Genomic DNA, 54,377 nt, shown 5'->3' on the forward strand with positions numbered 1-54,377 from the left:
CGGCGCGCCAGACAAGGCTCGCCGGGGTGAAGGGGGCCATCGTGGCGAGGGCGCGCATCGTGGCGAAGGCGATGGTGCCGGCGCCAAGAAGAATTTCCGTCGTCGTCGTGGTGGCGGCGGTGGCGCCGTCGGCACGCACAAGGGCGCGGTCCAGCGCACCGGCGCACCGCGCGGCTAATGGCTAAGGCGTTCCGGGCGCCCCCATGGGGCGTCCGGGACCAACCGGTCTGGCGCGCTCCATTTTTGCGCGCGCGCCATATTTTCATTGTCGCATCGTGTGGGGCGCAAGAGCGGTTCCCCCTTTCGCGCGTGATGCTCTGATGCCGCGGCGTGACCATCTTTGTCAGTGGTCATTCAGGAAAATGCCGTTAGGCTCACCTGCCTATGCGTTTGACCTCTCGCCGTTCGGCCGCTTCGCTCACCATTCTTGCCCTGCTTCTGTCGGGCTCTCCCCTGCCGCTGGCGGCTAGGACCGATCCTTCGGTTGCCGGGGCAAAGGCTGCGCCAGGCGGCAGCCAGGCGGATATCCGCCCCTGGCTCTACGAAAATAGTGACGTGCCGATCGACACGGCGTGGCGGTTTGGCACGCTGTCCAACGGGCTGCGCTATGCCATCCGCCGCAACGGCGTGCCGCCGGGGCAGGTGTCGATCCGCCTGCGCATCGACGCCGGATCGCTGATGGAGCGTCCCGATGAACAGGGCTATGCCCATTTCATGGAACATCTGTCGATGCGCGGGTCGCGCCATGTGCCCGATGGCGAGTCGAAGCGCATCTGGCAGCGGCTGGGCGTGACCTTCGGCAGCGACAGCAATGCCGCAACCACGCCGACCGGCACTACCTATGCGCTCGACCTGCCCCAGGCCAATCAGGCGAGCCTTGGCGAAAGCCTGAAAATCCTGGCCGGCATGATGACCGATCCCAATATTGTCGACAGCGCGGTCGATGCCGAGCGGGCGGTGGTGTTGGCCGAACGGCGCGAGAGCGACGGGCCGCAGATGCGCATTTCCGACGCCAGTCGCCAGCATTTCTTTGCCGGCCAGGCCTTGGCTGACCATGCGCCGATCGGCACGGTCGCAACGCTCAACGCGGTGACCGCGGCCAAGGCCGAAGCCTTCCACCAGCGCTGGTATCGCCCGGAAAACACGGTGATCGCGATTGCCGGCGATATCGACCCGGCGCTGGCCGAACAGTTGCTCAAGGATAATTTTGCCAGCTGGCAGGATAGCGGCAAGGGCGCCGAGCAGCCCGATTTCGGCGAGCCGGACCCCAAGGCGCCGGCCACCCGCGTCGTGGTGGAGCCGGGCTCGCCGACGGGCCTCACCATGGCCTGGCTGCGTCCGTGGAAGCCGCATGCCGACACGATCGTCTATAATCAGGACAAGCTGACCGACATGCTGGCGCTGCAGATCGTCAGCCGACGGCTGGAGCAGGCGGCACGGGCCGGGGGCAGCTTCCTGGCGGCGGGTGTCGACCAGCAGGATATCAGCCGGTCGGCCGACGGCACCTTCATCACCATCACGCCCACCGGCGAGAATTGGGAGAAGGCGCTGGCCGATGTGCGCGCGATCATCGAGGATGCGAAGGCCGCGCCGCCGACCCAGCAGGAAATCGACCGCGAATATGCGCAGCTCGACACGGCGCTGGCGATCCAGGTCGAAAATGCCGACACGGAGGCCGGGGCGAAGCAGGCGAGCGATCTGGTGAGCGCGGTGGACATTCGCGAAACCACGGTCAGCCCGCAGGCCGCGCTCGACATCTTCCGCTCCGGCAAGCCGGCGATGACGCCGCAGAAGATACTGGATTGCACCCGCCGCCTCTTTTCCGCCGGGGTGTTCCGGGCGATGCTGATCACCGGCAAGGTCGAGGCGGGGCAGGACCAGAAGCTGGCCGCTGCGCTCGCCGCGCCGGTCAAGGCGGCGACCAATGCCCGCCTGGCCGACAAGGCGGTGACGATGGACGACCTGCCCAAATTCGGTGCGCCCGCGACCGTCGTGTCGCGCACGCCGGTCGGGTTGCAGGGGATGGAGAGCATCACCTTCTCCAACGGCGTCAAGCTGACGCTGTTCGCCAATGATGCGGAGACCGAGAAGGTGCGGATCAACGTCCGCTTCGGTCATGGGCAGCAGGCCTTTTCACCCACCAAGCCGGTGGCAAGCTGGGCTGGCGATTATGCGCTGGTGGCGAGCGGCATCGGCAAGCTGGGCCAGCGGGAACTGGATGACCTGACCAATGGTCGGCGCATGGGCATGCAGTTTTCGACCGATGATGATGCGTTCGAATTGCAGGCGGTGACGCGCCCGGCCGATTACAAGGACCAGTTGCGCCTGTTCGCCGCCAAACTGTATCAGCCCGGCTGGGATCCGGCACCGATCGCGCGGGTGAAGACCGGCGCCTCGGTCGCTTATGACGCGATGTCGCGCGCGCCCGATGGCGTGCTGGGGCGCGACCTCAACTGGCTGCTGCATGACAAGGATGTGCGGTTCCGCACCCCGTCCAAGGCGGAAATCAACGCGCTGACGCCCGAAAGCTTCCGCCAGACCTGGGAGCCGATCCTGGCTTCGGGACCGATCGAGATCCAGATTTTCGGTCAGGTGAAGGCCGAAGAAGCGATCCAGGCCGTGGCGGCGACCTTTGGCGCGATGCCGGCCCGCCCGGACGTGCCGGTGCCGGCCGCGAACAAGGTGCAGCGTTTCCCCGCCCATGTCGAACAGCCGGTCATCCTGCGCCATGATGGCGACAAGGAACAGGCGGCCGCCGTCATGGCCTGGCCGACGTCGGGCGGCTTTGCGCTGACCAAGGAGGCGCGCCAGCTCGAAATCCTGACCCAGATTTTCAATGACCGGCTGTTCGACAAGCTGCGCTCGACCGAGGGCGCTGCCTATTCGCCCAGCGTGCAGAATAGCTGGCCCTTCTCCTATGACAGTGGCGGCTATATCTTGGTGACCAGCCAGGTGCGGCCTGACCGGGTCAATTATTTCTACAGCGTCGTGAAGGAAACGGCGGCCGATCTGGCGAAGACGCCGATCAGCGCCGACGAACTGCAACGGGCGGTGGCGCCGATGCGGCAGTTGCTGATGCGCGCCAGCACCGGCAATGCCTTCTGGATGGGGCAGATGGAGGGATCGACCCATGATCCCCGCTATGTGCAGGCGATGCAGACCATGAGCCAGGATCTGCTCAACGTCACGCCGGCCGACATCCAGGCGCTGGCCACCAAATATCTGGTGCCGGGCAAGAGCTGGTCGGCAGTGGTGCTGCCACAGGGCGTCGCCGCCAAATAGGCGGTAGGATCAGGCGGAGGCTGCTTGCGCGTCCTCCGCCTGCAGCAATTGCTCGTAGAGCCGCGCATATTCCAGATGCATGTTGCGGAGCGCCGGTGTGGCCGATCGCGCCGCCAACTGGCGATTGCGGTCGCGTCGCTGCTCGAAATAGGCGCGGCCGAAATTCGCTTCCAGATCCATGAAATACCTCCCTCGATTGATCCTCCAATGGCCGGGGCGCCAACAGGTTGCGGGCAGGGCAGGGGCTTGCGGTGGACGGGGGTGAAACAGGGGCGGGCGGCGCGATGCCGCCATCCATCTTTGCCCTTGATGCCGGCTGGCCTTGGTCGCTAGGTCAGGGGCTTGGGGCAATGATGATCCGGCCATGCACGGCCCGGACATCGATCGCCCAGGGGGATTTACATCGCATGTTGAAGACTGTCCGGGCATCGGCCATGGCCGCCACCATCCTGTTGTCGCTGGCTGCCGCGCCGGCGCTTGCCGAGCAGGTGGTCGTCACCGCGGACCATATGGTCGATGTGCTGGCCGGCAAGACGGTTGATCATCCGGCTATCTTCATCACCGATGGTCGTATCACCGGCATTGCCGACGCGCGCACCGTGCGCTGGGGCAGTGACGTCCGCCATATCGACCTGTCGGGCAAGACCATCCTGCCGGGCCTGATCGACATGCACGTCCATTTGACCAGCCTCGCGGAAGTGGGCGGCTATCAGGGGCTGCGCTACACCGACAGTTTCTGGACGGCGGTGGGCGTCAAGAATGCGCGCATCACGCTGAAGGCGGGCTTTACCACGGTGCGCAATGTCGGGTCGGCCGATTTCGCCGATGTGGGCCTCAAGCAGGCGATCGAGGAAGGGCAGATTGTCGGGCCGCGGATCATCCCGGCCGGCTATGCGATTGGCGCAACTGGCGGCCATTGCGATGGCGGCGGCCTGCCGCCATCGATGGATCGCAAGGAGCCTTCGGTGGTCGACAGCCCGCAGGAAGGCCGCGCCAAGGTGCGCTGGCTGCACAAATATGGCGCGCGCGTCATCAAGATTTGCGCGACCGGCGGCGTCTTCTCGCTGGGCGATGCGGTTGGCGCGCAGCAACTGAGCTTTGACGAGATGAAGGCGATCGCCGACGAGGCGCATATGCTGGGCCTCAAGGTCGCGGCGCACGCCCATGGCAATGACGGTATCCGCACCGCGATCGAGGCGGGGATCGACACGATCGAACATTGCAGCCTGGCCGATGACGAGACGATCAAGCTGGCGGCCAGCAAGAAGACCTGGTTCGACATGGATATCTATAATGACGATTATATCCTGGCGACGGGCACGGCCAATGGCACCGAACAGGAAAGCCTGGACAAGGAGAAACTGATCGGGCGTCTCCAACGCGAAACCTTCCGCAAGGCGGTGAAGGCGGGCGTGCCGATGCTGTTCGGCACCGATGCCGGCGTCTATCCCCATGGCGACAATGGCAAGCAGTTCGCCAAGATGGTCGAATGGGGCATGACGCCGATGCAGGCGATCCAGGCGGCGACCGTCAGCGGCGCCAAGGCGCTGGGCTGGGAAGCCGATGTCGGCGCGATCGCCGTCGGCCGCTATGGCGACATCGTCGCGGTGCAGGGTGATCCGCTCAAGGACGTCACCTTGCTGCAGCATGTCAGCGACGTGGTGAAGGGCGGCGAACTGGTGGAGTGATCCGCCGCTGCCGGTTCACGATCGGCGTGAACCGGCTTTCGCTGCGATCAGCGCACGGCCTTCAGGCCTGCCACGATCATCTGGGCGGCGCGCCGGGCTGACGCCTCCGGGCTGAGATTGGGGCGCGACAGGCTGCGATGGCCCAGGCCGAACATGCAGGCCAGGATCATCTCCTCCGCGCCGTCCAGCGCCTCGCCCGAAAGCTCCGGGTTGGCGGCGCAGGCAAAGTCGCGAATATCGTCGCGGAAACGGCCGCACATGGTGCCGATCATCTCGCCGACCGTCGGATTGCGGAAGCTTTCGGCCAGGATGTCGAAGGACAGCGCCTCATCCTTTTCGTCAATGACGTGCAGCATCAGTTGCTCGAACGTATCGTCGATGCTCAACTCGCCACTGTCGAGTCGTTTGCGCAGGATATCAACGTCCTCCGCCCACTGATCGGCGTCTGCATGGACGATAGCCTCGATGATATCTTCCTTTCCTTTGAAAAGCCGATATATTTGCCCCACTGATACCTGTGCGGCGGAAGCGAGTTCGGCCATGGACGTCTGGTGGAAACCATGGCTGTTGAACAGGTCTCGCGCCGCTGCAAGTACACGGTCGCGACTGCTTTTTTCATGCTGCGCTGCAACCATTTTACCCTCGGAAAATTGTTTTTCTCTTGAATTCCCTCTGACAGCTTCTTAGGTGCGCGGCAAGCGGAATGAACGTTCATTCCGGTCCTGCGATATTTATCGGATTGGGAAAATTGATGCAAAAGGGGAACTTCTTCGGATTGCTGGCCTGTGTTTCGGCCCTTGCGCTGAGCGCTTGCGGTCAGGAAGCGCCGCCCGCACCGCCGCCGCCGAGCGTGGGCGTGGTGACGCTCAAGACCGAGTCGGCACCGTTGCTGAACGAACTGCCGGGCCGCATTTCGGCCTTTGAAACGGCCGAAGTCCGGCCGCAGATCAGCGGCGTGATCCGCCGCCGCCTGTTTACCGAAGGCGGCAATGTCCAGGCCGGGCAACTGCTCTACGAGATTGAGGACGCGCCCTATCGCGCGGCGCTCGCCCAGGCTCAGGGCTCGCTGGCCAATGCTCAGGCGGCGATCCGCTCGACCGGGCTGCAGGCCCAGCGCTACAAGGATCTGGTCGGCATCAATGCGGTGTCGAAGCAGGAATATGATGACGCGGCGGCCGCGGCCCAGCAGGCCCGCGCCAATGTTGCGGCGCAGCAGGGCGCGGTGCAGGCAGCGCAGGTGAACCAGAATTTCACCCGCATCCGCGCGCCGATTTCGGGCCGCATCGGCCGTTCGCTGCTGACGCCGGGCGCACTGGTCCAGACCGGCCAGGCCGATCCGCTGACCACCATCCAGCGCACCGACCGCGTTTATGTCGACGTGACCCAGTCGGCGGCGCAGATCATCGACCTCAAGCAGGCGATGAAGGCCGGTGGCATCAGCGAGGCGCAGGGCGCCCGCATCCAGTTGGTTCTGCCCAATGGCAGCGTCTATCCGGTCGAAGGCCGCTTGCAGTTTGCCGATGTGACGGTGGATTCGAACTCGGGCGCGGTCACGCTGCGCGCTATCTTCCCCAACGCCGACGGCCTGTTGTTGCCGGGCATGTATGTCCGCGCCAAACTGATCGAGGGTGAGCGCACCCAGACGATCCTGGCGCCGCAGCAGGGCATTTCGCGCGACGCGCGCGGCCGGGCGACGGCGATGGTCGTGGGCAAGGACAACAAGGTCGAAATGCGCCAGGTCACCGTCGATCGCGCGATCGGCGACAAGTGGATCGTCACCAGCGGCCTGAAGCCGGGCGACCAGCTGATCGTCGAGGGGCTAGTCAATCTGCGCCCCGGTACGGTGGTGAAGCCCGGCGCGCCGCAGCAGGTGACGGCGCCTGAAGGTGGCGCTGCCGCCCAGGGCGGCGCGAAGCCGGCCGCTGCACAAGGCGCGTCGAACGCGGGCGAGGCGCACTAAGCCATGGCCCGCTATTTTATCGACAGGCCCATCTTCGCATGGGTCATCGCCATCGTCATCATGCTGGCGGGCCTGCTCGCGATCCGGTCGCTGCCGGTCGCGCAGTTCCCGGAAATCGCCCCGCCGGCGGTGACGATCCAGACCACCTATCCCGGCGCCAACGCCCAGACGCTGGAAAGCACGACGACGCAGATCATCGAGCAACAGCTCAAGGGCATCGACAATCTGCGCTATTTCTCGTCCACCAGCGACGGTTCGGGCAATCTCAACATCACCCTGACCTTCGAGCAGGGCACCGATCCTGACATTGCGCAGGTGCAGGTGCAGAACAAGCTGTCGCAGGCGACCCCCCTGTTGCCGCAGGAAGTGCAGCAGCAGGGCCTGCGCGTGGGCAAGTCCACGTCCAGCTTCCTGCTCATCATGGCGGCCTATTCGGACGATGGCATCCATGACCAGGAAGACGCGGCGGACTTCATCGCGTCCAGCCTCCAGGATCCGCTGAGCCGCGTCACCGGCGTCGGCGATACCCAGCTGTTCGGTTCGCAATATGCGATGCGCATCTGGCTCGACCCCTACAAGATGGCCAATCTGGGCGTGACCACCGGCGACGTGAAGTCGGCGATCACCGCGCAGAATGCCCAGGTGTCGGCCGGCCAGATCGGTGGTTCGCCTTCGCCCAAGGGCCAGGCGCTCAACGCCACCGTTACCGCCCAGTCGCGCCTGCGCACGCCGGAGGAATTCCAGAATATCCGCCTGCGCAGCAACAGCGACGGTTCGGTCGTGCTGATGAAGGATGTCGCCAAGGTCGAGCTGGGCGCGGAAACCTATGGTTTCGGCGTGAAGTTCAACGGCCATCCGGCATCGGGCTTCGGCATCAAGCTGGCACCTGGCGCCAACGCGCTCGACACGGTGGAAGCGGTCAAGGCGCGCGTCGACCAGTTGTCGAAGAATTTCCCCAGCTGGGTCAAATATGACTTCCCGGTCGACAACTCGACCTTCGTCAAGCTGTCGGTGGAGCAGGTGGTCCATACCCTGTTCGAAGCCGTGCTGCTGGTGTTCGTCGTCATGTTCCTGTTCCTGCAGAACTGGCGTGCGACGCTGATCCCGACGATTGCGGTGCCGGTGGTGCTGCTGGGCGCGCTGGCGATCCTCAGCGCAGCCGGCTTCACCATCAACACCCTGACCCTGTTCGGCATGGTGCTGGCGATCGGCCTGCTGGTCGACGACGCGATCGTCGTCGTCGAGAATGTCGAACGTCTGATCCAGGATGAAGGGCTGAGCCCCAAGGAAGCGGCCAAGAAGTCGATGGACGAGATCAGCGGCGCGCTGATCGGCATCGGCCTGGTGCTGTCAGCGGTGTTCCTGCCCATGGCCTTCTTCGGCGGCTCGACCGGCGTCATCTTCCGCCAGTTCTCGATCACCATCGTGTCGTCGATGATCCTGTCGGTGCTGGTCGCGTTGATCCTGACCCCGGCGCTCTGCGCCACCATCCTCAAGCCTGCCTCGCACGGGCATAGCTGGAACGGGCCGATCGGTTCGATCCTCGGCCGCTTCTTTGACTGGTTCAACCGCACCTTCGACAAGGGCGTGGTGCGCTATGGCAAGGGCGTCGAGAAGGTCGAGCGCAGCTGGGTCCGGACCATGCTGGTCTATGGCCTGGTGGTGGTCGGCATGGCCTTCATCTTCCTGCGCCTGCCCAGCGGCTTCCTGCCGGACGAGGACCAGGGCATCATCATCAACCAGGTGTCGCTGCCCGCGGGCACGACGCTGGAAGAGACCGAGCGTGCGCTGGCACGGATGCGCGATCATTATCTGGTCGACGAGAAGAAGAATGTCTCGGCCGTGTTCACGGTCGCCGGCTTCGGCTTTGTGGGCCAGGGCCAGAATGTCGGCATCGTCTTTGCCCGCATGAAGGACTGGCATGAACGGTCGGGTGCGGACAATCGCGTGCCCGCGATCGCCCTGCGCGCCAATATGGCGTTCCAGAAGATCTCGTCGGGCATGGCCTTCGCCTTCGTGCCGCCGGCCGTGCAGGAACTGGGCAATGCGTCCGGTTTCGACTTCCAGCTGCTCGATCAGGCCAATCTTGGTCATGAGAAGCTGCTGGAAGCCCGCAACCAGTTGCTGGGCATGGCGATGGGCGACAAGCGCCTGGCGCAGGTCCGTCCCAATGGTCTGGAAGATACGCCGCAGCTGAAGCTGAATGTCGATCAGGCCGCAGCCGGTGCGCTCGGCATCGCCCAGTCGGACGTCAATGACACGATCAGCACCAATCTGGGCGGATCCTATGTCAACGACTTCATCGACCGCGACCGCGTGAAGCGCGTCTATGTCCAGGCCGATGCACCGTTCCGCACCTCGGCCGACGCGATCAATGCCTATCATGTGCGTGGCAGCACGGGCGTGATGGCGCCGCTCTCCGCCTTCTCCACCACGGAATGGGTCCAGGGCCCGGCCCGTCTGGAGCGCTATAATGGCGTGCCGTCGATGAACATCCAGGGCGCTCCGGCACCCGGCGTGTCGAGCGGCACCGCGATGCAGGCGATGGAAGAGTTCGCGGCCAAGCTGCCGGCCGGTATCGGCTATGCCTGGAACGGCATTTCCTATGAGGAACAGACCTCCGGTGGACAGGCGCCCTATGTCTATGCGCTCTCGATGCTGATCGTTTTCCTCTGCCTGGCTGCGCTCTATGAAAGCTGGTCGGTGCCGATCGCGGTGATGCTGGTCGTGCCGCTGGGCGTGCTCGGCGCGGTGATTGCGGCGACGCTGGCGGGCCTCAACAACGACATCTATCTGCAGGTGGGTCTGATCACGACCATCGGCGTGTCGGCGAAGAACGCGATCCTGATCGTGGAATTTGCCGAAGAGAAGATGCGCGAAGGGCTGCCGCCCGCCAAGGCGGCGCTGGAAGCGGGCAAGCTGCGTCTGCGGCCGATCCTGATGACCAGTTTCGCCTTCATCTTCGGCGTGCTGCCGCTGGCCGTGTCCAAGGGCGCGGGTGCGGGTGGCCAGAACGCCATCGGCTGGGCCGTGGTCGGCGGCATGCTGTCCGCCACCGTCCTCGCCATCTTCTTCGTGCCGGTCTTCTTCACCGTGGTGAAGCGGTTGTTCCGCGAACATCATGAAGGGGAAGAACAGCGTAACGCCGACGGCGAAACGCCGAACGCACCGCAGGAGGCATAAGAATGTTGCGTAATATCAAAGCAATGTCGGTCGCCTCTCTGGCGCTGACGCTGGCCGCCTGTGACATGGCGCCCAAATATGCCCGCCCCGAACTGCCGGTGCCGCAGGCCAGCCCCCAGGGGCCGGCCTATGCGGCCACGGCGGACGGCGGCGCGGCGATCGTGCCGGCCGATACCGCCTGGCGCGATTTCTTCACCGACCCGCGTCTGGTGCGGGTGATCGAGACGAGCCTCGCCAACAATCGCGACCTGCGCATTGCGGTCGCCAATGTCGAACAGGCACGGGCGCAATATAAGGTGCAGCGGGCCGATCTGCTGCCGACCGTCGGGGCCACCGGCACCGCGACCTATTCGGAACAGCCGCTGGTCCAGTTCGGCCAGAGCCAGCGCCTCAACACCGACGTCTATCAGGCGCAGGTTGGCATCTCGTCCTGGGAAATCGACCTATTCGGTCGGGTGCGCAACCTGACCAAGGCGGCGCAGGAGCAATATTTCGCCTCGGTCGAAAACCGCAATGCGGCCCAGACCGCACTGGTGGCGGAAGTAGCGACGGCCTGGGTGAACATGGCCGCCGATCAGGAATTGCTGTCGATCGCGCGGACGCTGGCGACCGCGTTCAAGGAGACGCTGGACCTCAACAAGGCCCGCTTCGACAAGGGCATCGCGTCCGAACTGGAAGTGCGCGAGGCACAGACCAGCTATGACCAGGCGCGGGCCGCCATCGCCAGCGCCACCACGCTGGTCGCGCAGGACCAGAATGCACTGAACCTGCTGGCGGGCACGACGCTCGGCAGCGAGGATCTGCCCTCGGCCCTGCCGGAAGGCCATGTCACGCTCGACAATCTGCCGGCGGAACTGCCCTCGACCCTGCTACTGCGCCGGCCCGACATCGCGTCGGCCGAGCATCAGTTGATCGCGGCCAACGCCAATATCGGTGCGGCGCGGGCGGCCTTCTTCCCGCAGCTGCCGCTGACGGCGGCGCTGGGCACGGTCAGCCTTGGCCTGTCCGGCCTGTTCAAGTCGGGCAGCGATACCTGGTCGGTGGCGCCCAGTGCGACCCTGCCGATCTTCGACTTCGGCCGGAACAAGGGCAATCTGCGTTACGCCAGGGCGACCTATGACGCGATGCTCGCCACTTATGAAAAGAGCGTGCAGACCGGCTTCCGCGAAGTCGCCGATGCGCTCGCCCGGCGTGGCACGATGACCGATCAGGTCGAGGCGCAGACCTCGCAGCGCGATGCTGCGCGCAAGGCCTATGACCTGACGCAGGCCCGCTTCCGTGCGGGTGTCGACGGCTTCCTGCCGACCCTGGTGTCGCAGCGGACCCTGTCGAGCGCGGAACAGAGCCTGGTATCGACCCGGCTGGCACGGCTCACCAACATGATCGAGCTGTATCGTGCCATGGGCGGTGGCCTGAAATGATGCGGCCTGCCGCTTGCGGACTTTGACCGCAAGCGGCAGGAAGCGGGGGCGGGGATCATCGCCTATCTCCAGCGATGACGCATGGAGGATGACGATGACCCTGGCCTGTATGACGATGCCCTCGCCGGTCGGCGACCTGACCCTGGTCGCGAGTGACGAAGGACTGATGGCGGTCCTGTGGCCCGACGATGATCTCGCCCGCGTCCGCCTGGGCGCCCGGTCCGAAGCAACCGACCATCCGGTCCTGCGCGACGCGGCTTCCCAGCTATCGGAATATTTCGCCGGCCAGCGGCGGCATTTCTCCATCCCGCTGCATTTTCAGGGCACGGATTTCCAGCACCAGGTCTGGGCTGCGCTGCTCGACATACCTTTCGGCGAGACGCGCAGCTATGCCGACATCGCCCGAGCCATCGGCCGTCCGACCGCGACCCGTGCCGTCGGCGCCGCCAATGGCCGCAACCCGATCTCGATCATCGCGCCCTGTCACCGGGTGGTCGGCAGCAACGGCGCGCTCACCGGTTTTGCCGGCGGGGTGGAAACCAAGAAATATCTGCTCGACCTGGAAGGGGCATCCGCAATGACCGGCGGGCTGCAGGCGATACTGCTGTGATTGGCCGTCTTTCATGGTCATAAAGCCCGCGGAGGGGCCGTGCGGTGTGGCCCTATTTCGTCATGCTGAAACTGGCCTTCATGAACAGGCCGAAAGTCACTTCATCTTCGCGCGAGGCGTAGCCGATCCTGAAACCGGGCAGGATCTGCGCGTCTCCCTTGGGAATGAGATAGACGGGCAGTTCCACGCCATAATCGTCGCTTAGGGCGTCATAGGTGAACTTCGGCGAGAAGGCGAGGCTAGCGTCCAGAACATCCTTTCCGATCGCCTGCCGATACTCGAAGGACAGGTTGACGGCGTCCTGACGATCGGGTGCCTGTGGTGCCGCCTTAAAGCAATCCTTGTCAGGGTCAGTCACCAATGGCTTGCAAAGTATCTTTTCATCTGCCGCTTGATAGCTGGACTGATAGTCGATGGCGAAGCTTAGCATGCTTTTCTGCTCACCGGGATAGAAGGCGATGAAGCCGCCGATAGCCAGCTGTGGTTTCCAGCTGGAATATTTCGTCAATGTCGTCGGGTCACGATAATGGAACTGGTTGGTGCCGATCCTCGCTTCGCCACCAAATTGCCAGAATTGATTTTTGAGGCCTGACGGATCGTCCCGTGTGGTCGCGTTGTAGCGCGACAGGCTGAAGGTTAGTGCCGGCCTGTCCGAAAGCCGGTCGAGTAATTGCGGATCGACCAGATTATCTTCGCCACCCAGTGGAACGGATAGCGACAGCCCGTAGCTGGTTTGCCGAAGTTGCTGCTCATGCCATCGACGCCTGCAGCGACTATCTCTGGCGATAGCTTCCCATTGAAGCTGAGCGACGCCTTGGGCTCGCCGCCATTAATTTCTATCTCCCCGCCAAGGCCGCTGAGGAGGGAATCACTTCTTCCGCTTGGCGCTGAAGTTCGTTTTTCTTGCAGATCATCAGTCTGGTTGACGGCCGTTGATACGGCGGGAGGTATATTTAGCTGAGCGAAAGCCAATGCGGGAAAGCCGGTCACGGCCGTTCCTATCAGGAACTTCCAGCCCCCTTTCATACGGAGAACTCCGCTATGACATGGTCGCCGCTTGAGGTTGAGGGAACCTTGAGGACCAATGGCCAGTCTGTGTCGGGTGACAATAGCTCGGCATTATCAATGCTCACCTTCACTGTTGCGCCACTGCCATTGGCATGTACGACCAGGCGATGCTCGCCCGGCGTCAGTGAAAGTAGTATTTCGAAATCGCGGTTGAATTTCGTGACCGGCCGGTGATCGACGAAGATCGCCCATGTCATGGTGGCTGCGTCCGGGCGGACCCGTAACAAATGTGCCATTCCAACCTCCAAAACCGTCAATGTTTCGGAGGGAGAGCCTATCGTGCGCCGTGATAATCACCATTTCAACTGGGTCGGAAATGGATCAATCAGCGCAAGCCGACCGTCAAACTGTGCCGCTTTGCAGCATAATGTCGATAAATGGTGCACCCAAGTGGATTCGAACCACTGGCCTTTGCCTTCGGAGGGCAACGCTCTATCCAGCTGAGCTATGGGTGCATGACGCTGGTCAGAAGGGGCGCTTAGCAAAGGGCTTCGAACCGCGCCAGCCACAAAATCACCTGTTCCCGAAACTTATTTCGGGGCCTTCACCATTGGCTGGAATTTGCCCAAGCCACAGCTGGCACCCGGTTGCAGGCCGGGGCCGGCGTTAAACAGCACGGTGATGATGTCGACCGAACAGAGCTGCGAGATGCTGGTGCGATAGGAAAAGCGTCGCTCGAAGCCCAGGCTGGGGCAGCTGTTGGGGAGGGTGTTGCGGTAGATTTTCTTGCCGCTCACCTCGAAATCGATGGTGCGATCGTCGCGGACGCTGCTCGATCGGATCTGGCTTATCGAGATGCAATCGACCGGATTCCCGCTGGGCACATAGGGATCCGGTTTGTCCTTGGTCTTGGCCAAAGCAGGTGTCAGGCCACAGGCCAGCAGCAGGCCGGCGGTGAGAATGGGGCGGATGGACATTGTCTCTCTCCTTCGTGCTGACAAGACGATTCGCGGAGCTGATTTCCGTACCGATCCTAGCACCGCCGTCGGGCGCGATCAGGCGGCTTTTGCGACGCTGCCGGGTTCCGGTGTCTTCGGCTTGAAGCGGCACAGGTCCGACACGATGCAGCGCCAGCATTCGGGCTTGCGCGCCTTGCAGACATAGCGGCCATGCAGGATCAGCCAGTGATGCGCGTCGCGGCGGAAGGGCTGGGGCACGCGCTTTTCCAGCTTGTCCTCGACCGCCAGCACCGTCTTGCCCGGCGCTAGGCCGGTGCGATTGCCGACGCGGAAGATATGGGTATCGACCGCGAAGGTTTCCTGCCCGAAGGCGGTGTTGAGCACGACATTGGCGGTCTTGCGGCCGACGCCGGGCAGGGTGGTCAGCGCGTCGCGATCCTGCGGCACCTCACCGCCGAAATCGCGTACCAATATCTCGGACAGGGCGATGACATTCTTCGCCTTGGTGTTGAACAGGCCGATCGTCTTGATGTGCTGCTTCAGCGCATCCTCGCCCAGATCGACCATTTGCTGCGGCGTTTCGACCTCGCGGAACAGGGCGCGGGTCGCCTTGTTGACGCCGACATCGGTGGCCTGTGCCGACAGGGTGACCGCGACCAGCAATTGGTAGGCATTGCCATATTCCAGCTCCGTCACAGGGGCGGGATTGGCCTCTGCCAGGCGGCTGAAAAAGTCGAAGATCTGGCCCTTGTTCATGGCATCAGAGCCCCAATACGCCCTTCATGTCATAGCGGCCGACCGGCTGGCCGGCGAGCCAGCTTGCGCCCTTGATCGCGCCGCGCGCGAAGATGCTGCGGTTTTCGGCGCGATGGCCAAGTTCGATCCGCTCGCCCTCGGTCGCCAGGATGACCTGATGGTCGCCCGCGACCGATCCGCCGCGCAGCGCGGCAAAGCCGATCGCGCCCTTCGCCCGCGCGCCGGTGATGCCATCGCGGCCGCGCTCGCTATGGTCGGCCAGCGCGATGCCGCGCCCCTTCGCCGCCGCTTCGCCCAGCAGCAGCGCAGTGCCCGACGGCGCGTCCACCTTGTGGCGGTGATGCATTTCGACGATCTCGATGTCCCAATCGTCGCCCAGGCTGGCGGCGGCCTTTTCCACCAGCGCGGCGAGCAGGTTGACGCCCAGCGACGTATTGCCGGTTTGCAGCACCGGGATGCGCGTGGCCGCCTGGTCGATCAGCGCATGATGCTCGCCCTCCAGCCCCGTCGTGCCGATCAGCACCGGCTTGTTCGCGGCGATGCAGGCGTCGAGATTGGCGGAAAGCGCGGCTGGCACGGAAAAGTCGATCAGCACATCGGCCGCCTGTGCCAATGCCATCGGATCATTGGTGATCGCGACGCCGGGGGCCAATTCGCCGCTGCCGTCGCGATCGGTGCCGCCCGCCACGGTCAGTCCCGCCTCCGCCGCGGCCTGCGCGATGGCGCGGCCCATGCGCCCGGCGGCGCCGAAAATCCCGATGCTGGTCATGCCCTGATCCGTTCCTTGGCTATAAGTCAGCGCGCGATGCCAGAGCGGCGCGGCTTTGTCATCCGGCACCATGAATTTCTTGGGAAAGGTGACCGACCATGGCTAAGAGATGGCCATGCTCGATCTTCCCCGACTCTCCCTTCCGACCCTGCCGATCGACGGCAGCGCCGATCGCTTTCCCGTCCGTCGCATCTTCTGCGTCGGGCAGAATTATGCCGAACATGCGCGCGAAATGGGCGGCGATCCCGATCGCGCGCCGCCCTTCTTCTTCACCAAGCCGGCCGATGCCGTGGTCGAGAATGGCGCATCGCTGCCTTTCCCCACGCGCACGCAGGATCTGCATCATGAGGTCGAACTAGTGGTCGCGCTGGGCGCCGGCGGCACGGATGTCGCGGTCGAGGATGCGCCGGGGCTGATCTATGGCTGGGCGGTCGGCATCGACCTCACCCGCCGCGACATGCAGGCGGTCGCCAAGAAGGCGGGGCGTCCCTGGGACATGGCCAAGGGCTTTGATCGCTCCGCGCCGATCGGCCCGATCCATCCCGGCACGCCGCCGGCCAGCGGCGCCATCGCGCTCAGCATCGATGGCGACCCGCGCCAGGCGGGCGACCTGGCCGACATGATCTGGTCGGTGCCCGAAATCATCGCCAATCTCTCCACCTATGTGGAACTGGCGCCCGGCGACCTGATCTTCACCGGCACGCCCGCCGGCGTCGGCCCGATCGCGCCCGGCCAGGCAGTGCAGGCGACCATCGCCGGCCTGCCGCCGCTCGACATCGCCTTTCAGAACTGACCATCAGAACAAGGATAAACAGGATGGATATCGACATTCCCCATGACCTCGGCCGGGACGAAGCGAAGCGCCGGGTGGAGCAGGGCCTGCCCAAGCTGGAACAGCATATCCCCGGCGGCGGCACCATGACCGCAACCTGGCCGTCCGACTATGCGCTGGACATGGAAATCTCTGCCATGGCCCAGACCATCCCGGTCAAGCTGCTGATCGAGGAGGACAAGGTGCGTGGCACCGTGTCGATCCCGATGTTCCTCAAGATGATGTCCGGCCCGATCTCCGACTTCATCAAGACCAGCGCCCAGAAGATGCTGACCAAGGCTTAAGACAATGGCGCGGCCCTTGCGGCGAGGTTGAGCGGCCGTCCCGAACAGGAAAAGAGGTAAGGATGGATCGCACAGGCCGGGATGTAGCCCTTCCGATGGAAATGCAGGGGCTCTGGATCGATGCGGACGATCCGACGGTCGAACTGTCGGTAGACGGTGGTGAGGTCGCCTGCTTCGGCCGCATCGTGTCCTATGACTATAAGCTTGTCGCCACGGATGACGATGTGGTGACGGTCAGCCTGAAGGTCGATGATGAGGAGCGTGAGGATGATTTTCAGCGCGCCAATGTCACCGAACTGGTGATCACTCCAGAAGGCGAGATGCACGCCTATAATGTCCGGTTTGCCAGCCAGTTCATCCGGCGCAACAAATGAAGGGGGCGAACGTCGCATGACCGGCATCGACAACATCGTCATCCTTACCGGCGCGGGTATTTCGGCCGAGAGCGGGCTTGCGACCTTTCGCGGGCCGGATGGCTTGTGGGAGGGGCATCGGGTGGAGGATGTCTGCACGCCCGAGGCGCTGGCGCGCAATCCGGCGCTGGTGCATCGCTTCTATGACGAGCGACGGGCGAAGCTGGCGGAGGTGGCGCCCAATCCGGCGCATGAGGCATTGGCCGCGCTCGACCGCGCCTGGCCGGGCGATCTGCTGATCGTCACCCAGAATGTCGATGACCTGCATGAGCGGGCAGGGGCGACCCGGCTGCTCCACATGCATGGGGAATTGAAGTCTGCCCTCTGTGCCGCCTGCGGCAAGGCGGTGGCCTGGGCCGATCCGCTGCCGCCCGGCAGCGCCTGCGCCGGTTGCGGCGCGCCCAGCCTGCGGCCCGACATCGTCTTCTTCGGCGAAATGCCCTATGATATGGAGCGGATCGAGGAAGCGCTGGCACAGGCCGACCTGTTCGTGTCGATCGGCACGTCGGGCGCGGTCTATCCGGCCGCTGGCTTCGTTCAGATGGCGCGTCATTATGGTGCCCGCACGCTGGAGCTCAATCTCGATCCGTCGGCGGGAAACAGCTATTTCGAGGAAAGCCGGCTTGGCCGGGCAAGCAAACTCGTGCCCGAACTGGTAAGCGACCTGCTCGGCTGACCGGCCTTATTCGCTGGGGGCTGCCATGATGTCGGCGCCATCGGGTTCATCGCGATAAAGCAGCATGACCGATCCATCCTCGCCATTCACCGCGCGGATCGGCAGGCTCAGTTGCAGCGCGGAGAGGAATTCCTTGCTGTCGCTGACGCGGAAGCGACCGCCGACCCGCAGCGAGGAGACACGGGCGTCACCGATCAGGATCGGCGCGCGGCGATAGCGGTTGAACTCGCTGGCCGCCTGCTCGATCGTTTCCCCGTCCAACTCGACCATCTGGTCACGCCAGGCCGTGCGCTGGTCGATCAGCTTGGGGCTGAGATGGGTGAGATCGATGCTGCGCGACTGGATCACGGCGCCGCTGCCGGCGCTGACCTTTTCCAGCCCGCTATTGCCCGAATGGACCGTCACCGTGCCCTGCGTGACCGTCAGCTCCACCACCGACGGGCGCATGCGGACGTTGAAAGCGGTGCCGACGGCGCGGATCTGGGCGGATCGTACCTCCACGTCGAACGGGCGGCCCTTGTCATGGGCCACGTCGAAGGAGGCTTCGCCCTTCAGTACGCGCACCTTGCGGCCGATGTCGGTGAAGCGGACTTCCGCCTCGCTATTGCTGTTGAGGTGCAGGATGGAGCCGTCGGCCAGTGCGACGTCGCGGATCTGGCCCACCGCCGTCTCATAGCGGTCGACGCCGCTGAAGGTGCGGATGGTGACGATCGCGGCGACGATGAAGAAGGCGATGGCGATGCCGGCGGCGATCATGATGTTGCGCGACAGGCGGCGCTGCTGTTCCTCGCTGACGATCGCTTCGAGCGGGGGCAGATTGACTTCGGCGGCGGCGCTCTTCAGCCGCTCGGCCGCGTCCCAGGCGGCTTCGGCGCGGGCAAAGGCCACGCCATGGCGCGGATCGGCCTCGATCCACGCACATATCTCGTCTTCGTCCTGGGGGGTAGGGTCGCTGTTAAGCCTGGCCAGCAGGCGCGCGGCTTCCAACGCGATCGCGTCCCTGTCCCCGCTGTTTGAACCTGGTCCCGACGCCTGCACGTTCGAAATCCGTTTCCTCACGTTCTGCCCAGGCCCGCATAACTATGCCGATCGCTTTGGCCAGATGTTTTTCAACAGTAGAAACGGACAGAGACATTTCCTCCGCTATTTCCAGCATCGATTTTTCGTGAATACGGCGAAGAATGAAGACGCGGCGGCACTGGGTGGGCAGCGAATCGACAATCGCCTCGACCTGGCGGAGCGCCTCGCGGGCGTGAAGCTGTGCCTCGATGGTGTTTTCGCCGCCCAGCAATTCCAGATCGGCGATCGTCTCGAAGCTCACCACCTTGTTGCGGCGGGCGGTGTCGATGACGAGGTTGCGGGCGATGGTGAAGAGATAGGCGCGCCCGGTGGTGACATTTTCCCAGTTCTCCGTGGCATAGGCACGGGCAAGAACTTCGGCGACCATATCCTCCAGCTCGTGGGTGGAGGGCAAAATGCGACGCAGGCGGCCCCTCAGGGCAGCTTCCTGCGGCAAAATCACGGTCTTGAACCACTCTAGCTTGGCGCGAACCCTATGCACGTCGACCCCCTTTTATGTCAGCGCGCCTCTCCTGAATTTCTTTTTGTTGTCACATTTCAATCATGGATTCCGGGGGGTGTCCAGCACGTGATTACGCATATTCCGTAATCCACCATAAAAAGTTCCACCCTGTTGCAAAAAAGTTTTCGGGCGCCTTCTTTTGTTGCGTGGCTAGGAAATTATGTCAGGCGGAACCTCGTCCGGTGCGCTGTCGGGCTGGTCATAATCGGGTTCTCCAGGGATGATTTCGGGCGGCTCGTGGATCGGAGTCTCGTCCGGAGTCGCGGGCGGCGGCGTTTCGGGTGGCGACTGGGGTTCGATCCGGTCGGGCGGGGGCAGGGTGTCGGGCGCTGGATCGGGCTGGGTGGCCATGCTATGCTCTCCTGCAAAGAAGAAGCTACGCGCGGGCAAGGACGCCGGTTCCACCAATGCATCCATATCCCTTGCTCTCGCCAATGCTTTTCTCTATGCCGCGCCGACCGGCGACCGATGCGGGCGTGGCGAAACTGGTAGACGCGCCAGATTTAGGTTCTGGTATCGCAAGATGTGGGGGTTCGAGTCCCTTCGCCCGCACCAGTGTCAGGCTTGGCTTGATCCGGCGCCAACGAGATTCAGCTAAGAAAGCGTTTGAGAGAAGAGATGCAGACTGTCGAGACGTTGAACGAGGGCCTGAAGCGCGCCTACACCGTGACCATCACGTCGAAGGATATCGACGCCCGCGTTGAGAAGGAAGTGCTGGCGATTGCGCCGCAGGTGCGCATGCCCGGCTTCCGCCCCGGCAAGGTGCCGGCGAACCTCGTCAAGAAGATGCATGGTGAAAGCCTGCAGCGTGACGCGCTCAACAATTCCATCCAGGAAAGCGTTCAGAAGCTGATCGCCGACCAGAAGCTGCGTCCCGCGATGCAGCCTTCGGTCGAGCTGGACGAAAGCTTCGAGTTCGGCAAGGACGCGCAGGTCAAGGTGGAACTGGAAGTTCTGCCCGTGATCGAAACCCCGAGCATCGACGGTCTGAAGCTGGAGCGCCTGACCGCCGAAGTCAGCGACGCGCAGGTCGAGGAACAGGCCGGCCGCATCGCGACCCAGCAGGGCGCGCTGGAAGAATATGCCGCCAGCCACAAGGCGAAGGACGGCGACACGCTGGTCATCGACTTCGTCGGCAAGGTCGACGGTGAAGCGTTCGAAGGCGGTTCGGCCGAAGGCGTGAAGCTGAAGATCGGTTCGGGCCAGTTTATCCCCGGCTTCGAAGAGCAGCTCGGCGGCGTGAAGAAGGGCGAAGAAAAGACCATCGAAGTCACCTTCCCCGAAGATTATGGCGCCGCGCACCTCGCCGGCAAGGCCGCGACCTTCGACGTGACCGTGCAGTCGGTGCTGAACGCCGACAAGCCCAAGCTTGATGACGACTTCGCCAAGTCGCTGGGCCTGGAAGGTCTCGACCAGCTCAAGGATCTGCTCAAGGGCCAGATCGAGCAGGAGCATAACGGCCTGACCCGCACCTATATGAAGCGCAAGCTGCTCGACCAGCTCGCCGCTTCGCACGACTTCGACGTTCCGCCGAGCATGGTGGAAGCCGAATTCAACCAGATCTGGCAGCAGCTTCAGCATGAAGCCAGCCATGAAGCCGATCCGGAAGCTGCTCTGGCCGAAATGGAAGCCGAGAAGGAAGATTATCGCGGCATCGCCGTGCGCCGCGTGCGCCTGGGTCTGCTGCTGTCGGAAATCGGCCAGGCCAACAATGTCGTCGTTTCGGACAATGAAATGAACCGTCTCATCATGCAGGCCGCCCAGCAGTACAGCCCGCAGGACCGTGAGCGTTTCGTGCAGTATGTTCGCCAGGATCCGATGGCCGCCGCCCAGCTGCGCGCGCCGCTCTATGAGGACAAGGTCGTCGACTTCCTGTTCGAAAAGGCGGAAGTCAGCGACCGCGCTGTCAGCCGTGAGGAACTGGAAGCCGCGATCGAAGCCGAAGATGGCGATCTGAAGCCCCACGTCCACGGTCCGGGCTGCGGCCATGATCACGACCATGACGAAAAGCCCAAGGCGAAGAAGGCCGCTGCCAAGAAGAAGGCCGAGCCCGCCGAGGCCGAAGCCGTAGCCGAGGAAGCGCCCGCCAAGAAGGCTCCTGCCAAGAAGGTAGCCGCCAAGAAGGACGACGCCCCGGCTGAGGAAGCTGCCGCCGAGGAAAAGCCCAAGGCGAAGAAGGCTCCCGCCAAGAAGGCCGCTGCCAAGGCTGAATAAGCCTTTCCAGCCAGAAAATCGGAACGCCCGTTCTTCCCGGCAGGGAAGGGCGGGCGTTTTGCATGGACGCGCGGGTGATTGGCGATCAGCCCTCGGCGCGAACGCCGGGATCATACGCGCTTTTCCTGATCTTTATTTTTGCGCTGCAGTATATTCTGATGATGGCCCGAAACTAGGGATCAGGCGATGAACTGATCGCGGAGGGCTTATGCAAGTCGTCAAGGGCGGTTCTGGTCGGGGTCTTGGGCAATTTCTGATGAACAGGTGGCTCCTGGTGGGCGTCTGCCTGCTCCTGTTTCTCGCCTTCTTCCTCCTGCGCTTTCCCGGTGAGCCCAACAGCGACAGCAACAGCCAATATCATCAGATCGTCACTGGGCAGTTCAACGACTGGCATCCGCCGCTGATGGCGCGGATCTGGGAAGCGCTGACCCTGTTCGGCGCGGGCACCGGGCCGATCTTCGCCTTCGACACCATTTTTTACGGCTGCGGCGTTGCGCTGCTGGCCAGCCTGCCGGCGCGGCGCGGCCGGTGGCTCTGCGCCTATTGCATGATCTTCCTCGCGGCCCAGCCGATGCTGCTCATGATGAGCGTCAACATCGCCAAGGACATCATGATGGCCGTGATGCTGTTGCTGGCCGTGGCGATCATCGGGGCGGTGCAGGAAGGGCTCGTCGCCGCGCGGCCGGCCCGGACGCTGTGCTCGGTGCTGGCGCTGCTGATCGTCGTCATGGCGGCGCTGGTCCGCAGCAATGCCGTGTTCCTGGTCGCGCCGATGCTGGTCTTTGCCGGCGGGCCGGCGCTGATGGCACGACCGGTGCTGATGCTGGCGCTGTCCGCGGTCGGCGGAGTGCTGCTGGTCCCGGCCAGCAATATCGTCAATCATCGCATCCTTGGCGCATCGGATGCCGGGGCGATCCGGTCGCTGCAGATATTCGACATCGCCGGCATCATGGTGCGGGGCGGGGATGATATCCTGGCCGATCTGCCGGGCGCGCATGCGCTGACGCAGGATGTCCATCGCTGCTACAGCCCGATCATGTGGGACACGCTGGCCTATGCTCACTGGAATTGCCATGTGCTCAAGAATGTCGAGCAGGCGATCCGGGATGGCGGGGGCGCATCGCTGTCGTCACGCTGGACTGGCGCGATCCGGCATCATCCGCTGGCCTATCTGCGCCATCGCCTGACCCATTATAATTCGACCCTCTATTTCTGGGTGCCGGTCCATCATACCGAAGCCGTGCGCAAGTTGAACACCGCCGGCAACCGGGGCGGGTCGTTCAAGAACCGGCTGCTGGACCATATCCGCTATTCGCCGCTGACCTCGCCCGTGATGATGGTCGCGATCGCGCTGGCGCTGCTGCCCTGGATCATCGCTGCACTGCGCGTCTCGCGCGATGCGCTGCTGCGTGTCTGCGCGATATTGATATGGCTTGCCTTGATATATACAGGCACCTTCCTGCTTGTCGGGGTGGCGACCGATCAGCGCTATTTCTTCTTTACGACATTGGCGGTTTGTCTGGCCCTGCCGCTCGCATTGTCCGATGCGACGATAAGGGCCATGATGCGGCGACATTCGGCATTGGCGGTTGCAACGGTGGGTGTGCCGGCAGCCATATTGGCGCTGACCGTCGTTGCGCGATACATGTTGCCGCCGCCGGTCTGACGGGCGGCGGCCATATTTGGTCAGCATAGGTTGGGGCAATTTATGGATATGGACAATCTTTCGAACCTTGGCGTGGGCCACCCCCGCGTCGCCGTTATCCTGCCCTGCTATAATGAGGCCGGGGCGATCGTGCAGACGGTGGAGGATTTCCGCCGCGCGCTGCCCCATGCCGAAATCTATGTCTTCGACAATAACAGCAGCGATGGCAGCCGCGAACTGGCGGCCGGCGCGGGGGCGATCGTTCGCCGCGTGGCCCAGCAGGGCAAGGGCCATGTCGTGCGCCGCATGTTCGCCGATGTCGATGCCGACATCTACATCATGGCCGATGGCGACGCGACCTATGAAGCGGCCGCCGCGCCGCAGATGATCGCCGCCATGCTGCAGGATAATCTCGACATGGTGGTGGGCTGCCGCCGCGACCAGGTCGAGGCAGCCTATCGGCGTGGCCATCGCTTCGGCAACTGGGCGCTCACCAGCCTGTTGAAGCAGCTTTTCGGCCGCAGCTTCACCGATATCCTGTCGGGCTATCGCGTCTTCTCGCGCCGCTTCGTCAAGAGCTTCCCGGTGCTGTCCGCCGGCTTCGAGATCGAGACCGAGATCAGCGTCCATGCGCTCGAACTGGCGATGCCGGTGTCCGAGGTGATGACCGCCTATGGCGCGCGCCCTGAAGGATCGGTCAGCAAGCTCTCGACCTATCGCGACGGCTGGCGCATCCTGCGCACGATCATCACCCTCTATCGCATCGAGCGGCCGATCCTGTTCTTCGGCATCATCGCGGCCTTCCTGGCAGCGCTGGGCCTTGGCCTCGCGGCGCCGCTGATCGTCACCTATGCGCAGACCGGACTGGTGCCCCGCTTCCCGACCGCAATCCTGGTCACCGGCCTCATGATCCTGGCGACCTTGAGCGGCATGTGTGGCCTCATCCTCGACACGGTGGTGCGCGGCCGCCGCGAAGTGCGGCGGCTCGCCTATCTCGCCTTCCGCGCGCCCAGCGACTACGCCTTGAAGGACTGAACCCGGCGGCGCAGCCGCATCGCCAGGATCAGCAGGGTGACGCCCGTCACCAGCGCATAGAAGCCGATGCCCCAGCCCAGCATGGCCACCGACACATGCGGGTTGGCAAGGGCCAGATAGAGGACGAACAGGCCCAGCAGCAGCGAGAGCAGCCCGCTCAGCGCCAGCAGCCATTCGCCCTCTATCTCCTTGCGCAGTCGGATCGCGGCGATGATTTCCAGCCCGCCGGCGATGATCGCCCAGCCCGCGATCAGGAACACGGTCAGCAGCGCATAGGTGATCGTCATCGCGATCGGGGTGACGATGAAGATGATGCCGACGGCGATGCCCAGCAGCCCGCGCAGCAGCATCGCGCCCCAATGGCGGCCATGGCCCATCCGGCGAAAGGCGCTGATCGCCGAGAATATGCCGTCGACCAGCGCATAGACCGCGAAGATCAGCGTCAGCGCGAACAGCGCGCTGAACGGGTAGGCCAGGGCGACGATGCCCAGGATGATCGAGACCACGCCACGCAGCGCCAGCGCCTTCCAACCGAAGGAGAAGGCGGCGATCAGCCCCGGTCCGGCCCGGTCGTCATGGGGCGGAATATCGGAATGCACGTCGGAAACCATCGGCTTGTTCCCCCTGTCGCGATTTGAAACGATTGTGGAACGGTAGGGGTGACACATGGTTCCCCCTTGAACCAGTCGGGTTTTGTGCCGATGTAGGGGGTCGGGCAAAAGCACCTGACTGAAAGAGCACAATGACCAACATCATGCATGATCCCATGGCCGCGCTGGTTCCCATCGTCATCGAGCAATCGAACCGTGGCGAGCGCAGCTTCGATATTTACTCGCGTCTTCTGCGCGAGCGGATCATCTTCGTGACCGGCCAGGTCGAGGACCATATGGCCTCGCTGATCGTCGCCCAGCTTCTGTTCCTCGAATCGGAAAATCCGAAGAAGGACATCTGGATGTACATCAACTCGCCGGGCGGCGTCGTCACGGCGGGCATGGCGATCCACGACACGATGAAATATATCCGCCCCCAGGTCGGCACCGTCTGCATCGGCCAGGCCGCCTCGATGGGCAGCTTCCTGCTGGCCGCCGGCGAGCCGGGCAAGCGCATCGCGCTCAGCAACGCCCGCATCATGGTCCACCAGCCGTCGGGCGGCGCCCAGGGCATGGCGTCGGATATCGAGATCCAGGCCAAGGAAATCCTTCGGATTCGCCGCCGCCTCAACGATCTCTACGTGAAATATACCGGCCAGTCGCTGGAAGCGGTGGAGCGGGCGATGGACCGCGACACCTTCCTGGAGGCTGACGAAGCCAAGGCGTTCGGTCTGGTCGACGAAGTGTTCGATCGCCGCCCGGCCGCTGCGGAATCCGCAGAAGCCTAAAGGCGATCTTTACCGGGGCGCGGTATATCACCCCTTGTGAAACCGCCGTGCCCCGGTCTAGGATGGCCTTTGGACCAGAATATCCCCGGCCAGATCCGGCATGGTGCCGACGGCGGGGAGGAAAGATTGGCGAATGACTAAGCTTACGGGCTCCGATTCAAAAAGCACGCTTTACTGCTCCTTCTGCGGCAAGTCGCAGCATGAGGTGCGCAAGCTGATCGCGGGGCCGACCGTCTTCATCTGCGATGAATGCGTGGAACTGTGCAACGACATCATCCGCGAGGAGACCAAGGGCGGTCTCGTCGGCAAGAAGGATGGCGGCGTGCCGACCCCGCAGGAAATCTGCGATGTGCTCGACGATTATGTGATCGGTCAGAAGCGCGCCAAGCGCGTCCTGTCGGTTGCGGTCCACAATCATTACAAGCGCCTCAATCACGGCTCCAAGCCGGGCGAGGTGGAACTGGCCAAGTCGAACATCCTGCTCGTCGGCCCGACCGGCTGCGGCAAGACGCTGCTGGCGCAGACGCTGGCCAAGACCTTCGACGTGCCCTTCACCATGGCTGATGCCACCACGCTGACCGAAGCCGGCTATGTCGGCGAGGACGTGGAGAATATCATCCTCAAGCTGCTCCAGGCGTCCGACTATAATGTCGAGAAGGCGCAGCGCGGCATCGTCTATATCGACGAGATCGACAAGATCAGCCGCAAGGCGGAAAACCCGTCGATCACGCGCGACGTGTCGGGTGAGGGCGTGCAGCAGGCGCTGCTCAAGCTGATGGAAGGCACGACCGCCTCGGTTCCGCCGCAGGGTGGGCGCAAGCATCCGCAGCAAGAGTTCCTGCAGGTCGACACGACCAACATCCTGTTCATCTGCGGCGGCGCGTTCGCGGGTCTGGAAAAGATCATCGGCGACCGTCTGGAAGCCAAGTCGATCGGCTTCGGCGCCCATGTTGCGGCCCCCGAAGAGCGCAAGACCGGTGAACTGCTGCGTCAGAGCGAACCGGAAGATCTGCTCAAGTTCGGCCTGATCCCCGAATTCGTCGGCCGTCTGCCGGTCATCGCGACGCTGGAGGATCTGGACGTGACCGCACTGGTCAAGATCCTGGTCGAGCCCAAGAACGCGCTGGTCAAGCAATATGGCAAGCTGTTCGACATGGAGAATGTCGAGCTGAGCTTCACCGACGACGCGCTGACCGCGATCGCGAAGAAGGCGATCGAGCGCAAGACCGGTGCCCGCGGCCTGCGTTCGATCTTGGAGGCTATCCTGCTCGACACCATGTTCGATCTGCCCTCGATGGAGGGTGTCGGCGAAGTGGTAGTCGACAAGGATGTCGTCGCCGGGACCAAGGAACCGATTCGCGTGTTCAGCGAGAAGGACAAGCGCGCGGAAGACGCCGCCTAGTTCATTCGCCGTTCAGGCTGGAACAAAAGGGGCCGGTGGACCATCCACCGGCCCCTTTTTCGTGCAAGTCTTTCGCACTGCACAAAATTTCCTGCGCCGTTGCATAATTGCACCACTGTTGGCGCGGTGTAAAATTTCGACATATTATGCAATAAAATCAATATGATAGTTTGAAGTTTCGGCCTGTTTTTCAGTGCCTTGTCCAGATGCCCGTCCAATTGTGACAGTCCCGCACCTGCATTGTAACATAATTGCAATCATAGCATCACAGGGGCGTCGCCAGTGGCCGCCAGATGCGGCGCCGGCTCGAAGAGCAAAATGGTTATGGCGCCGTGGGGCGCACTCTTGAAAAAGGGACAAGGGTCAATGAAGCAGTTTCTCAAGTGCAGCGCCGCGATTCTCGCCGTCGCTGCCCCGGCTGTCGCTTTCGCGCAGTCGACCGGTTCGCAGGATTTCGAAGATTCGATCGTCGTCACCGGTGCCAAGATCAAGGATGGTATCGCCGGTATCGTTCTGCCCGACACGACCAAGGCTAAGGGCGTCCTGACCCAGGAGATCATTTCGAAGCAGGGATCGGGTAACACGATCCTGAATGCGATCAACCTGATCCCCGGCGTCAGCTTCCAGAACAACGATCCCTATGGTTCGGCTGGTGGTACGCTGAACATCCGTGGTTTCGGTCCGGATCGCGTTTCGCTGACCTTTGACGGCATGCCGCTGAACGACACGGGCAACTATGCCATCTATTCCAACCAGCAGCTTGACCCCGAACTTATCGAGGAAGTGAACGTCAACCTCGGCTCGACCGACGTCGACAGCCCGACTGCCGCAGCTTCGGGCGGCACCGTGAACTATCGTTCGATCAACGGTTCGGACGATTTCAAGGTGACGATGGTCGGCGCCGCTGGCGAATACAACATGTTCCGGCTGTTCGGCCTGGTCGAAACCGGCGTGTTCACGCCTTTCGGTACCAAGGCCTGGTTCTCGGCTTCGACCACGCGCAACGACGTGCCGTTCAACAATCTCGGTAAGATCGACAAGCAGCAGTACAACGGCAAGATCTATCAGCCGATCGGTAGCAATGGCGACTTCGTGTCGATCGCCGGTCACTGGAACGCCAACCGCAACAACTTCTTCGGTTCGCTGCCGCTGCGTACCGATACCGACCAGGGCCGCGTTGCTGGCTCGGCCTCGTCGAACCGCTTCCCGATCACCAAGGATGAGCGTTTCTATACCGTCTCCTGCACCGCGCCGGCCGCCAATGCCGGTGTCGCCGATGCGGCCGGTTCGTGTGGTACCCTGTTCGACTATCGCTATAACCCGTCGAACACCGGGAACATCCGTATCAACTCGCGCTTTACCCTGGCCGATGGTCTGGTTCTGACGGTTGACCCGAGCTACCAGTATGTGAAGGCCAACGGCGGCGGTACCGCGACCGCTCGCGAAGGTTATTACGACATCAATCCGGCTTCGGGTGCTGCCAACGTCCAGAATATGGTCGGCTATTTCGGCGGTAGCCCCTATTTCGGTCGCGATCTGAATGGCGACGGTGACATCCTCGACCAGGTCAATGTCCTGGCACCCAGCCAGACCACGACCGATCGTTTCGCGGTCATCAGTTCGCTGCGTTATGACATCAACGAGCATCATCGCGTTCGAGTAGCTTATACCTTCGATCATGGCCGCCATCGCCAGACTGGTGAAGTCGGGCTCATCGCTCCCTCCGGTATCGGTAAGGCCTATTTCCCGGTCGATAATCCGCAGCTGGACGTGAATGGCAATGTGCTCCAGAAGCGCGATCGCCTGTCCTACGCGATCCTGAACCAGTTTTCGGCCGAATATCTGGGCGAATTCCTGGATGAAAGCCTGACCGTTCAGGCTGGTCTGCGCGCGCCCTTCTTCAAGCGCAAGCTGCAGAACAACTGCTTCACGAGCAGCGCTTCGGGCTTTGTCGAGTGCTTCGGCACCGGCGCCGACATTCCGAGCAACATCGGCACGCTGAACCCGGCCTGGGCTGCACCGCAGAAGCGTACCTACAAGTATGACAAGCTGCTGCCGAGCGTCGGCTTGAACTTCAAGATTACGCCGGAAGCCAGCGTGTTCTGGAGCTATAGCAAGGGTCTTTCGGTGCCCGGCACCGACTCTCTCTACAATGCCTTCTACTTCGCTCGCGGTTCGGACGGTGCCAACCCGTCGCCTGAAACGACCGACAGCTTCGACCTCGGTGCACGTTACACCACCAGCAAGTTCCAGGCTCAGGCTTCGCTGTGGTACACCAACTACGAAAACCGTCTGGCTTCGTCCTATGATCCAGAGCTGAACGCGGCCGTTTATCGGAACCTTGGCAAGGTCGAGAAATACGGCATCGACGGCAGCATCAGCTACACGCCGGTTCAGTATTTCACCATCTACGCCTTCGGTTCCTACCTGAAGTCGAAGATCAAGGATGATATCCAGGTCGGCGTCTGCCCGAGCAATGTGTCGCTGGTTGCTGGCTGTCTGGCTGCGGGTGATCCGGTCTACGCGGCAACCGCTGGCAAGCGTGAATCGGGTGCCCCGGTCTATACGCTCGGTACCCGTGGTGAAGTGAACTTCGAAGGTGTGACGCTGGGTATCCAGGCCAAGCGTACCGGCAAGCGTTATGTTTATGACACCAACCTGCCGACCTATCGCAACACTACGGCTGCACTGACCCCGGTGCAGATCTATGGTGCTGCGGCTCCGGCTTATACGCTGGTGGATCTTGATGCTCGCTTCTCGCTCGAGCACTTCGGCGCCCCGGGCACCTGGTTCCAGCTGAACGTCAGCAACTTGTTCGACAAATTCTATGTCGGCGGTTTCGGCGGCAACCTGAACCAGACTGTGAACCTGACGGGTTCGTCGACCGGCACCTACGCCAATCCGGGCTTCGTCCAGATCGGTTCGCCGCGCGCGATCTCGGGTTCGCTGCACGTCAGCTTCTAAGCCTAGCGCCGACAGGCAAAAAAGGAAGGGAGGTGCGGAGCGATCCGCGCCTCCCTTTTTCATGTCCTATTCGACGCCGCTCGATTATGCTTGGGACTAGGTTAGTGCGCGCTTTCCGATAGGATCAGGACCGCGCAATAAAATGTCGAAATGTGCGGGAAATATGGGAAGTTAGGCGCCCGATTTCCTATTTTCGGGCGCCCGGCCGCTGCCTCAGTTCAGGCAATCGTCCAGCCCGTCGCGCTGCACCACCGGGATGCGGGCGGAGATGCTGTTGCCATAGCGGCGGGTGAAGCCATGCGGGTCGATCGCCTCGCGCTTCTTGGGCAGCGGCAATACTGCCGCCAGCCGCGCCGCCTCCGCCCGGCTCAGCTTGCCCGCGCCATGGCTGAAATAGCGGATTGACCCGGCCTGCACGCCATAGGTGCCGATGCCGGTCTCCGCGACGTTCAGATAGACTTCCATGATCCGTCGCTTGCCCCAGATCGCCTCGATCAGCACGGTGAACCAGGCCTCGAAGCCCTTGCGGACGAAACCGCCACCCTGCCACAGGAAGACATTCTTCGCTGTCTGCTGGCTGATCGTGGAGCCGCCGCGAATGCGCCCGCCGCTGGCATTGTGGCGCATCGCCTGGGCAATCGCGACCGCGTCGAAGCCATGATGGCTGCAGAAGCGGCTATCCTCCGCCGCGATCGCCGCGCGCGGCATGTCCGGATCGATCGCGTCCAGGCGCTTCCATTCCTTGGTGATGCCATTGGGGTCGAGCAGCATGGTGATCGTCACCGGCGGCGGCACGAAGCGATAGATGACCACGGTGCCCACCGACAGGCCGACAAAGCCGATGGCGACCTTGAGGGGGATGCTGATCCAGCGGGAACGACGTTTCTGGGTGGAGGCAGGCTTGGGCGCGGCTTTGGCTTTTTTCATGGGCCGCAAACTAGCGCCCCTGCGCGCCGTCGTCATCGATTCCTTCAGGCGGTCGCCAGGCTCGGCGTGCGGCCCCGATTGATCAGCAGCACCAGCGCCGCACCGATCAGGCACAGCACGCCCGCCGCGATGAAGGCGGGCATATAGCTTTGCCAGGCGGTGCGCGACAGGCCGCCGGCCAGCGCCGCGCTCGCCGCGCCCAGCTGATGCCCGGCAAAGATCCAGCCGAACACGATATTCGCCTTCTCCGGGCCGAAGCGCTGCGCCGTCAGCTTCACCGTCGGTGGCACCGTGGCGACCCAGTCGAGGCCATAGAAGATGGCGAACAGCGACAGGCTGTAGATCGAGAAATCGCTGAACGGCAGATAGAGCAGCGACAGGCCGCGCAGCCCATAATAGAAGAAGAGCAGCCAGCGATTGTCATAGCGATCGCTGAGCCATCCCGATGCCAGCGTGCCGGCAAAGTCGAACAGCCCCATCATCGCCAGCATCGACGCCGCGCCCACCGCCGCCAGCCCATAATCGCCGCACAGCGAGATGAAATGCGTCTGGACCAGGCCATTGGTGCTGGCACCGCAGATGTAGAAGGAGAAGAAGAGAATCCAGAAGGTCGGAACCTTCGCCACGTCGCGCAGCACGATAAGCGGCGTCGCCAGCAGCGCGCCCAGGCTGGCCGGTTGGGCAGGCACGGGCTGGATCGCCTGTTCGCCATAGGGGGCAAGGTTCAGGTCCGACGGCCGGTCGCGCATCAGCAGCATGACCGCGACGGCCGCGACCAGGATCGCGCCGCACACAAGCAGCATCGCCACGCGCCAGCCATAGCTTCCGGTCATGCTCGCGAGCAGCGGCAGGAAGGCGAGCTGGCCGGTGGCGGTGCTGGCCGACAGCAGCCCCATCACCAGTCCGCGCCGCTCGCTGAACCAGCGGGTGGCGACCGTCGCGCCCAGCACCATGGCGGTGAGGCCCGTGCCGACGCCGATCACCACGCCCCAGAGAAGGACGAGCTGCCACAATTGCGTCATGCCAAGCGACAGCAGCAGGCCGCCAATGACGATCGACAGCGAAATCAGCATCATCCGCCGCACGCCGAAGCGGTTCATGAAGGCGGCGGCAAACGGCCCCATGCCGCCGAACAGCAGGAAACGGATCGCCAGCGCACCGGAAATATCCGCCGCGCTCCAGCCAAATTCCTTCTGCAGCGGCACGATGAACACGCCCGGCGCGCCGACCGCGCCGGCCACCACCAGCATGGTGAGGAAGGTCGTGCCCGCGACGGCCCAGCCATAATGGACATTGCGCGCGGCCAGGCGGCGGGCGAACATGGTGGACAGCATCGACTTCCCCTTGGATTGGCCCCTGTACTGCTTCTTGAGCCGGAAAACGGACTGGCGTTAAATGATAGGTATCATATATAAGGTCAAGAGGCCAATTGGAGATGCAGGATCATGAAAGTCAGCCGTGAACAGGCCGAACGCAATCGCGAGAAGGTGGTGGATGCGGCGTCGCGCCTGTTTCGTGCCCGTGGCGTTGAGGGCGTCGGCATTGGCGAGGTGATGCGCGAATGCGGTCTTACCCATGGCGGTTTCTACAATCAGTTCGAATCGAAGGAGGCGCTAGCGGCTGAAGCCTGCGCCACGTCGCTCGCGCGCGGCGCGGCGAAGTGGCGCCGCCTGTCGGCCGAGGATGGGCCGGATGCGATCACCGCCGATTATCTGAGCGCCCGTAACCGCGACGCGCCCGAAACCGGCTGCGCGCTGATTGCGCTTGGCCCGGACGCCGCGCGCAAGGGCGGGCCGCTCGCCACTGCCTTTCGCGAAGGGTTTGAGGATCTGACCGCCGCGTTGCAAAATGCCGGTATCGCCGATCGCGACGCGGCGCTCGCCCGCATGGCCCAGCTGGTCGGCACGATGGTGCTGGCGCGCGCGGTGGACGATCCTGCGCTGTCGGAGGAATTGCTGGCGGCCAATCGCCGTGCCCTGGGTGTCGAGGCATGAGCGGCAGCGCCCAGTGGCGACCGATGGGGCAGGGGGATGTAGACGCAGCGGCGGCCATTTCCGACCGGGTCCATGGCGCCTATACGGAGAAGCCCGACATCTATGCCGAACGGCTGCGCCTCTATCCGGCGGGTTGCTTCCTGCTGGAGCGGGACGGGGAGGCGCTCGGCTATCTCGTCACCCATCCCTGGGCCGGGGATCGACCGACAGCGCTCGACCAGTTGATCGGCGTGCTGCCGGACACGCCCGATCGCTATTATCTCCACGACCTGGCGCTGCTGCCCGAAGCGCGCGGCACCGGCGCTGCTGCGGCCGCCGTCGACCTGACCGTGACGCAGGCCCGCGCCGCCGGCTTTGATCGCATCGCCCTGACCGCCGTCAACGGCGCGGATGCCTTCTGGCGCCGACAGGGTTTCGTCGACGCGCCGGTCGCCGCCGACAGTTATGGCGCGGACAGCGTCTCAATGGTGCGAATGCTCTAAGACGAAAAAAAGCCCCGGATCGCTCCGGGGCTTCTTCTTTGCCTGTATCGCCGGATCAGGCCGCGGCGAAGCGTGCCATCTTTTCCAGCTTGCCGCCGGCGATGCGCATCATCGCCTTCTGCAGCTTTTCGAAGGCGCGAACCTCGATCTGGCGGACGCGCTCGCGCGACACGCCATAGACCTGGCTCAGTTCCTCAAGGGTCTTGGGCTCTTCGGCCAGGCGACGCTCGGCCAGGATATGCTTTTCGCGATCGTTGAGGTCGGTCATCGCCTCGACCAGCATCTCGTGACGCTGGGTGCGTTCCTGCTCCTCGGCGACGCGTTCGTCCTGCAGCGGATCGGTGTCCTGCAGCCAATCCTGCCACTGGCCATCGCCATCCTCGCGCATCGGAACGTTGAGCGAGGTATCGCCGCCCATCGCCATGCGACGGTTCATCGACACCACGTCATCTTCCGACACGCCCAGATCGGTCGCGATCTTAGTCACGTCCTCGGGGCGCAGATCGCCATCCTCGAACGCCTCGATATTGTTCTTCATCCGGCGCAGGTTGAAGAACAGCTTCTTCTGCGACGCGGTGGTGCCCATCTTGACCAGGCTCCAGCTGCGCAGGATGAATTCCTGGATCGACGCGCGGATCCACCACATGGCGTAGGTCGCCAAGCGGAAGCCACGTTCGGCCTCGAACTTCTTCACGCCCTGCATCAGGCCGATATTGCCTTCGCTGATCAGTTCGCTGACCGGCAGGCCATAGCCGCGATAGCCCATGGCGATCTTCGCCACGAGGCGCAGGTGGGAGGTGACGAGCTGGGCCGCCGCCTCGGGATCCTGATGTTCCTCGTAGCGCTTCGCGAGCATATATTCCTGCTCGGGGGTCAGCAGCGGAAACTTGCGAATTTCCGACAGATAGCGGTTGAGGCTGGCTTCACCGCCCAGCGCCGGAACCGCGGGGACATTGCTCCGATTGGCCATGTCACAATTCCTTCCCTTTACATGCGCGCCAGGCAGACCCGAAAGTGGCATCCGCTGGCCGCGCAAACTTGTCAGAACCTATACGTGAAGCTCGCTTAACAGTTCCTGCATATCTGCAGGCAGGGGACTGTCGAAAGCCAAGGGTTCCTCCGTCACAGGATGTATGAACCCCAGCCGTTTCGCGTGCAATGCCTGCCTTTTGAAACCCAGCGTTTCCAGTATTGATTTGAAACCTTTTCTGTCTCTACCGTAAACCGGGTCACCGATCAAGGGGTGACCCAGATGCGCCATATGCACGCGAACCTGATGGGTGCGGCCGGTTTCCAGCCGGCATTCCACCATCGCCGCGCCGCGCAGGCGCTCCATCACGCGGTAATGGGTGACGGCATGTTTGCCGCGCCCTTCCCGATGAACCGCCATCTTCTTTCGATCAGCGTCGGACCGCCCGATCCAGGCATCGACTATGCCGGTCCCCGGCGTTGGAATGCCATAGACGATCGCGGCATAGAGCCGGTCGATACTGTGATCCTTGAACTGCCGGGCCAGGCCCTCATGGGCTTTGTCCGACTTAGCAACGACCAACAGGCCGGAAGTATCCTTGTCGATGCGATGAACGATGCCGGGACGCGCCACGCCGCCAATGCCGGATAGCTGACCATCGCAATGATGCAGCAGCGCATTGACCAGCGTGCCGTCCAGATTGCCGGCCGCCGGGTGGACCACCAGGCCCGCAGGCTTGTCGACCACGATCAGGTCGGCATCCTCATGCACGATATCGAGCGGAATATCCTGCGCCACGGCGTCGAGCGAGACCGGCGCCGGCAGGGTGATGCTGTAATCCTGCCCCACCGCGACCTTCATCGACGGATTAAGCGACCGCCCGCCCGAGACGATCTGTCCCTCGACGATCAACGTCTTGATCCGCTCGCGCGACAGGTCGGGCAGCAGTTCGGCCAGTGCGCGATCGAGGCGCAAACCCGCCTGGGCTTCGCCTATCGTCGTTTCAATGATGGAAACCCCCGGAATCATTGCCTAGGGATGTAGGAATGAAGGCCGAAATTTCAAGGGTGCTGCTGGAACAAATCATGGCCCTGGCCGCGGCCGAGCCGGGGGAGGTCTGTGGCCTGCTGCTGGGGCAGGGCGCGCGCATCGATGCGATCCTGCCCGCGGCCAATGTCGCGCCGGACCCGGCTCATCATTTCGAACTGGCGCCGGCGACCTTGCTGGCCGCGCATCGGGCCGCACGCCGGGGCGGTCCGGCGGTGCTTGGTCATTATCATTCCCATCCGTCAGGCGTGCCGATTCCGTCGGAAACGGACCGGGCCTGTGCAACGCCGGATGGCACGTTATGGCTAATCGTGGCGGGACCGGTCGCCCGGCTATGGGTTGCCGGGCCGGATGAAGACCGCGGCGTCGGTTTCGTGGAGGCGTTGCTCGATATAAGGTGATGCAAAGGGGGTGAGCCGGGCTTGCATCATCGGCTGGGGAAGCCTAGCCGGGAAGGTGTCTTTTCCCGTAAATCCGGCGGCCTCCATCTCCATGACCCATCCGATCGACAGCATCGAATTTGCCAGCCTTCTCTGCTCGCGCCTCTGCCATGACCTGCTGAGCCCCGTCGGGGCGCTCAACAATGGCCTGGAACTGATGGCTGACGAAACCGACCCGGACATGCGCCAGCGTTGCCTGGACCTGCTGGCCGACAGTGCCCGCACCTCGGCCAACAAGTTGAAATTCTTCCGCCTGGCCTTTGGTTCGGCGGGCGGTTTTGGCGATGCGGTGCCGCCGCATGAGGCGAAGGTCGCGATCGAGGGCATGTTCGCCTCGGGCCGGGTGAAGCTTGGCTGGATGGTCGAGGAACAGATGCTGGCCAAGCTCGCGGTCAAGGTGCTGCTCAATCTGGCGCTGATCGCTGGCGATGCGCTGGTGCGCGGCGGGCAACTCGACATCGGCGCGGAGAAGCGGCCGAGCGTGACCGAGATCGTGGTGCGGGGTGAGGGGCCCAAGGTCATTCTCGATCCCGAACTGCGCGCTGCGCTGGCGGGAACCTTGCCGGCCGGTGGCTTGGCGTCGCGCACGGCGGCCGCCTGGATGGTACGGGCGCTGGTGATGGAGGCTGGCGGCGAGATCGTGCTGTCGCCGCCGGGCGATTCGGTGCTGCTGTTCGGCGCCGCCATCCCTGACCGCGCAGAATAATTCGGGCTGGAATGAATCAGGGCAGCAGGGCGCGCAGGGCTGCGTCGTCCTGTCCCTCCAGTTCCAGCAACGCGGCATAGGGATCGCCCGTCAGACCCAGCAGCGCGGCAAAGGCGGGCTCGGTCTTCAGGCCGCGATGGCGCAAGGCCATGATCGCCTGCGCAAAAGCAGGACCGCCCAGATCGAGCAGTCGTTGCTCGACACGGAAATGGCGCCAGCCATGTTGCTGCGCGACCGGCAAGGCCTGGCCGAAAATTTCGAATGGCCAGTCCCACGCGCTGAAGCGGACGATCATGGCATCAAGGTTGGGGCGCGCATGAACCGCAAAATCGGGGCGATCGCCGAAATGCTCGGTCAGCAAGGCGGCAAAGGCATCGAAATCCCGCACCTCGCAGACGATATCGATGTCGCTGTCCGGCAGGTCGAGGCCAAGCGGCGGCGTGCCCGCAACATGCGGATCATAGGGCGCCAATAACCTCAGGACGTCGGTGCGTTGCAGCGCGACCTGATGCGCGACGCGGCTCATTTAGCCTCCATCTCCTCTGCGATCGCCGCAATCAGGTCTGCCGCCGGCAAGACACGGGCGAGGGGCGCGCCTTGGCCGGCCCATTGCGCGCCATAGCCGCCTTCGCCCTGGATCTTGGCGGCCGCGTTGAGCGCCTTCCCGGCGGCGTAGGTGCGTGGATAGTCGGGGACATCGTCACCATTTTCAGCGCCCCATTGGGTGAAGCGATTGGCAAGGCAGCGGGCCGGGCGGCCGGAAATGGCGCGGGTCATGACGGTGTGCTGGGCGGCCGGGCTGGCAAGCGCGGCGCGATAGGCGGCGTCGGCGCTGCTTTCCGGGCAGGCGATGAACGCCGTGCCCAGTTGTGCCGCCACCGCCCCCAGGTCGAGCGCGGCGCGCACGCCCCGTCCGTCCATGATGCCGCCTGCCGCGATCACCGGCAGGTCGGCCTTCGCCACCAGCAGGCGGGTCAGCGCGAAGGTGCCGAGCATCGCATCGGGCGCATCGGGATCGAACATGCCGCGATGGCCGCCGGCTTCAAATCCCTGCGCCACCAGAACATCGATGCCGGCGGTGCGGGCGGCGACCGCTTCGTCCAAATTGGTGACGGATGCGAGCAGCAGGCAACCCGCCTGCTTGAGCGCCGCGATCTGCTCAGCGCCGGGCAGCCCGAAATGGAAGCTGACCACGCGTGGGCGCGCTTCGACCAGCAGGTCGAGCATCGCCGGGTCTTCGGCAAAGCTGCGATAGATGGTCTCAAGGCCGGTGGGCGGCGCCGCATCCTGTGCGGCAAAGAGCGGCGCCAGCGCCGCCAGCCACGCTTGTTCCTCAGCCGGGCGCACGCGGGGCGGGGCATGGACGAACAGATTGACGTTGAACGGCCGGTCAGTGAGCGCGCGTGTTGCCGCAATCATGGCGCGGGCGCCCGCCGCATCGGTTGCGCCCACGGCGATCGATCCCAGCGCCCCGGCATTGCTGACGGCGGCGGCCATCGCCGGCGTCGATACGCCCGCCATCGGCGCCTGGATCAGGGGAAAGGAAAGGTCTAGCGCGTTGAACGGGTTCATGCAGTCCATGTGGGCGGTGGCGATCGATCCTGCAACAGGTGGATCAGACGTCGTCGTTGCCCACCGGGCCGCCTTCGCCTTCCATGCGGTTGATTGCGCGCACGTCGCGTGCGGTGAATTTCAGCCGAACGCCAGCGCCCTGTTCGCCATCCTCCGGCAGGAAGACGGCGCCGCCCTGTTCCAGTATCAGGCGCAGTCGTGCCTTGGCATCGTCACCCGGATCGGCGCGGCCGGCTTCGAAATCGGCCAGCATCGGCATATCGATCCCCGCAAGGCGAGCGACATGATCACGCGGCCATTCCACCAAGGCGCGGGCGGCGCGGGCAAGCTTTCCGCTGATCTCCAAGGCGAGTCTCCCTTCGTCTATGCGTGGCGCCCGAATAGAACAGCACGCCTGCCGCGCCGCAACGGAAAAGGCCCGGCCGCTTGCGCGACCGGGCCCGTCCTCCAGCAACCTGTGAAAGGATCAGGCGCTGTAATACATGTCGAATTCGACCGGCGAGGGCGCCATTTCCCAGCGATACACTTCGGGCCACTTCAGTTCGATATAGGCATCGATCTGGTCCTTGGTGAACACGTCGCCCTTGAGCAGGAACTCATAGTCGGCTTCGAGGCTGTTCAGCGCTTCACGGAGCGAACCACAGACGGTCGGCACCTGGCTCAGCTCTTCGGGCGGCAGGTCATAGAGATTCTTGTCCATCGCGGCGCCCGGGTGGATCTTGTTCTCGATGCCGTCGAGGCCGGCCATCAGCAGCGCGGCGTAGCAGAGATAGGGGTTGGCCATCGCGTCGGGGAAGCGGAATTCCACACGCTTTGCCTTGGCGCCGGCGCCGTAGGGAATACGGCAGGAGGCCGAACGGTTGCGGGCCGAATAGGCGAGCAGAACCGGGGCTTCGAAGCCCGGCACCAGGCGCTTGTAGCTGTTGGTGGTCGGGTTGGTGAAGGCGTTGAGGGCCTTGGCGTGCTTGATGACGCCGCCGATGAAGTAGAGGCAGGTGTCGGACAGGCCGGCATAGCCTTCGCCCGCGAACAGCGGCTTGCCGTTTTCCCAGATCGACATGTGGGTGTGCATGCCCGAACCATTGTCCTGCGCGATCGGCTTGGGCATGAAGGTCGCGGTCTTCCCATAGGCCTGGGCGACCATCTGCACGACATACTTATAGATCTGCATGCGGTCGGCGGTCTGGACCAGCGTACCGAAGGTCAGGCCCAGTTCGTGCTGCGCGGCGGCGACTTCATGGTGATGCTTGTCGCAGGGCAGGCCCATTTCGAGCATGGTCGACACCATTTCGGCGCGGATGTCGGTGCAGGGATCGACCGGCGCGACGGGGAAATAGCCGCCCTTGGCGCGCGGACGGTGACCCAGGTTGCCGCCTTCATATTCCTTGCCGGTGTTGGTCGGCAGTTCGATGTCGTCGATCTTGTAGTAGCTCTGCGAGTAGTCATTCTCGAAGCGCACATCGTCGAACATGAAGAATTCGGCTTCCGGGCCGACATAGATGGTGTCACCGAAGCCGGCCGACTTGACGAACGCCTCGGCGCGCTTGGCGCACGAACGCGGGTCGCGGGCATAAAGTTCGCCGGTGTCGGGCTCGACGATGTCGCAGAAGATGATCAGCATCGGGGTCGCGCTGAACGGATCGACATAGACGGCGTCCAGGTCGGGCTTCAGGATCATGTCCGACTCGTTGATCGCCTTCCAGCCTTCGATCGACGAACCGTCGAACATCAGGCCCTGGGTCAGCTCATCTTCGCCGAGGACCGAAGACACCATGGTCAGGTGCTGCCACTTGCCCTTGGGATCGGTGAAACGGACATCGACCCACTCGATTTCCTTTTCTTCGATCATCTTCAGGATGTCTTTTGGCGTGTTGGCCATGTGCAGTTGCCCTTCTCTATGGATACCCCCCCGAAGGGGTCGTTGAAGCCTGTGTCCGCCGGACCCCTGTCCGCCGGCTAGAACCTGTCGAAAATTAGATGGCGTCGCTGTCGCGTTCGCCGGTGCGGATGCGCACCGCGCCCTCGATGGCGGAAATGAAGATCTTGCCGTCGCCGATGCGGCCGGTCTGGGCGGCGCTGCAGATCGCTTCGACGACCCGGTCGGCCAGGGCGTCGTCGACAACGACCTCCAGCTTCACCTTGGGCAGGAAGTCGACGACATATTCGGCGCCGCGATACAGTTCGGTATGGCCCTTCTGGCGGCCGAAGCCCTTCGCCTCGGTGACGGTGATGCCGGATACGCCCACTTCGTGCAGCGCTTCCTTCACCTCGTCCAGCTTGAACGGCTTGATGATCGCCTCGATCTTCTTCATCACTTAATCCCAACCCATGACGCACGAACGGACGCGGGTTGGCCCCGCATCCTTCAACCTTCAAGCGACGATCATCATGCCCCCCGAGGCAAGCGCCGTCTCCCTTAACAATCAATTACCGTGCCAAGTGGCGAATCGCTAGGCCTGCTTTCGGCGATGCAGCAATCTTTGTCCATATTGCCCGGATTCCGGGCAATATCATGTCATTCTGCCTGTTTTTTGGGCAGTGGTTGAACGATCCATCATGCAAAAGGCCCGCCCCGTCGACGCCGGTCAGTTATGACCCCGATGGCATGAACGGAGCGGGCCTTTGGGACCGCCATGGGCAGGCAGAAATCAGCGCGCGTAGGGCGGGCAGTCGAGGCCGGTCGGGCTCTTGGTAAAGATCTCGCAGCCGGTTTCGGTGATGCCGATGCTGTGTTCGAACTGGGCCGACAGGGTGCGGTCGCGCGTCACCGCCGTCCAGCCATCGTCCAGCATCTTCACGCCGGGCTTGCCGATATTGATCATCGGCTCGATCGTGAAGAACATGCCGGGCTTCAATTCCGGACCGGTGCCGGGGCGGCCGACATGGACCACTTCGGGGCTGTCATGGAAGACGCGGCCCAGGCCATGGCCACAGAAATCGCGGACCACCCCGTAACGATGCTTTTCGGCATGGCGCTGGATGACATGGCCGATGTCGCCCAGATGATTGCCGGGCTTGGCCTGCTCGATGCCCAGCATCAGGCATTCATAGGTGATCTCGACCAGCCGCTTCGCCTTGATCGGCGCATCGCCGGCGATGAACATGCGGCTGGTGTCGCCATGCCAGCCATCGACCAGCGGGGTGACGTCGATATTGAGAATATCGCCGTCCTTGAGCTTGTAATCGCCCGGAATGCCATGGCAGATGACATTGTTGAGCGAGATGCAGCAGCTATGGGTATAGCCGCGATAGCCCAGGGTCGCCGGCACGCCGCCGCCGTCCAGCGTCATGCGGCGGACAATGTCGTCCAGTTCGCCGGTGGTCACGCCCGGCACCACATGGGGCACCAGCGCGTCGAGGATCTCTGCGGCCAGTCGGCCGGCCTTGCGCATGCCTTCGAAACCGGCCGCGTCATAGAGCTTGATCGCGGTCGAGCGGGAAACCGGCGCGTCGGCCGTCATCGTCATATATTCGGTCATGTGGTTGATATAGACCCTGCGATCCGGCATTGCGAGTGTCTTCGCTCAGCCCCGCGGTCGCTATCAGGAAAAGAGAAACGGACATGGTGATGGAAGGCGGATGCGCCTGTGGTGAGGTGCGCTATCGGGTCGATGCCGACCCCATCTTCGTCAACAACTGCCATTGCAGCCTGTGTCAGCGACAGAGCGGCGCGGCGTCTGCTGTCAATGCCTTTGTCGAGGTCGATCATCTTCACCTCCTGTCTGGGCAGTTGAGCGAACATGTCGTGCCGACCGGCAGCGGCAAGACCCAGGTGATCGTGCGCTGCGCCAATTGCGGCACGGCGGTCTGGAGCTTCTATCCCCGTCTTGGCCGGGCGGGCGCGGCGATCCGCGTCGGGACGCTGGACGATCGCTCGGCGATCCGGCCCGATGCCGCGATCTTCGTCGCCGACCGGTCAGACTGGACCGCCTTGCCCGCCGACGTGCCGGTCTTCGAGGCGAGCTACAAGCCGGCGGACGTCCTGCCGCCCGATCGACTGGCCCGGCTGATGGCGCTCGCCGCCCGTGCGGAGCCGCTGGCATGAGCGACCGCATCTGGACCGCCGCCGTGATTGTGATCGGCGATGAAATCCTGTCTGGCCGCATCCAGGACAAGAATGTCGCGCAGATCGCCACCTGGCTCAATGTCCAAGGCATCCGCCTGCGGGAGGTGCGGGTGGTGCCCGACGTGCAGGACGCGATCGTCGAGGCGGTCAACATATTGCGTGCCCGCAACGACTATCTCTTCACCACCGGCGGCATCGGCCCGACCCATGACGACATCACGGTCGATGCGATCGCGGCGGCGCTGGGCATCGGCGTCGAGATCCATCCGGAGGCGCGGGCGATATTGGAGCGCTATTATGTCACGCGTGGGGGCCTTACCGACGCGCGGCTGCGCATGGCGCGGGTGCCGGCGGGCGCCGACCTCATCGAAAACCGGATGTCGGGCGCGCCGGGCATTCGCCACGGCAATATCTTCATCATGGCCGGGGTGCCGCACATCACCGCCGGCATGCTCGACAGCCTGACCGGCACGCTGGAAGGCGGCTTGCCGGTCCTGTCGGCGACGATCGGCTGCTGGGTCGCGGAAAGCGAGATCGCCGACCTGCTCGGCGCCACCGAACGCGCCCATGAGGGCGTCCAGATCGGCAGCTACCCCTTCTTCCGCGAAGGGCGCACCGGCGCCAATTTCGTCATCCGCTCGACCGACCAGGCGGTGCTGGACGCGTGCGTCGCGGACCTCAGCGCCGCGCTGACTGCCGGCGGCTGGCCCCCGGTGCCCGGCGGCATCTAGCCAAGAAACATCCGTTGCGGTGACAAGAAGGCCTGGCGGCGGTACAGCGCAGTTCCACTTCTAAAAGAGAATTCTGTATGCTTACCGCGCGAACCTATAGTGTCACGATAGCGCGCAACTGGCGCGAGCTTTACGAAGCGATCTGGCAGCCGGAGATATTCCCGAAATGGGCATCGGGCCTGACCGAGGCCGATCTGCGCAGGGGCGGCACCGGATGGATTGCCGACGGTCCCGATGGGCCGATCGTGGTTCGCTTCACGCCGCACAATGAATTTGGCGTGATGGATCATTTCGTCGAGACCGGTGATGGCCGGGAGGTTCATGTCCCGCTGCGCGTCATTGAGAATGGGGATGGGGCAGAGGTGATGCTGACGCTTTTTCGCCAACCCGGTATGAGTGACGAAGATTTCGCGCGCGACGCCAAGTGGATTACCCGCGATCTGCGCGCGCTGCGTGATTATGCAAAGACGCAAGGCTAAGGGCTGATATCGATCCCGCCCAGGCGGCTCAGCTTTCCGGACGGGTCCAGATCCAGCTGCCGCCGATCAGCGCGGCGGCCAGCGGGATCAGATACCAGGGGAAGGGGGAGAAGATCAGCGCCAGGATCGCGCTAAAGGCGAAGGCGCCGAGCGCGGCCTTCTTGCCCTTGCGGCTGATCGCTCCGCGTTCGCGCCAGCGACGGATATGCGGGCCGAAATGCTTGTGATCCAGTAGCTTTGCCTCCAGTTCCGGGCTGGAGCGGGCAAAGCAATAGGCCGCGAGGATCATGAAAGGGACGGTCGGCAGCAGCGGCAGGAAGGCGCCCAGCGTGCCCAATCCGATCGAGATGAAGCCGGTAATGAGATAGAGATGGCGCCGCACCCGTCGATCCCGTCTGGAATGGGCCGATGCGGCCCGGTCTGTCCTGTCTATGCTATTGATTTGCAGGAACGCAATTGCCTTTCGTCGCGCGCCTTTTGTTAGGCGGCCGGCAGGCGCAGGCGGACCAGCAGTCCGCCCAGATCCTCACTCTCCTCTAGTGCCACCGACCCGCCATAGATTTCGGCGACGTCGCGGACGATCGCGAGGCCAAGGCCAGTGCCGGGCTTACCCGAATCGAGGCGTACGCCGCGATCGAAGATGCGCACCCGGTCGGCCTCGGGGATGCCCATGCCGTCATCCTCGACCATGATCTCGACCATTGCGCCAACCCGGCTGACCGTCGCGAACACGCTGCCACCGCCATATTTGGCGGCATTCTCGACCAGATTGCCCAGCATTTCGTCCAGATCCTGCCGCTCGACGCGGACCGCCGCATGCTTGTCGCCGTCCATGTCGACCCGCGCATCCTGATAGAGATGGCGCACCGCGCGCTCGACCGCCTCCAGGCTGGCCCAGACCTCGGCCCGGCTCTGCGCTGCGCCGCGCCGGCCGACGGCGCGGGCGCGGGCGAGATGATGGTCGACCTGGCGCCGCATCGTCGTCGCCTCGCGCACGACCGTTTCGCCCAGGTCCGGCGCATTGGCGGTCGCGGCGTTCATGATGACGGTCAGCGGCGTCTTGAGCGCATGGGCGAGGTTGCCGGCATGGGTGCGCGCTTCCTCTGCCTGCCGCTCATTATGGGCGAGCAGGGCGTTCAGTTCCTCGACCATCGGCAGCACTTCGGCGGGCATGGGTTCGGTCACCCGGCTCTTGTCGCCATCGCGCATCTTGATGATTTCCAGCCGCACCTTGCGCAGCGGCCGCAGGCCATAGATGGTTTGCAAGGTGGCGAGCACGATCAGGCCCAGCGCCAGCAGCGCGAAGCTCTTGAACAGGGTGGAGCGCAGCGTCTTGATCTGGCCATCGAGGCCCTGGCGCGCCTGCGCGACCATGAACATCCAGCGCGCGTCGGAACCGGGCAGGATGACGCTGCGCTCCATGACGCGCAGATCCTCGCCGGGAAACTGCTTGCTGTCATAGACATGGAAATTGCGGTCGGCATGGTCGCCCGGCACCTTGAGCGCCCGGTCCCAGAGTGATCGCGACCGCCAATCCTCATGCCCCTTGGCGCTGATCTGGTAATAGAGGCCGCTATTGGGTTCCAGGAAGCGCTGGTCGGCCAGTTCGCGGTTGAACAGCACTTCGCCGTCCGGGCCGATCTCGGCCGCCGCGATCATCGCGGTCAGCACATAATTCATGCCGTCGTCGAAATTGCGCGTCACCGCGTCCGACAGCACCCGGTCGAGCGCGACGCCGCCGCCCAGCAGCAGCACGCTGATCCACAGCGCGGCAATGCCGATCATGCGGCGGCTGATCGACCCGGTGGACCGGACGGGGGAGGGCGACGGGCTGGCCATGCAAAATGATCCTACACCCGTTCACTGCATACGCAGCCGAGAAACATGGCCGATGGGACGGACCTGTTCGCCTGTCGACTTCGCCCGCAGCGAACGGAGGCGGATGGGGCGCGGATCAGCGCCCCGGCTCGTCCAGGCTGTAGCCAAGGCCGCGGATGGTGGTGATGACATCGGCGCCGAGTTTCTTGCGGATGCGCGTCACGAACACCTCGATCGTGTTGGAATCACGGTCGAAATCCTGGTCGTAAATATGTTCGATCAGCTCGGTGCGGCTGACCACCTTGCCCTTGTGGTGGAGCAGATAGGACAACAGCTTATATTCCTGCGCCGTCAGCTTCACCGGATCGCCCTTGAGCGTCACCTTGCCCGAACGGGTGTCGAGGCGGACGTCGCCGGCGATCAGTTCGCTCGACGCGTTGCCGCTGGCACGGCGGATGAGCGCGCGCAGGCGGGCGATCAGTTCCTCGCTCTGGAAGGGCTTGGCCAGATAATCGTCGGCGCCGGCATCGAGGCCCGCGACCTTGTCGGACCAGCTATCGCGCGCGGTCAGCACCAGCACCGGGAAGCTGCGGCCTTCCTTGCGCCAGCGATCAAGCACGATCAGGCCGTCGATCGTCGGCAGGCCCAGGTCCAGGACCACGGCGTCATAATTTTCGGTCGAGCCCAGGAAATGGCCATCCTCGCCATCGGTGGCGAGGTCGACGGCATAGCCGGCACCTTCCAGCGTGTTCCTGAGCTGCTGGCCCAGACTCGGTTCATCCTCGACGATCAGCAGGCGCATAGGGTTCCGTTTCTTGTTATCGACGCAATGGGTTTGGCCGGCACGCGGTCAGCGTGCCCAGCCGATGATATCGCCTGTCCGGCCGTCGGCATCAACCCACATCACCTTGCCGTCCTTCACATATTTCAGGCGATAGCGATTGGTGGAGGGGTTGAACTCGCTGCCGACATAGGTGGCACCGCCCACCTGGGCGTCGACCCGGCGCTTGATCATCGAAAAGGGCATGACCTGGCCGTCCAGCATCGCGCGGCGCGCGGCATCCTGCTCGTCACGGCGGCCACCGGCCTCTGCGACCGTTGTCATCAGGGACAGGGCCAGTAGGGCGCCCAGTCCGGCAGTCAGGCTTTTGGCGATCATTGTCATGGGCATGGCATAGGCGAAGCGCATTGAACAGGTGGTGAATGACCGGTCATTCCGCGCTGGAAAGGAGCGGCCGGGCGAATTAGGCTTGCCAGCCATGCAGATGGAAGATGACAGGCCCGTAGCCGATGCGCCCTTGTGGCGCTCCGTTCCGCGCTGGTGGCGCAGCCATGTGATCCGCGGGATCGATCATCAGGCGGTGCTCGAAAGGGTCCGGGCCGATGATGGCTGGACCCCGTCCTACGCCTTCATGATCCTGATGTCGGCGGGCATTGCGGTGCTCGGCCTGCTGCTCTCCTCGCCGGCCGTGGTGATCGGCGCGATGCTGATCTCACCGCTGATGGGGCCGATCGTCGGGCTGGGCTTTGGCCTCGCCATGACCGATGCGCGTGAAATCCGCCGGACGATCGTCGCGCTGGCGGGCGGGGCGCTGGTGGCGATTGCGTTCACCGCCTTCATCGTCCTGCTGTCGCCGTTGCAGACGGTGACCAGTGAAATCGCCGCGCGCACCCGGCCCAATCTGTTCGACCTGATGGTCGCGCTCTTTTCCGCGCTGGCGGGCGCCTATGCGATGATTCGCGGCAAGGCGGGCACGATCGTCGGCGTCGCAATCGCCACCGCGCTGATGCCGCCGCTGGCAACGGTGGGCTTTGGACTGGCGACGCTTAACGCAACAGTCGCGGGCGGTGCCTTCCTGCTCTTCTTCACCAATTTCGTGACGATCGCCCTGGCTGCGGCGATCATGGCGCGCCTCTATGGTTTTGGCCGGCGGCTGTCGCCCAGCCAGAGCTGGCTGCAGATGGTTTTCATCGGTGCCATCTTCCTGGCGCTGGCAGTGCCGCTCGGCCTATCGCTCGGCCAGATCGCTTGGGAAGCGCGGGCCGCCCGCGATGCCCGCGACGTCATCCGGCGCGAATTTCCCGATGGCGCCCGGATCGCGCAGCTAGACCTGGATTTCGCCGCCAAGCCGCTTGCCGTGACCGCCAGCGTCCTCACCAGCCATTATGAGCGCGACGCGTCCGAGCGGGCCGGCCATATTCTGGGCGACATGCTGGGCAAGCCGGTGTCGTTGGATATCGAACAGATCCGGGTGGGTGAGGGGACGGATGCCGACAATGCCCAGTTGCTCGCCGCCCAGACCGCCCGGCGTGAGGTGCAGGGCCAGGTCGATCGCCTGACCGACCGGCTGGCACTGGTCGCCGGGGCCAATCCCGATGCGGTGACGGTGGATACCGCGCGCAAACGGGCGGTGGTGCGGGCGCGGGCTTTGCCGGATGCGGGCCTCGGCGCCTATTGGGCGCTGGAGCGGCGGGCGGCGGCGGCAACGCCCGGCTGGGCAATAGAGATTACGCCGCCGACCCTGCCACTGCCGTCGCTGGCACTGGATGATGAAGGGACCGTGACGGACAAGGATCGGTTGGCGCTTGTGCTGTGGGCGGGGCAGCGCACCGGCCTGCCGATCAACCTGTCGATCAAGGGGGAGGGGCATGAGGGGCTGCTCAAGCCCTTTGCCGATCGTGGCATCGACGCGCGGCTGGTCAAAGGCGCCAGCGCGGACCTTGCGGTGCCGCACTGGCGCGTCGAGGAATGACGGTTTAGCGTTCCAGCGCGTACTGGACCGTCAGGCTGATCGATGCGCTGACCTGGCCGGGTTCCACCGGGGTTGGCGCGGCGTCGGCCTTGAACCGGGCCGCCATCAGCGGCATCGGCGCATTGCCGCCGCTGCTGCTTTCCGAGATCGAGACCAGCCGGGCCGAGCGATAGCCCGCCGCCTGGGCATAGAAATCGGCCTGGGCCTTGGCCGTCTTGAGCGCGGTGGCGCGGGCCTGGGCCTGAAGCGGGCTCGGATCCTCGACCGAGAAGCTGGGGCCGTTGATGTTGGTCGCGCCGGCCTGCACCAGGGTATCGAGCAGTGCGCCGACCTTCTTCACGTCGCGCACCTTGACGCTCAGCTGGTTCGACGCCTCATAGCCCAGGAAACGCGGACCGGACGGCTGGCCGTCGCGGTTGCTATAATCATATTGGGCGTTGAGGTTGATGCCGCTGGTCTGGATGTCGGCCTTGGCGATGCCGGCCTTGGCCAGCGCCGCGATCAGCCCGTCCATCTTGCTGGCATTGTCCTTCATCGCCTGGGCCGCGGTCGGGGCCTTGGTCTGGACGCCGGTGCCGATGGTCGCGACGTCAGGCGCGGCCTCGACGCTTTCGGTGACGTTCAACGTCACCACCGGCGCGGTCTCGGCGATGGTGACGCTGGTCTGGGCAACAGCCGCGACAGGCAGTGCGGCGGCGCCGAGCGCCATCAGGGCGAGAGCGGATTTCATGGACATGGTCTCCTCTGTAAGTCCTGCACCCGTTTTTGGCCGGGGTGCGATGAATGGACGCTGTCCTGCGTTGAAAGCCGTCCGACAGCTTTCCGGTTCCACTCTTGCCCCAACGCCCGATAGGCCCTAGCTGCACCGCCATGGCAGCACCCATTCTCTCGTTCGAAAATCTCGGCCTCTCGCAGGGCAGCCACTGGCTGTTCCGGCATATCGACATCCATGTCGGCCAGCGTGACCGGCTGGCGCTGATCGGGCGCAACGGCGCGGGCAAGACGACCTTGCTCAAGCTGATCGGCGGTCAGATCGAGGCGGATGAGGGCATTCGTTCGGTGCAGCCGGGCGCGCGGGTGGTGACGCTGGAGCAGGATCCGGATGTCAGCGCCTTCAAGACGCTGCATGATTTTGCGCTGGCCGGCGCATTCGCGCCGCCCGCCCATGAGGTCGAGGCGATCGCCGACCAGCTGGGCATCGACCTGTCGCGCGAGGCCGCGACCGCGAGCGGCGGTGAGCGCCGCCGCGCGGCGATCGCCCGCGCGCTGGCGAGCGAACCCGACCTGCTGCTGCTGGACGAGCCGACCAACCATCTGGATATCGCGGCGATCGACTGGCTGGAAAGCTGGCTCGCCCGTTATACCGGCGCCTTCATCGTCATCAGCCATGACCGTGCCTTCCTGACCCGCCTGACCCGCCAGACCTTGTGGCTCGACCGTGGCCAGATGCGCCGTAACGAGATCGGCTTCGGCGGTTTCGAGGACTGGATGGAAGCGGTCTATGCCGAGGAGGCGCGCGCCGCCGAGAAGCTGGACGCCAAGCTCAAGATCGAGGCGCACTGGCTGGAGCGCGGTGTGACCGCACGGCGCAAGCGCAACCAGGGGCGCCTCGCCAAGCTGTGGGAGATGCGCGCCCAGCGTGCCGCAATGCAGGGGCCGCAGGGCACTGCCAAGATCGCGGTGGCGAGCGACGACAGCAAGACCAAGAGCGTCATCAAGGCCGAGCATGTCACCAAGAATTTCGGTGACCGCACGATCATCAACGACTTCTCGCTGCGCGTGCAGCGTGGCGACCGGATCGGCATCGTCGGCGGCAATGGTGCGGGCAAGTCGACCCTGTTGAAGCTGCTGACCGGCGAACTGGCGCCCGATAGCGGCGCAGTGACGCTGGCCAAGACGCTGGACATGATCTTCATCGACCAGCAGCGCAGCCTGATGCAGGGCGACAAGAGCGTGCGCGACGTGCTGGCCGAGGGCGGCGACTGGATCGACGTGCGCGGCGTGCGGAAGCATGTCCATGGCTATCTCAAGGACTTCCTGTTCGATCCCTCGCTGGCCGAGGCCAAGGTCGGCACCCTGTCGGGTGGCGAGCGCTCGCGCCTGTTGTTCGCGCGCGAATTTGCCCGCGAATCCAACCTGCTGGTGCTGGACGAACCGACCAACGACCTCGACCTCGAAACGCTCGACCTGCTGCAGGAAGTCATCGCGGACTATGATGGCACGGTGCTGATCGTCAGCCATGACCGCGATTTCCTCGATCGCACCGTGACCGTTACGCTCGGCCTCGACGGATCGGGCAAGGTCGATGTGATCGTCGGCGGCTATGCCGACTGGATCGCCAAGCGCGATCCGCGCCGTGCGCCCAAGGCGGAGAAGAAGGAGGCTGCGGCCCCGCCGCCGCCCAAGCCGGCCTCGACCAAGCTGACCTACAAGGACCAGCGCGACCTCGACCTGCTGCCCAAGAAGATCGAGGAACTGGAAGCGGCGATCGCCCGCGACGAGGAGGCGCTGGCCGACCCGGCGCTTTATACCCGCGACCCGAAGAAATTCGCGGCGCTGACGGCTGCGATCGAGAGGGCGCGGGCGGAGAAGGACGCGGCCGAGGAACGCTGGCTGGAACTGGCGGAGAAGGCCGAGGGCTTGGGCTGAGCCCCTTGCGCTGTCCCCTGCATCTGATAGCCAACGGGCTGGATGATCTGACAGGGGGCTCCATCATATGACCACGCCGCGCGTCGAGCCGCCACGGCCGCATCATGCCGTCCATTATGTCAACCGGGTCGGCTGGCTGCGCGCGGCCGTGCTGGGCGCCAATGACGGCATCGTGTCGACCGCCAGCCTGATGACCGGGATCGCCGCATCGGGCGCGACGGGCGAGTCCATATTATTGTCGGGCATTGCCGCCTTGGTGGCCGGCGCCATGTCGATGGCGGCGGGCGAATATGTGTCGGTGAGCGCCCAGTCGGACACAGAGCGTGCAGATCTTGCCAAGGAAAAGAAGGCGCTGGCGACGCAGCCTCATGCGGAATGGGAGGAGCTGCGCGACATTTATGTCGAGCGCGGGCTGGACCGGGACTTGGCTGGGCAGGTGGCTACCCAGTTGATGGCGACCGATCCGCTGGGCGCCCATGCCCGCGACGAGCTTGGCATTTCCGACCTCAGCACGCCGCGGCCGGTACAGGCGGGGCTGGCCTCGGCAGCGAGCTTCGCCTGTGGCGCGGCGCCGCCGGTGGTCGCCGCAGCCATCGCGCCGTCGCTGGCCGGGATCAGCGTCGTGCCGGTGTCGCTGCTCTGCCTACTGCTGCTTGGCTATGTCGGGGCGCGGCTGGGCGGGGCGCGGCCGGGCCGGTCGATGCTGCGCACCATCTTCTGGGGCGCGCTGGCGATGGCTGTCACCGCTGCGGCGGGCCATCTTTTCGGCGCCGCCATATGATGGCAAGGTCCGCCGCCTGATATCCAAGGGAGATGATGCATGACCGCAATCCAGCAGATACCGCTCAAGACCATCAAGGGCGCCGACGCGACCCTGGCCGATTATGCCGGCAAGGTGGTGCTTGCGGTCAATGTCGCCTCCAAATGCGGGCTGACGCCGCAATATGAGGGGCTGGAAAAGCTCTATGCCGATTATCGGGACAAGGGGCTGGTGGTTGCCGGCTTCCCCGCCAATGATTTCGGTGCCCAGGAACCGGGCAGCAACGACGAGATCGCCACCTTCTGCACCACCAATTTCGGCGTCGATTTTCCGATGTTCGAGAAGATCGTGGTCAGCGGGCCGGACAAGCATCCGTTCTACGCCGCGCTGACGAGCGCACTGCCCGAAGCGCAGGGCGATGGCAACAGCTTCCGCGAGCGCCTCAAGGGCTATGGCATGACGCCCAATCCGGTGCCGGAAATCCTATGGAATTTCGAGAAGTTCGTAATCGCCAAGGATGGCAGCGTCGCGGCCCGCTTCGCACCGACAATGGCGCCCGACGATCCGGCGCTGGTTGCTGCGATCGAAACCGAACTGGCGAAATAAGCGTCCGACGGGTGGCGTGTCTGCGCGCGCCACCCGTTCTATTCTACGGCTGCCCCGGAGCGGCCCATTTTTCCTTTGTTTCGGTGAAGTTACGAACCCATGCGACAGACTATTGTGAAGGCGGCGCTGTGCGGCGCGATGCTGCTGGCGACCACGGCACAGGCGGCGCTGAGCCCGGCCGAGCAGAAGATCGGTGCCAGCGTCGATGCCGGTCATGAGCCCGCGATCGCCCTGCTGGAAAAGATCGTGAACCAGAATAGCGGGTCGATGAATGTCGTCGGCGTCAAGGCGGTGGCCGACATGCTGCGTCCCGAGTTCGAGGCGCTGGGCTTCACCGTTACCTGGAAACCGATGGATGCGGTCAAGCGCGCCGGCCATTTCATCGCCGTTCACAAGGGCAAGGTCGGCACGACGAAGATGCTGCTGATCGGCCATCTCGACACGGTGTTCGAGCCGGACTCGCCGTTCCAGACCTTCAAGCGCGAGGGCGACTGGGCTGCCGGACCGGGTGTCGGCGACGACAAGGGCGGAGTGGTGACGATGCTGCTGGCCCTGAAGGCGATGCAGGCGGCCGGCACGCTGAAGAACGCCAATATCGATGTGGTGCTGACCGGTGACGAGGAGGATTCGGGCGATCCGGTCTCGATCTCGCGCGCTGATCTGATCGCGGCCGGCAAGCGCGCCGACGTCGCGCTCGATTTCGAGGGGCTGAGCCGCGAGGACGGCAAGGATATGGGCTCGATCGCGCGCCGCTCCTCCAACAGTTGGACGCTGACCACCAGCGGCAAGTCGGCGCACAGTTCGGGCATCTTCTCGGCCGCCGCCGGTGATGGCGCCGTCTATGAAATGGCGCGGATCATCACCGCTTTCCGCAAGGAATTGCCGGAACCCAACCTGACCTTCAATGTCGGCCTGATCGGTGGCGGCCAGAGCGCCGATGTCGACAAGGACGGGGTGCGCATCGCCGTGACCGGCAAGACCAACATCATCCCGCCGATCGCTGTCGCCAAGGGCGATTTCCGCACGCTCAGCCAGGACCAGACCGAGCGGGTGCGGGCGAAGATGCAGGCGATCGTCGATACCGGCCATCTGCCCGGCACTGGTGCCAGCATCGCCTTTGACCTGGGCTATCCCTCCATGGCACCAACCGCGGGCAACCGCGCGCTGCTGGGCAAGCTCAATGGCATCAACAAGGATCTGGGCCTGCCCGAAATGCCTGAGCTTGATCCGCTCAAGCGCGGCGCCGGCGATATCAGCTTCGTCGCGCAGGATGTCGACGGGCTGGTGGGTCTTGGCCTCGCCTCGACCGGCGACCATAGCCCGGCGGAAAAGGCGGACCTGTCCACCATGCCGCGCCAGGCCAAGCGGGCGGCCATATTGATGACCCGTTTGTCGGCCGAGAAGGGCCGGAAATGATCGATCCTCGGGCGCCGGCTTCCGCTGGCGCCCGATAGCGGCTACGGAAAGCCATGCTGCCGCCGACCCCGACGATCGCCACCCATATCGGACCCGTGCTGGAGGCGTTGAGCCTGATCGGCACCTTCGTCTTTGGGGCTTCCGGCGCATTGGCTGCCGCGCGCCTGCGCCAGACATTGGTGACCTTTGCCTTCTTCGCCCTGCTGACCGGGGTGGGCGGCGGCACGGTGCGCGACCTGCTGATCGATGCGCCGGTCTTCTGGATCCATGATCCGGCGCCTTCGATTGTCTGCATGGCCGCCGCCATTACCGTCTGGATCACGCCGCGCTGCTGGTGGAGCGATCATGCGCTCGACTGGCTCGATGCGATCGGGCTGGCTGCCTTCGCGGTCTTTGGCGCGGCTAAGGCGATGAGCTTTGGCGTGCCGCCCTTTGTCGCGGGAATGATGGGCGTGGTCACCGGCTGCGTCGGCGGGATCATGCGCGACACGCTGGCCGGCGAGCCGTCGATCCTGCTGCGCCCGGAACTCTATGTCACGGCCGCGGCGTTCGCCTCCGGCCTGTTCGTGCTGTTGCGGCTGGCCGGGCTGGATGTGCCGGTCGCCGGCGTGATCGCGGCGCTGCTGGGATTTGGCCTGCGGGCGCTGGCAATCCGCCGTGGGCTGGGGTTGCCCGCCTACAAGGAGGCGGGCGAGTGATCGTCCTGCTTCGGGATCGTCACTTCCCGTTTCGATATTCCAGCGCCGGTCCCTTGTCGCCCAGCAGCGAGCGATAGACGAAATCCTTGCCGCGTCGGCGATCCAGTTCGGCCTTCGCCTCCGCCAGCGTGTCCGGGCTCTGGAACAGTTGCGCGGCGGTCAGCGCCATCGCCTTGGCAGCGACGACCGCGCCCTTGGTGCC

58 protein-coding genes and 2 tRNA genes (2 of these 60 running past the window's edge) are annotated in these 54,377 nt (G+C 64.1%); 31 read left to right on the forward strand and 29 right to left on the reverse strand.

All coding sequences use genetic code 11. The features are described 5' to 3' along the window. On the forward strand, positions 1–178 hold the 3' portion of the coding sequence (locus AC13EK_RS17435) for a DEAD/DEAH box helicase (protein ID WP_004207589.1). 1,253 nt of this gene lie to the left of the window's left edge; only the last 178 of its 1,431 coding nucleotides appear in the window; the start codon falls outside the window, past its left edge; its stop codon occupies positions 176–178. 206 nt (positions 179–384) lie between these two features. Next, on the forward strand, positions 385–3,282 hold the full coding sequence (locus AC13EK_RS17440) for a M16 family metallopeptidase (RefSeq protein WP_069337767.1): 2,898 nt from the start codon (positions 385–387) through the stop codon (positions 3,280–3,282). A gap of 9 nt (positions 3,283–3,291) precedes the next feature. Here AC13EK_RS17440 and AC13EK_RS17445 read toward each other — a convergent pair whose 3' ends face one another. Further along, the gene (locus AC13EK_RS17445; RefSeq protein ID WP_010336034.1) at positions 3,292–3,462 is read right to left on the reverse strand and encodes a hypothetical protein; all 171 of its coding nucleotides are present in this window, start codon (positions 3,460–3,462) and stop codon (positions 3,292–3,294) included. 227 nt (positions 3,463–3,689) lie between these two features. Between AC13EK_RS17445 and AC13EK_RS17450 the strand changes: the two genes are divergently transcribed. Then, complete coding sequence (locus tag AC13EK_RS17450) at positions 3,690–4,970, forward strand: Xaa-Pro dipeptidase (RefSeq protein WP_069338251.1); 1,281 nt, start codon at positions 3,690–3,692, stop codon at positions 4,968–4,970. 47 nt (positions 4,971–5,017) lie between these two features. Here the strand turns inward: AC13EK_RS17450 and AC13EK_RS17455 are convergent, their stop codons facing one another. After that, positions 5,018–5,605, reverse strand: a complete 588-nt coding sequence (locus AC13EK_RS17455; RefSeq protein WP_004207585.1) for a TetR/AcrR family transcriptional regulator — start codon at positions 5,603–5,605, stop codon at positions 5,018–5,020. Between the two features lie 116 nt (positions 5,606–5,721). Between AC13EK_RS17455 and AC13EK_RS17460 the strand changes: the two genes are divergently transcribed. The 4 genes from AC13EK_RS17460 (at position 5,722) to AC13EK_RS17475 (ending at position 12,144) form a co-directional block, all read left to right on the forward strand. After that, on the forward strand, positions 5,722–6,930 hold the full coding sequence (locus AC13EK_RS17460) for an efflux RND transporter periplasmic adaptor subunit (RefSeq protein ID WP_069338250.1): 1,209 nt from the start codon (positions 5,722–5,724) through the stop codon (positions 6,928–6,930). A gap of 3 nt (positions 6,931–6,933) precedes the next feature. Continuing rightward, entirely contained in the window at positions 6,934–10,113 is a 3,180-nt protein-coding gene (locus tag AC13EK_RS17465; RefSeq protein WP_004207583.1) for an efflux RND transporter permease subunit, read from the forward strand. A gap of 2 nt (positions 10,114–10,115) precedes the next feature. Continuing rightward, on the forward strand, positions 10,116–11,534 hold the full coding sequence (locus AC13EK_RS17470; protein WP_277788185.1) for an efflux transporter outer membrane subunit: 1,419 nt from the start codon (positions 10,116–10,118) through the stop codon (positions 11,532–11,534). 94 nt (positions 11,535–11,628) lie between these two features. After that, positions 11,629–12,144, forward strand: coding sequence for a methylated-DNA--[protein]-cysteine S-methyltransferase (locus AC13EK_RS17475; protein WP_483022293.1), 516 nt, complete (start codon positions 11,629–11,631; stop codon positions 12,142–12,144). A 52-nt stretch (positions 12,145–12,196) separates the two neighbouring features. On the opposite strand, the gene AC13EK_RS17480 is transcribed toward AC13EK_RS17475, so the two are convergent. From AC13EK_RS17480 to dapB, 7 genes are all read right to left on the reverse strand, one after another. Beyond that, positions 12,197–12,652, reverse strand: a complete 456-nt coding sequence (locus AC13EK_RS17480) for a hypothetical protein (RefSeq protein ID WP_069338247.1) — start codon at positions 12,650–12,652, stop codon at positions 12,197–12,199. Positions 12,653–12,780: 128 nt separating this feature from the next. Further along, positions 12,781–13,134, reverse strand: coding sequence for a hypothetical protein (locus tag AC13EK_RS17485; protein WP_483022294.1), 354 nt, complete (start codon positions 13,132–13,134; stop codon positions 12,781–12,783). A 32-nt stretch (positions 13,135–13,166) separates the two neighbouring features. Then, the gene (locus tag AC13EK_RS17490; protein ID WP_069338246.1) at positions 13,167–13,448 is read right to left on the reverse strand and encodes a hypothetical protein; all 282 of its coding nucleotides are present in this window, start codon (positions 13,446–13,448) and stop codon (positions 13,167–13,169) included. A 142-nt stretch (positions 13,449–13,590) separates the two neighbouring features. Continuing rightward, positions 13,591–13,667: transfer RNA gene (locus AC13EK_RS17495), tRNA-Arg, on the reverse strand. Between the two features lie 75 nt (positions 13,668–13,742). Next, on the reverse strand, positions 13,743–14,129 hold the full coding sequence (locus tag AC13EK_RS17500; protein ID WP_069338245.1) for a hypothetical protein: 387 nt from the start codon (positions 14,127–14,129) through the stop codon (positions 13,743–13,745). A gap of 78 nt (positions 14,130–14,207) precedes the next feature. Further along, positions 14,208–14,867 carry an endonuclease III gene (gene nth / locus AC13EK_RS17505; RefSeq protein ID WP_069338244.1) on the reverse strand — a complete coding sequence of 220 codons (660 nt, stop codon included), beginning with the start codon at positions 14,865–14,867 and terminating at the stop codon, positions 14,208–14,210. A gap of 4 nt (positions 14,868–14,871) precedes the next feature. Then, positions 14,872–15,636 carry a 4-hydroxy-tetrahydrodipicolinate reductase gene (gene dapB, locus AC13EK_RS17510; RefSeq protein ID WP_069338248.1) on the reverse strand — a complete coding sequence of 255 codons (765 nt, stop codon included), beginning with the start codon at positions 15,634–15,636 and terminating at the stop codon, positions 14,872–14,874. 115 nt (positions 15,637–15,751) lie between these two features. Here dapB and AC13EK_RS17515 point away from each other — a divergent pair, with 115 nt between their 5' ends. The 4 genes from AC13EK_RS17515 to AC13EK_RS17530 all read left to right on the forward strand — a co-directional run bounded on the left by AC13EK_RS17515 (position 15,752) and on the right by AC13EK_RS17530 (position 17,841). Further along, positions 15,752–16,429, forward strand: coding sequence for a fumarylacetoacetate hydrolase family protein (locus AC13EK_RS17515; protein WP_419183524.1), 678 nt, complete (start codon positions 15,752–15,754; stop codon positions 16,427–16,429). A gap of 23 nt (positions 16,430–16,452) precedes the next feature. Continuing rightward, complete coding sequence (locus AC13EK_RS17520) at positions 16,453–16,752, forward strand: polyhydroxyalkanoic acid system family protein (protein WP_004207574.1); 300 nt, start codon at positions 16,453–16,455, stop codon at positions 16,750–16,752. 95 nt (positions 16,753–16,847) lie between these two features. Further along, a complete protein-coding gene (locus tag AC13EK_RS17525) occupies positions 16,848–17,126 on the forward strand; it encodes a hypothetical protein (protein WP_017500482.1) in 279 nt (92 codons plus the stop codon). Between the two features lie 16 nt (positions 17,127–17,142). Then, positions 17,143–17,841: an NAD-dependent deacylase gene (locus AC13EK_RS17530; protein WP_069338242.1), complete on the forward strand. Its 699-nt coding sequence runs from the start codon at positions 17,143–17,145 to the stop codon at positions 17,839–17,841. Between the two features lie 6 nt (positions 17,842–17,847). Here AC13EK_RS17530 and AC13EK_RS17535 read toward each other — a convergent pair whose 3' ends face one another. The 3 genes from AC13EK_RS17535 to AC13EK_RS17545 all read right to left on the reverse strand — a co-directional run bounded on the left by AC13EK_RS17535 (position 17,848) and on the right by AC13EK_RS17545 (position 19,774). Then, positions 17,848–18,828 carry a FecR family protein gene (locus AC13EK_RS17535; RefSeq protein WP_037511612.1) on the reverse strand — a complete coding sequence of 327 codons (981 nt, stop codon included), beginning with the start codon at positions 18,826–18,828 and terminating at the stop codon, positions 17,848–17,850. Next, positions 18,797–19,402, reverse strand: coding sequence for an RNA polymerase sigma factor (locus AC13EK_RS17540; RefSeq protein WP_004207570.1), 606 nt, complete (start codon positions 19,400–19,402; stop codon positions 18,797–18,799). Before AC13EK_RS17540 ends, AC13EK_RS17535 begins: the two co-directional genes overlap by 32 nt. 171 nt (positions 19,403–19,573) lie before the next feature. Further along, entirely contained in the window at positions 19,574–19,774 is a 201-nt protein-coding gene (locus AC13EK_RS17545) for a hypothetical protein (RefSeq protein WP_026109026.1), read from the reverse strand. A 119-nt stretch (positions 19,775–19,893) separates the two neighbouring features. On the opposite strand from AC13EK_RS17545, the gene AC13EK_RS17550 reads away from it, so the two are divergent. The 4 genes from AC13EK_RS17550 to AC13EK_RS17565 all read left to right on the forward strand — a co-directional run bounded on the left by AC13EK_RS17550 (position 19,894) and on the right by AC13EK_RS17565 (position 24,317). After that, positions 19,894–19,978: transfer RNA gene (locus tag AC13EK_RS17550), tRNA-Leu, on the forward strand. Between the two features lie 63 nt (positions 19,979–20,041). Continuing rightward, on the forward strand, positions 20,042–21,637 hold the full coding sequence (gene tig, locus AC13EK_RS17555; protein WP_069338241.1) for a trigger factor: 1,596 nt from the start codon (positions 20,042–20,044) through the stop codon (positions 21,635–21,637). Positions 21,638–21,893: 256 nt separating this feature from the next. Further along, positions 21,894–23,303 (forward strand): hypothetical protein, encoded by a 1,410-nt coding sequence (locus AC13EK_RS17560; protein ID WP_069338240.1) that lies wholly within the window; start codon positions 21,894–21,896, stop codon positions 23,301–23,303. A 42-nt stretch (positions 23,304–23,345) separates the two neighbouring features. After that, positions 23,346–24,317 (forward strand): glycosyltransferase family 2 protein, encoded by a 972-nt coding sequence (locus AC13EK_RS17565; protein ID WP_004207566.1) that lies wholly within the window; start codon positions 23,346–23,348, stop codon positions 24,315–24,317. Here AC13EK_RS17565 and AC13EK_RS17570 read toward each other — a convergent pair. Then, the gene (locus AC13EK_RS17570; RefSeq protein ID WP_069338239.1) at positions 24,299–24,928 is read right to left on the reverse strand and encodes an HdeD family acid-resistance protein; all 630 of its coding nucleotides are present in this window, start codon (positions 24,926–24,928) and stop codon (positions 24,299–24,301) included. The two genes, AC13EK_RS17565 and AC13EK_RS17570, sit on opposite strands and share 19 nt — an antisense overlap. Positions 24,929–25,059: 131 nt before the next feature. Here AC13EK_RS17570 and clpP point away from each other — a divergent pair, with 131 nt between their 5' ends. The 3 genes from clpP (at position 25,060) to AC13EK_RS17585 (ending at position 30,061) form a co-directional block, all read left to right on the forward strand. Next, positions 25,060–25,695 carry an ATP-dependent Clp endopeptidase proteolytic subunit ClpP gene (gene clpP / locus AC13EK_RS17575; protein WP_004207564.1) on the forward strand — a complete coding sequence of 212 codons (636 nt, stop codon included), beginning with the start codon at positions 25,060–25,062 and terminating at the stop codon, positions 25,693–25,695. Between the two features lie 133 nt (positions 25,696–25,828). After that, positions 25,829–27,097: an ATP-dependent Clp protease ATP-binding subunit ClpX gene (gene clpX / locus AC13EK_RS17580; protein ID WP_004207563.1), complete on the forward strand. Its 1,269-nt coding sequence runs from the start codon at positions 25,829–25,831 to the stop codon at positions 27,095–27,097. Between the two features lie 366 nt (positions 27,098–27,463). Then, entirely contained in the window at positions 27,464–30,061 is a 2,598-nt protein-coding gene (locus AC13EK_RS17585; protein WP_037520024.1) for a TonB-dependent receptor, read from the forward strand. A gap of 213 nt (positions 30,062–30,274) precedes the next feature. On the opposite strand, the gene mtgA is transcribed toward AC13EK_RS17585, so the two are convergent. Both mtgA and AC13EK_RS17595 read right to left on the reverse strand, forming a co-directional pair. Beyond that, positions 30,275–30,988, reverse strand: a complete 714-nt coding sequence (mtgA, locus tag AC13EK_RS17590; protein ID WP_069338238.1) for a monofunctional biosynthetic peptidoglycan transglycosylase — start codon at positions 30,986–30,988, stop codon at positions 30,275–30,277. 44 nt (positions 30,989–31,032) lie between these two features. Next, positions 31,033–32,322 carry an MFS transporter gene (locus AC13EK_RS17595; protein ID WP_069338237.1) on the reverse strand — a complete coding sequence of 430 codons (1,290 nt, stop codon included), beginning with the start codon at positions 32,320–32,322 and terminating at the stop codon, positions 31,033–31,035. Between the two features lie 111 nt (positions 32,323–32,433). On the opposite strand from AC13EK_RS17595, the gene AC13EK_RS17600 reads away from it, so the two are divergent. Next, complete coding sequence (locus AC13EK_RS17600) at positions 32,434–32,982, forward strand: TetR/AcrR family transcriptional regulator (RefSeq protein ID WP_004207559.1); 549 nt, start codon at positions 32,434–32,436, stop codon at positions 32,980–32,982. After that, the gene (locus tag AC13EK_RS17605; protein ID WP_069338236.1) at positions 32,979–33,464 is read left to right on the forward strand and encodes a GNAT family N-acetyltransferase; all 486 of its coding nucleotides are present in this window, start codon (positions 32,979–32,981) and stop codon (positions 33,462–33,464) included. The genes AC13EK_RS17600 and AC13EK_RS17605 overlap by 4 nt, the downstream gene beginning before the upstream one ends. A 55-nt stretch (positions 33,465–33,519) precedes the next feature. Here the strand turns inward: AC13EK_RS17605 and rpoH are convergent, their stop codons facing one another. Together rpoH and AC13EK_RS17615 are read right to left on the reverse strand one after the other, a co-directional pair. Continuing rightward, on the reverse strand, positions 33,520–34,434 hold the full coding sequence (gene rpoH, locus AC13EK_RS17610; protein ID WP_004207557.1) for an RNA polymerase sigma factor RpoH: 915 nt from the start codon (positions 34,432–34,434) through the stop codon (positions 33,520–33,522). 78 nt (positions 34,435–34,512) lie between these two features. Further along, a complete protein-coding gene (locus AC13EK_RS17615; protein WP_069338235.1) occupies positions 34,513–35,463 on the reverse strand; it encodes an RluA family pseudouridine synthase in 951 nt (316 codons plus the stop codon). Positions 35,464–35,480: 17 nt separating this feature from the next. On the opposite strand from AC13EK_RS17615, the gene AC13EK_RS17620 reads away from it, so the two are divergent. After that, the gene (locus tag AC13EK_RS17620; RefSeq protein ID WP_069338234.1) at positions 35,481–35,882 is read left to right on the forward strand and encodes a M67 family metallopeptidase; all 402 of its coding nucleotides are present in this window, start codon (positions 35,481–35,483) and stop codon (positions 35,880–35,882) included. A gap of 91 nt (positions 35,883–35,973) precedes the next feature. Further along, positions 35,974–36,627, forward strand: a complete 654-nt coding sequence (locus AC13EK_RS17625) for a histidine phosphotransferase family protein (RefSeq protein WP_483022295.1) — start codon at positions 35,974–35,976, stop codon at positions 36,625–36,627. A 16-nt stretch (positions 36,628–36,643) separates the two neighbouring features. Here AC13EK_RS17625 and AC13EK_RS17630 read toward each other — a convergent pair whose 3' ends face one another. From AC13EK_RS17630 to map, 6 genes are all read right to left on the reverse strand, one after another. Then, positions 36,644–37,153 carry a DUF4269 domain-containing protein gene (locus tag AC13EK_RS17630; protein ID WP_069338233.1) on the reverse strand — a complete coding sequence of 170 codons (510 nt, stop codon included), beginning with the start codon at positions 37,151–37,153 and terminating at the stop codon, positions 36,644–36,646. Then, entirely contained in the window at positions 37,150–38,208 is a 1,059-nt protein-coding gene (locus AC13EK_RS17635; RefSeq protein WP_069338232.1) for an NAD(P)H-dependent flavin oxidoreductase, read from the reverse strand. Before AC13EK_RS17635 ends, AC13EK_RS17630 begins: the two co-directional genes overlap by 4 nt. Before the next feature lie 34 nt (positions 38,209–38,242). Then, positions 38,243–38,545: a helix-turn-helix domain-containing protein gene (locus tag AC13EK_RS17640; protein ID WP_069338231.1), complete on the reverse strand. Its 303-nt coding sequence runs from the start codon at positions 38,543–38,545 to the stop codon at positions 38,243–38,245. A 120-nt stretch (positions 38,546–38,665) separates the two neighbouring features. After that, the gene (gene glnA, locus AC13EK_RS17645; RefSeq protein ID WP_037519994.1) at positions 38,666–40,078 is read right to left on the reverse strand and encodes a type I glutamate--ammonia ligase; all 1,413 of its coding nucleotides are present in this window, start codon (positions 40,076–40,078) and stop codon (positions 38,666–38,668) included. Positions 40,079–40,172: 94 nt separating this feature from the next. Next, positions 40,173–40,511 carry a P-II family nitrogen regulator gene (locus AC13EK_RS17650; RefSeq protein WP_004207549.1) on the reverse strand — a complete coding sequence of 113 codons (339 nt, stop codon included), beginning with the start codon at positions 40,509–40,511 and terminating at the stop codon, positions 40,173–40,175. 336 nt (positions 40,512–40,847) lie between these two features. Beyond that, positions 40,848–41,678, reverse strand: a complete 831-nt coding sequence (map, locus tag AC13EK_RS17655; RefSeq protein WP_170828743.1) for a type I methionyl aminopeptidase — start codon at positions 41,676–41,678, stop codon at positions 40,848–40,850. An 83-nt stretch (positions 41,679–41,761) separates the two neighbouring features. Here map and AC13EK_RS17660 point away from each other — a divergent pair, with 83 nt between their 5' ends. From AC13EK_RS17660 to AC13EK_RS17670, 3 genes are all read left to right on the forward strand, one after another. After that, complete coding sequence (locus AC13EK_RS17660) at positions 41,762–42,244, forward strand: GFA family protein (protein WP_069338230.1); 483 nt, start codon at positions 41,762–41,764, stop codon at positions 42,242–42,244. Next, positions 42,241–42,996: a competence/damage-inducible protein A gene (locus tag AC13EK_RS17665; RefSeq protein WP_069338229.1), complete on the forward strand. Its 756-nt coding sequence runs from the start codon at positions 42,241–42,243 to the stop codon at positions 42,994–42,996. Before AC13EK_RS17660 ends, AC13EK_RS17665 begins: the two co-directional genes overlap by 4 nt. 77 nt (positions 42,997–43,073) lie before the next feature. Beyond that, positions 43,074–43,475, forward strand: a complete 402-nt coding sequence (locus AC13EK_RS17670) for a hypothetical protein (RefSeq protein WP_037519987.1) — start codon at positions 43,074–43,076, stop codon at positions 43,473–43,475. 28 nt (positions 43,476–43,503) lie between these two features. Here AC13EK_RS17670 and AC13EK_RS17675 read toward each other — a convergent pair whose 3' ends face one another. The 4 genes from AC13EK_RS17675 to AC13EK_RS17690 all read right to left on the reverse strand — a co-directional run bounded on the left by AC13EK_RS17675 (position 43,504) and on the right by AC13EK_RS17690 (position 46,482). Beyond that, the gene (locus AC13EK_RS17675) at positions 43,504–43,857 is read right to left on the reverse strand and encodes a YbaN family protein (RefSeq protein ID WP_069338228.1); all 354 of its coding nucleotides are present in this window, start codon (positions 43,855–43,857) and stop codon (positions 43,504–43,506) included. A 98-nt stretch (positions 43,858–43,955) separates the two neighbouring features. Further along, positions 43,956–45,260: a sensor histidine kinase gene (locus AC13EK_RS17680; RefSeq protein ID WP_026109023.1), complete on the reverse strand. Its 1,305-nt coding sequence runs from the start codon at positions 45,258–45,260 to the stop codon at positions 43,956–43,958. A gap of 169 nt (positions 45,261–45,429) precedes the next feature. After that, on the reverse strand, positions 45,430–46,095 hold the full coding sequence (locus tag AC13EK_RS17685; RefSeq protein ID WP_069338227.1) for a response regulator transcription factor: 666 nt from the start codon (positions 46,093–46,095) through the stop codon (positions 45,430–45,432). Between the two features lie 48 nt (positions 46,096–46,143). Beyond that, positions 46,144–46,482, reverse strand: a complete 339-nt coding sequence (locus AC13EK_RS17690) for a hypothetical protein (protein ID WP_069338226.1) — start codon at positions 46,480–46,482, stop codon at positions 46,144–46,146. Positions 46,483–46,552: 70 nt separating this feature from the next. Here AC13EK_RS17690 and AC13EK_RS17695 point away from each other — a divergent pair, with 70 nt between their 5' ends. After that, positions 46,553–48,046 carry a DUF389 domain-containing protein gene (locus tag AC13EK_RS17695; protein ID WP_069338225.1) on the forward strand — a complete coding sequence of 498 codons (1,494 nt, stop codon included), beginning with the start codon at positions 46,553–46,555 and terminating at the stop codon, positions 48,044–48,046. A 4-nt stretch (positions 48,047–48,050) separates the two neighbouring features. Here AC13EK_RS17695 and AC13EK_RS17700 read toward each other — a convergent pair whose 3' ends face one another. Next, positions 48,051–48,776 (reverse strand): SIMPL domain-containing protein, encoded by a 726-nt coding sequence (locus AC13EK_RS17700; RefSeq protein ID WP_069338224.1) that lies wholly within the window; start codon positions 48,774–48,776, stop codon positions 48,051–48,053. 140 nt (positions 48,777–48,916) lie between these two features. Between AC13EK_RS17700 and AC13EK_RS17705 the strand changes: the two genes are divergently transcribed. The 5 genes from AC13EK_RS17705 (at position 48,917) to AC13EK_RS17725 (ending at position 54,175) form a co-directional block, all read left to right on the forward strand. Beyond that, on the forward strand, positions 48,917–50,695 hold the full coding sequence (locus tag AC13EK_RS17705) for an ABC-F family ATP-binding cassette domain-containing protein (protein WP_017500461.1): 1,779 nt from the start codon (positions 48,917–48,919) through the stop codon (positions 50,693–50,695). 67 nt (positions 50,696–50,762) lie between these two features. Then, complete coding sequence (locus AC13EK_RS17710; RefSeq protein WP_010336073.1) at positions 50,763–51,476, forward strand: VIT1/CCC1 transporter family protein; 714 nt, start codon at positions 50,763–50,765, stop codon at positions 51,474–51,476. Between the two features lie 39 nt (positions 51,477–51,515). Beyond that, on the forward strand, positions 51,516–52,061 hold the full coding sequence (locus AC13EK_RS17715) for a glutathione peroxidase (protein WP_069338223.1): 546 nt from the start codon (positions 51,516–51,518) through the stop codon (positions 52,059–52,061). Between the two features lie 99 nt (positions 52,062–52,160). Beyond that, positions 52,161–53,477: a M20/M25/M40 family metallo-hydrolase gene (locus AC13EK_RS17720; protein WP_069338222.1), complete on the forward strand. Its 1,317-nt coding sequence runs from the start codon at positions 52,161–52,163 to the stop codon at positions 53,475–53,477. A 53-nt stretch (positions 53,478–53,530) separates the two neighbouring features. Then, positions 53,531–54,175 (forward strand): trimeric intracellular cation channel family protein, encoded by a 645-nt coding sequence (locus tag AC13EK_RS17725; RefSeq protein ID WP_069338221.1) that lies wholly within the window; start codon positions 53,531–53,533, stop codon positions 54,173–54,175. A gap of 19 nt (positions 54,176–54,194) precedes the next feature. On the opposite strand, the gene AC13EK_RS17730 is transcribed toward AC13EK_RS17725, so the two are convergent. After that, a protein-coding gene (locus AC13EK_RS17730) for an amidohydrolase (protein ID WP_010336076.1) crosses the window boundary here: on the reverse strand, positions 54,195–54,377 show its 3' portion. Its footprint extends 1,266 nt past the window's final position; 183 of the gene's 1,449 nt are visible here — the last part of the coding sequence; its start codon lies off the right edge, out of view; it ends in the stop codon at positions 54,195–54,197.

Source organism: Sphingobium sp. L-44 (assembly GCF_056859495.1).

What these genes read in the sequence shown, in the direction of transcription:
- AC13EK_RS17440 (WP_069337767.1), top strand. Translation starts at nt 385, where the DNA reads ATGCGTTTGACCTCTCGCCGTTCGGCCGCTTCGCTCACCATTCTTGCC.
- AC13EK_RS17445 (WP_010336034.1), bottom strand. Translation starts at nt 3,462, where the DNA reads ATGGATCTGGAAGCGAATTTCGGCCGCGCCTATTTCGAGCAGCGACGC.
- AC13EK_RS17450 (WP_069338251.1), top strand. Translation starts at nt 3,690, where the DNA reads ATGTTGAAGACTGTCCGGGCATCGGCCATGGCCGCCACCATCCTGTTG.
- AC13EK_RS17455 (WP_004207585.1), bottom strand. Translation starts at nt 5,605, where the DNA reads ATGGTTGCAGCGCAGCATGAAAAAAGCAGTCGCGACCGTGTACTTGCA.
- AC13EK_RS17460 (WP_069338250.1), top strand. Translation starts at nt 5,722, where the DNA reads ATGCAAAAGGGGAACTTCTTCGGATTGCTGGCCTGTGTTTCGGCCCTT.
- AC13EK_RS17465 (WP_004207583.1), top strand. Translation starts at nt 6,934, where the DNA reads ATGGCCCGCTATTTTATCGACAGGCCCATCTTCGCATGGGTCATCGCC.
- AC13EK_RS17470 (WP_277788185.1), top strand. Translation starts at nt 10,116, where the DNA reads ATGTTGCGTAATATCAAAGCAATGTCGGTCGCCTCTCTGGCGCTGACG.
- AC13EK_RS17475 (WP_483022293.1), top strand. Translation starts at nt 11,629, where the DNA reads ATGACCCTGGCCTGTATGACGATGCCCTCGCCGGTCGGCGACCTGACC.
- AC13EK_RS17490 (WP_069338246.1), bottom strand. Translation starts at nt 13,448, where the DNA reads ATGGCACATTTGTTACGGGTCCGCCCGGACGCAGCCACCATGACATGG.
- AC13EK_RS17500 (WP_069338245.1), bottom strand. Translation starts at nt 14,129, where the DNA reads ATGTCCATCCGCCCCATTCTCACCGCCGGCCTGCTGCTGGCCTGTGGC.
- nth (WP_069338244.1), bottom strand. Translation starts at nt 14,867, where the DNA reads ATGAACAAGGGCCAGATCTTCGACTTTTTCAGCCGCCTGGCAGAGGCC.
- dapB (WP_069338248.1), bottom strand. Translation starts at nt 15,636, where the DNA reads ATGACCAGCATCGGGATTTTCGGCGCCGCCGGGCGCATGGGCCGCGCC.
- AC13EK_RS17515 (WP_419183524.1), top strand. Translation starts at nt 15,752, where the DNA reads ATGCTCGATCTTCCCCGACTCTCCCTTCCGACCCTGCCGATCGACGGC.
- AC13EK_RS17520 (WP_004207574.1), top strand. Translation starts at nt 16,453, where the DNA reads ATGGATATCGACATTCCCCATGACCTCGGCCGGGACGAAGCGAAGCGC.
- AC13EK_RS17525 (WP_017500482.1), top strand. Translation starts at nt 16,848, where the DNA reads ATGGAAATGCAGGGGCTCTGGATCGATGCGGACGATCCGACGGTCGAA.
- AC13EK_RS17530 (WP_069338242.1), top strand. Translation starts at nt 17,143, where the DNA reads ATGACCGGCATCGACAACATCGTCATCCTTACCGGCGCGGGTATTTCG.
- AC13EK_RS17545 (WP_026109026.1), bottom strand. Translation starts at nt 19,774, where the DNA reads ATGGCCACCCAGCCCGATCCAGCGCCCGACACCCTGCCCCCGCCCGAC.
- tig (WP_069338241.1), top strand. Translation starts at nt 20,042, where the DNA reads ATGCAGACTGTCGAGACGTTGAACGAGGGCCTGAAGCGCGCCTACACC.
- AC13EK_RS17560 (WP_069338240.1), top strand. Translation starts at nt 21,894, where the DNA reads ATGAACAGGTGGCTCCTGGTGGGCGTCTGCCTGCTCCTGTTTCTCGCC.
- AC13EK_RS17565 (WP_004207566.1), top strand. Translation starts at nt 23,346, where the DNA reads ATGGATATGGACAATCTTTCGAACCTTGGCGTGGGCCACCCCCGCGTC.
- AC13EK_RS17570 (WP_069338239.1), bottom strand. Translation starts at nt 24,928, where the DNA reads ATGGTTTCCGACGTGCATTCCGATATTCCGCCCCATGACGACCGGGCC.
- clpP (WP_004207564.1), top strand. Translation starts at nt 25,060, where the DNA reads ATGACCAACATCATGCATGATCCCATGGCCGCGCTGGTTCCCATCGTC.
- clpX (WP_004207563.1), top strand. Translation starts at nt 25,829, where the DNA reads ATGACTAAGCTTACGGGCTCCGATTCAAAAAGCACGCTTTACTGCTCC.
- AC13EK_RS17585 (WP_037520024.1), top strand. Translation starts at nt 27,464, where the DNA reads ATGAAGCAGTTTCTCAAGTGCAGCGCCGCGATTCTCGCCGTCGCTGCC.
- mtgA (WP_069338238.1), bottom strand. Translation starts at nt 30,988, where the DNA reads ATGAAAAAAGCCAAAGCCGCGCCCAAGCCTGCCTCCACCCAGAAACGT.
- AC13EK_RS17595 (WP_069338237.1), bottom strand. Translation starts at nt 32,322, where the DNA reads ATGCTGTCCACCATGTTCGCCCGCCGCCTGGCCGCGCGCAATGTCCAT.
- AC13EK_RS17600 (WP_004207559.1), top strand. Translation starts at nt 32,434, where the DNA reads ATGAAAGTCAGCCGTGAACAGGCCGAACGCAATCGCGAGAAGGTGGTG.
- AC13EK_RS17605 (WP_069338236.1), top strand. Translation starts at nt 32,979, where the DNA reads ATGAGCGGCAGCGCCCAGTGGCGACCGATGGGGCAGGGGGATGTAGAC.
- rpoH (WP_004207557.1), bottom strand. Translation starts at nt 34,434, where the DNA reads ATGGCCAATCGGAGCAATGTCCCCGCGGTTCCGGCGCTGGGCGGTGAA.
- AC13EK_RS17615 (WP_069338235.1), bottom strand. Translation starts at nt 35,463, where the DNA reads ATGATTCCGGGGGTTTCCATCATTGAAACGACGATAGGCGAAGCCCAG.
- AC13EK_RS17620 (WP_069338234.1), top strand. Translation starts at nt 35,481, where the DNA reads ATGAAGGCCGAAATTTCAAGGGTGCTGCTGGAACAAATCATGGCCCTG.
- AC13EK_RS17625 (WP_483022295.1), top strand. Translation starts at nt 35,974, where the DNA reads ATGACCCATCCGATCGACAGCATCGAATTTGCCAGCCTTCTCTGCTCG.
- AC13EK_RS17630 (WP_069338233.1), bottom strand. Translation starts at nt 37,153, where the DNA reads ATGAGCCGCGTCGCGCATCAGGTCGCGCTGCAACGCACCGACGTCCTG.
- AC13EK_RS17635 (WP_069338232.1), bottom strand. Translation starts at nt 38,208, where the DNA reads ATGGACTGCATGAACCCGTTCAACGCGCTAGACCTTTCCTTTCCCCTG.
- glnA (WP_037519994.1), bottom strand. Translation starts at nt 40,078, where the DNA reads ATGGCCAACACGCCAAAAGACATCCTGAAGATGATCGAAGAAAAGGAA.
- AC13EK_RS17650 (WP_004207549.1), bottom strand. Translation starts at nt 40,511, where the DNA reads ATGAAGAAGATCGAGGCGATCATCAAGCCGTTCAAGCTGGACGAGGTG.
- map (WP_170828743.1), bottom strand. Translation starts at nt 41,678, where the DNA reads ATGACCGAATATATGACGATGACGGCCGACGCGCCGGTTTCCCGCTCG.
- AC13EK_RS17660 (WP_069338230.1), top strand. Translation starts at nt 41,762, where the DNA reads ATGGTGATGGAAGGCGGATGCGCCTGTGGTGAGGTGCGCTATCGGGTC.
- AC13EK_RS17665 (WP_069338229.1), top strand. Translation starts at nt 42,241, where the DNA reads ATGAGCGACCGCATCTGGACCGCCGCCGTGATTGTGATCGGCGATGAA.
- AC13EK_RS17670 (WP_037519987.1), top strand. Translation starts at nt 43,074, where the DNA reads ATGCTTACCGCGCGAACCTATAGTGTCACGATAGCGCGCAACTGGCGC.
- AC13EK_RS17680 (WP_026109023.1), bottom strand. Translation starts at nt 45,260, where the DNA reads ATGATCGGCATTGCCGCGCTGTGGATCAGCGTGCTGCTGCTGGGCGGC.
- AC13EK_RS17685 (WP_069338227.1), bottom strand. Translation starts at nt 46,095, where the DNA reads ATGCGCCTGCTGATCGTCGAGGATGAACCGAGTCTGGGCCAGCAGCTC.
- AC13EK_RS17690 (WP_069338226.1), bottom strand. Translation starts at nt 46,482, where the DNA reads ATGCGCTTCGCCTATGCCATGCCCATGACAATGATCGCCAAAAGCCTG.
- AC13EK_RS17695 (WP_069338225.1), top strand. Translation starts at nt 46,553, where the DNA reads ATGCAGATGGAAGATGACAGGCCCGTAGCCGATGCGCCCTTGTGGCGC.
- AC13EK_RS17700 (WP_069338224.1), bottom strand. Translation starts at nt 48,776, where the DNA reads ATGAAATCCGCTCTCGCCCTGATGGCGCTCGGCGCCGCCGCACTGCCT.
- AC13EK_RS17705 (WP_017500461.1), top strand. Translation starts at nt 48,917, where the DNA reads ATGGCAGCACCCATTCTCTCGTTCGAAAATCTCGGCCTCTCGCAGGGC.
- AC13EK_RS17710 (WP_010336073.1), top strand. Translation starts at nt 50,763, where the DNA reads ATGACCACGCCGCGCGTCGAGCCGCCACGGCCGCATCATGCCGTCCAT.
- AC13EK_RS17715 (WP_069338223.1), top strand. Translation starts at nt 51,516, where the DNA reads ATGACCGCAATCCAGCAGATACCGCTCAAGACCATCAAGGGCGCCGAC.
- AC13EK_RS17720 (WP_069338222.1), top strand. Translation starts at nt 52,161, where the DNA reads ATGCGACAGACTATTGTGAAGGCGGCGCTGTGCGGCGCGATGCTGCTG.
- AC13EK_RS17725 (WP_069338221.1), top strand. Translation starts at nt 53,531, where the DNA reads ATGCTGCCGCCGACCCCGACGATCGCCACCCATATCGGACCCGTGCTG.